52 protein-coding genes (1 of these 52 only partly in view) are annotated in these 56931 nt (G+C 63.7%); 23 read left to right on the top strand and 29 right to left on the bottom strand.

Annotated features, from left to right (window positions below):
• From OSH12_RS05455 to OSH12_RS05400, 12 genes are all read right to left on the bottom strand, one after another.
• Positions 1–1591, bottom strand: the 5' portion of a protein-coding gene (locus tag OSH12_RS05455; protein ID WP_266342512.1) for an ABC transporter substrate-binding protein. Its footprint begins 62 nt before the window's first position; the window shows 1591 of its 1653 coding nt (coding positions 1–1591); it begins with the start codon at positions 1589–1591; the stop codon falls past the left edge of the window.
• A 232-nt stretch (positions 1592–1823) separates the two neighbouring features.
• Entirely contained in the window at positions 1824–2621 is a 798-nt protein-coding gene (locus tag OSH12_RS05450) for an enoyl-CoA hydratase-related protein (protein WP_266342511.1), read from the bottom strand.
• Positions 2618–3553 carry an electron transfer flavoprotein subunit alpha/FixB family protein gene (locus OSH12_RS05445; protein ID WP_266342510.1) on the bottom strand — a complete coding sequence of 312 codons (936 nt, stop codon included), beginning with the start codon at positions 3551–3553 and terminating at the stop codon, positions 2618–2620. Before OSH12_RS05445 ends, OSH12_RS05450 begins: the two co-directional genes overlap by 4 nt.
• A gap of 2 nt (positions 3554–3555) precedes the next feature.
• Positions 3556–4302 carry an electron transfer flavoprotein subunit beta/FixA family protein gene (locus OSH12_RS05440; protein ID WP_266342509.1) on the bottom strand — a complete coding sequence of 249 codons (747 nt, stop codon included), beginning with the start codon at positions 4300–4302 and terminating at the stop codon, positions 3556–3558.
• Between the two features lie 71 nt (positions 4303–4373).
• The gene (locus tag OSH12_RS05435) at positions 4374–6002 is read right to left on the bottom strand and encodes a GMC family oxidoreductase (protein WP_266342508.1); all 1629 of its coding nucleotides are present in this window, start codon (positions 6000–6002) and stop codon (positions 4374–4376) included.
• Between the two features lie 13 nt (positions 6003–6015).
• Positions 6016–6789, bottom strand: a complete 774-nt coding sequence (locus OSH12_RS05430; protein ID WP_266342507.1) for an SDR family NAD(P)-dependent oxidoreductase — start codon at positions 6787–6789, stop codon at positions 6016–6018.
• Positions 6786–7211 carry a hypothetical protein gene (locus OSH12_RS05425; protein WP_266342506.1) on the bottom strand — a complete coding sequence of 142 codons (426 nt, stop codon included), beginning with the start codon at positions 7209–7211 and terminating at the stop codon, positions 6786–6788. The genes OSH12_RS05430 and OSH12_RS05425 overlap by 4 nt, the downstream gene beginning before the upstream one ends.
• Positions 7208–8821 carry a GMC family oxidoreductase gene (locus OSH12_RS05420; protein ID WP_266342505.1) on the bottom strand — a complete coding sequence of 538 codons (1614 nt, stop codon included), beginning with the start codon at positions 8819–8821 and terminating at the stop codon, positions 7208–7210. Before OSH12_RS05420 ends, OSH12_RS05425 begins: the two co-directional genes overlap by 4 nt.
• A complete protein-coding gene (locus tag OSH12_RS05415; RefSeq protein ID WP_266342504.1) occupies positions 8818–10692 on the bottom strand; it encodes a dipeptide ABC transporter ATP-binding protein in 1875 nt (624 codons plus the stop codon). Before OSH12_RS05415 ends, OSH12_RS05420 begins: the two co-directional genes overlap by 4 nt.
• Positions 10679–11581 carry an ABC transporter permease gene (locus OSH12_RS05410; protein ID WP_266342503.1) on the bottom strand — a complete coding sequence of 301 codons (903 nt, stop codon included), beginning with the start codon at positions 11579–11581 and terminating at the stop codon, positions 10679–10681. Before OSH12_RS05410 ends, OSH12_RS05415 begins: the two co-directional genes overlap by 14 nt.
• Positions 11581–12609: an ABC transporter permease gene (locus tag OSH12_RS05405; RefSeq protein WP_266342502.1), complete on the bottom strand. Its 1029-nt coding sequence runs from the start codon at positions 12607–12609 to the stop codon at positions 11581–11583. The genes OSH12_RS05410 and OSH12_RS05405 overlap by 1 nt, the downstream gene beginning before the upstream one ends.
• A gap of 54 nt (positions 12610–12663) precedes the next feature.
• Positions 12664–14340 carry an ABC transporter substrate-binding protein gene (locus OSH12_RS05400; RefSeq protein WP_266342501.1) on the bottom strand — a complete coding sequence of 559 codons (1677 nt, stop codon included), beginning with the start codon at positions 14338–14340 and terminating at the stop codon, positions 12664–12666.
• 193 nt (positions 14341–14533) lie between these two features.
• On the opposite strand from OSH12_RS05400, the gene OSH12_RS05395 reads away from it, so the two are divergent.
• The 9 genes from OSH12_RS05395 (at position 14534) to OSH12_RS05355 (ending at position 23060) form a co-directional block, all read left to right on the top strand.
• Positions 14534–14851 carry a hypothetical protein gene (locus OSH12_RS05395; protein WP_266342500.1) on the top strand — a complete coding sequence of 106 codons (318 nt, stop codon included), beginning with the start codon at positions 14534–14536 and terminating at the stop codon, positions 14849–14851.
• A complete protein-coding gene (locus OSH12_RS05390; RefSeq protein WP_266343327.1) occupies positions 14851–15690 on the top strand; it encodes an SDR family NAD(P)-dependent oxidoreductase in 840 nt (279 codons plus the stop codon). Before OSH12_RS05395 ends, OSH12_RS05390 begins: the two co-directional genes overlap by 1 nt.
• A complete protein-coding gene (locus tag OSH12_RS05385; protein ID WP_266342499.1) occupies positions 15690–16562 on the top strand; it encodes a polysaccharide deacetylase family protein in 873 nt (290 codons plus the stop codon). Before OSH12_RS05390 ends, OSH12_RS05385 begins: the two co-directional genes overlap by 1 nt.
• An 11-nt stretch (positions 16563–16573) precedes the next feature.
• The gene (locus OSH12_RS05380; protein ID WP_266342498.1) at positions 16574–17968 is read left to right on the top strand and encodes an MmgE/PrpD family protein; all 1395 of its coding nucleotides are present in this window, start codon (positions 16574–16576) and stop codon (positions 17966–17968) included.
• Between the two features lie 101 nt (positions 17969–18069).
• Positions 18070–18909, top strand: a complete 840-nt coding sequence (locus OSH12_RS05375; RefSeq protein ID WP_266342497.1) for an HpcH/HpaI aldolase/citrate lyase family protein — start codon at positions 18070–18072, stop codon at positions 18907–18909.
• Between the two features lie 16 nt (positions 18910–18925).
• Positions 18926–19444, top strand: coding sequence for a MaoC family dehydratase (locus tag OSH12_RS05370; RefSeq protein WP_266342496.1), 519 nt, complete (start codon positions 18926–18928; stop codon positions 19442–19444).
• A gap of 21 nt (positions 19445–19465) precedes the next feature.
• A complete protein-coding gene (locus OSH12_RS05365) occupies positions 19466–20632 on the top strand; it encodes an acyl-CoA dehydrogenase family protein (protein ID WP_266342495.1) in 1167 nt (388 codons plus the stop codon).
• Positions 20629–21882 carry a CaiB/BaiF CoA transferase family protein gene (locus OSH12_RS05360; RefSeq protein ID WP_266342494.1) on the top strand — a complete coding sequence of 418 codons (1254 nt, stop codon included), beginning with the start codon at positions 20629–20631 and terminating at the stop codon, positions 21880–21882. Before OSH12_RS05365 ends, OSH12_RS05360 begins: the two co-directional genes overlap by 4 nt.
• Positions 21883–21896: 14 nt before the next feature.
• On the top strand, positions 21897–23060 hold the full coding sequence (locus OSH12_RS05355) for a CaiB/BaiF CoA transferase family protein (RefSeq protein ID WP_266342493.1): 1164 nt from the start codon (positions 21897–21899) through the stop codon (positions 23058–23060).
• A 10-nt stretch (positions 23061–23070) separates the two neighbouring features.
• Here the strand turns inward: OSH12_RS05355 and OSH12_RS05350 are convergent, their stop codons facing one another.
• Both OSH12_RS05350 and OSH12_RS05345 read right to left on the bottom strand, forming a co-directional pair.
• On the bottom strand, positions 23071–23832 hold the full coding sequence (locus tag OSH12_RS05350) for a GntR family transcriptional regulator (RefSeq protein WP_266342492.1): 762 nt from the start codon (positions 23830–23832) through the stop codon (positions 23071–23073).
• The gene (locus OSH12_RS05345; protein ID WP_266342491.1) at positions 23829–25100 is read right to left on the bottom strand and encodes an acetyl-CoA hydrolase/transferase family protein; all 1272 of its coding nucleotides are present in this window, start codon (positions 25098–25100) and stop codon (positions 23829–23831) included. The genes OSH12_RS05350 and OSH12_RS05345 overlap by 4 nt, the downstream gene beginning before the upstream one ends.
• Positions 25101–25242: 142 nt before the next feature.
• Between OSH12_RS05345 and OSH12_RS05340 the strand changes: the two genes are divergently transcribed.
• From OSH12_RS05340 to OSH12_RS05320, 5 genes are all read left to right on the top strand, one after another.
• Positions 25243–26601 carry an MmgE/PrpD family protein gene (locus OSH12_RS05340; protein WP_266342490.1) on the top strand — a complete coding sequence of 453 codons (1359 nt, stop codon included), beginning with the start codon at positions 25243–25245 and terminating at the stop codon, positions 26599–26601.
• Between the two features lie 61 nt (positions 26602–26662).
• A complete protein-coding gene (locus OSH12_RS05335; protein WP_266342489.1) occupies positions 26663–28057 on the top strand; it encodes a phenylacetate--CoA ligase family protein in 1395 nt (464 codons plus the stop codon).
• Positions 28054–29418, top strand: coding sequence for an amidase (locus OSH12_RS05330; RefSeq protein ID WP_266342488.1), 1365 nt, complete (start codon positions 28054–28056; stop codon positions 29416–29418). Before OSH12_RS05335 ends, OSH12_RS05330 begins: the two co-directional genes overlap by 4 nt.
• Positions 29415–30011, top strand: coding sequence for a GAF domain-containing protein (locus OSH12_RS05325; RefSeq protein WP_266342487.1), 597 nt, complete (start codon positions 29415–29417; stop codon positions 30009–30011). The genes OSH12_RS05330 and OSH12_RS05325 overlap by 4 nt, the downstream gene beginning before the upstream one ends.
• Complete coding sequence (locus tag OSH12_RS05320; protein ID WP_266342486.1) at positions 30008–31747, top strand: acyl-CoA dehydrogenase; 1740 nt, start codon at positions 30008–30010, stop codon at positions 31745–31747. Before OSH12_RS05325 ends, OSH12_RS05320 begins: the two co-directional genes overlap by 4 nt.
• Before the next feature lie 280 nt (positions 31748–32027).
• On the opposite strand, the gene OSH12_RS05315 is transcribed toward OSH12_RS05320, so the two are convergent.
• The 5 genes from OSH12_RS05315 to OSH12_RS05295 are packed head-to-tail and all read right to left on the bottom strand — an operon-like array spanning position 32028 to position 36175.
• A complete protein-coding gene (locus OSH12_RS05315) occupies positions 32028–32912 on the bottom strand; it encodes a sugar phosphate isomerase/epimerase family protein (RefSeq protein ID WP_266342485.1) in 885 nt (294 codons plus the stop codon).
• A complete protein-coding gene (locus tag OSH12_RS05310; protein ID WP_266342484.1) occupies positions 32909–33352 on the bottom strand; it encodes a C-glycoside deglycosidase beta subunit domain-containing protein in 444 nt (147 codons plus the stop codon). Before OSH12_RS05310 ends, OSH12_RS05315 begins: the two co-directional genes overlap by 4 nt.
• Before the next feature lie 46 nt (positions 33353–33398).
• A complete protein-coding gene (locus tag OSH12_RS05305) occupies positions 33399–34166 on the bottom strand; it encodes an ATP-binding cassette domain-containing protein (RefSeq protein WP_266342483.1) in 768 nt (255 codons plus the stop codon).
• Positions 34167–35192 carry an ABC transporter permease gene (locus tag OSH12_RS05300; RefSeq protein WP_266342482.1) on the bottom strand — a complete coding sequence of 342 codons (1026 nt, stop codon included), beginning with the start codon at positions 35190–35192 and terminating at the stop codon, positions 34167–34169. It lies immediately after the preceding gene.
• Positions 35193–35248: 56 nt separating this feature from the next.
• Positions 35249–36175 carry a sugar ABC transporter substrate-binding protein gene (locus OSH12_RS05295; RefSeq protein WP_266342481.1) on the bottom strand — a complete coding sequence of 309 codons (927 nt, stop codon included), beginning with the start codon at positions 36173–36175 and terminating at the stop codon, positions 35249–35251.
• A gap of 256 nt (positions 36176–36431) precedes the next feature.
• On the opposite strand from OSH12_RS05295, the gene OSH12_RS05290 reads away from it, so the two are divergent.
• Positions 36432–37670, top strand: a complete 1239-nt coding sequence (locus OSH12_RS05290; protein WP_266343326.1) for an ROK family protein — start codon at positions 36432–36434, stop codon at positions 37668–37670.
• Between the two features lie 84 nt (positions 37671–37754).
• Here OSH12_RS05290 and OSH12_RS05285 read toward each other — a convergent pair whose 3' ends face one another.
• Entirely contained in the window at positions 37755–39395 is a 1641-nt protein-coding gene (locus tag OSH12_RS05285; protein ID WP_266342480.1) for an alpha-keto acid decarboxylase family protein, read from the bottom strand.
• Between the two features lie 21 nt (positions 39396–39416).
• On the bottom strand, positions 39417–39989 hold the full coding sequence (locus tag OSH12_RS05280; RefSeq protein ID WP_266342479.1) for a TetR/AcrR family transcriptional regulator: 573 nt from the start codon (positions 39987–39989) through the stop codon (positions 39417–39419).
• Between the two features lie 104 nt (positions 39990–40093).
• On the opposite strand from OSH12_RS05280, the gene OSH12_RS05275 reads away from it, so the two are divergent.
• The 4 genes from OSH12_RS05275 (at position 40094) to OSH12_RS05260 (ending at position 43022) form a co-directional block, all read left to right on the top strand.
• The gene (locus OSH12_RS05275) at positions 40094–41575 is read left to right on the top strand and encodes an FAD-dependent monooxygenase (RefSeq protein ID WP_266342478.1); all 1482 of its coding nucleotides are present in this window, start codon (positions 40094–40096) and stop codon (positions 41573–41575) included.
• A 276-nt stretch (positions 41576–41851) separates the two neighbouring features.
• The gene (locus tag OSH12_RS05270; RefSeq protein WP_380223062.1) at positions 41852–42193 is read left to right on the top strand and encodes a GCG_CRPN prefix-to-repeats domain-containing protein; all 342 of its coding nucleotides are present in this window, start codon (positions 41852–41854) and stop codon (positions 42191–42193) included.
• A 35-nt stretch (positions 42194–42228) separates the two neighbouring features.
• Positions 42229–42729, top strand: coding sequence for a Spy/CpxP family protein refolding chaperone (locus tag OSH12_RS05265; protein WP_266342476.1), 501 nt, complete (start codon positions 42229–42231; stop codon positions 42727–42729).
• 23 nt (positions 42730–42752) lie between these two features.
• Entirely contained in the window at positions 42753–43022 is a 270-nt protein-coding gene (locus tag OSH12_RS05260) for a hypothetical protein (protein ID WP_266342475.1), read from the top strand.
• A 104-nt stretch (positions 43023–43126) separates the two neighbouring features.
• Here the strand turns inward: OSH12_RS05260 and OSH12_RS05255 are convergent, their stop codons facing one another.
• From OSH12_RS05255 to OSH12_RS05230, 6 genes are all read right to left on the bottom strand, one after another.
• On the bottom strand, positions 43127–44005 hold the full coding sequence (locus OSH12_RS05255; RefSeq protein ID WP_266342474.1) for a PfkB family carbohydrate kinase: 879 nt from the start codon (positions 44003–44005) through the stop codon (positions 43127–43129).
• Positions 44002–44871: a MurR/RpiR family transcriptional regulator gene (locus tag OSH12_RS05250; protein ID WP_266342473.1), complete on the bottom strand. Its 870-nt coding sequence runs from the start codon at positions 44869–44871 to the stop codon at positions 44002–44004. Before OSH12_RS05250 ends, OSH12_RS05255 begins: the two co-directional genes overlap by 4 nt.
• Positions 44868–45845 carry an ABC transporter permease gene (locus OSH12_RS05245; protein WP_266342472.1) on the bottom strand — a complete coding sequence of 326 codons (978 nt, stop codon included), beginning with the start codon at positions 45843–45845 and terminating at the stop codon, positions 44868–44870. Before OSH12_RS05245 ends, OSH12_RS05250 begins: the two co-directional genes overlap by 4 nt.
• Before the next feature lie 2 nt (positions 45846–45847).
• A complete protein-coding gene (locus tag OSH12_RS05240) occupies positions 45848–47362 on the bottom strand; it encodes a sugar ABC transporter ATP-binding protein (protein ID WP_266343325.1) in 1515 nt (504 codons plus the stop codon).
• A gap of 97 nt (positions 47363–47459) precedes the next feature.
• Complete coding sequence (locus OSH12_RS05235; protein ID WP_266342471.1) at positions 47460–48515, bottom strand: sugar ABC transporter substrate-binding protein; 1056 nt, start codon at positions 48513–48515, stop codon at positions 47460–47462.
• Between the two features lie 55 nt (positions 48516–48570).
• The gene (locus OSH12_RS05230; protein WP_266342470.1) at positions 48571–49557 is read right to left on the bottom strand and encodes a sugar phosphate isomerase/epimerase family protein; all 987 of its coding nucleotides are present in this window, start codon (positions 49555–49557) and stop codon (positions 48571–48573) included.
• A gap of 1647 nt (positions 49558–51204) precedes the next feature.
• On the opposite strand from OSH12_RS05230, the gene OSH12_RS05225 reads away from it, so the two are divergent.
• Complete coding sequence (locus OSH12_RS05225; protein ID WP_266342469.1) at positions 51205–51489, top strand: hypothetical protein; 285 nt, start codon at positions 51205–51207, stop codon at positions 51487–51489.
• 660 nt (positions 51490–52149) lie between these two features.
• Here the strand turns inward: OSH12_RS05225 and OSH12_RS05220 are convergent.
• Positions 52150–53403 (bottom strand): MFS transporter, encoded by a 1254-nt coding sequence (locus tag OSH12_RS05220; protein WP_266342468.1) that lies wholly within the window; start codon positions 53401–53403, stop codon positions 52150–52152.
• A 101-nt stretch (positions 53404–53504) separates the two neighbouring features.
• Here OSH12_RS05220 and OSH12_RS05215 point away from each other — a divergent pair, with 101 nt between their 5' ends.
• Positions 53505–54476 (top strand): AraC family transcriptional regulator, encoded by a 972-nt coding sequence (locus OSH12_RS05215; RefSeq protein WP_266342467.1) that lies wholly within the window; start codon positions 53505–53507, stop codon positions 54474–54476.
• 248 nt (positions 54477–54724) lie between these two features.
• Here the strand turns inward: OSH12_RS05215 and OSH12_RS05210 are convergent, their stop codons facing one another.
• Positions 54725–54976, bottom strand: a complete 252-nt coding sequence (locus tag OSH12_RS05210; protein WP_266342466.1) for a DUF982 domain-containing protein — start codon at positions 54974–54976, stop codon at positions 54725–54727.
• 300 nt (positions 54977–55276) lie between these two features.
• Here OSH12_RS05210 and OSH12_RS05205 point away from each other — a divergent pair, with 300 nt between their 5' ends.
• Together OSH12_RS05205 and OSH12_RS05200 are read left to right on the top strand one after the other, a co-directional pair.
• Positions 55277–55570, top strand: coding sequence for a hypothetical protein (locus OSH12_RS05205; protein ID WP_266342465.1), 294 nt, complete (start codon positions 55277–55279; stop codon positions 55568–55570).
• A gap of 451 nt (positions 55571–56021) precedes the next feature.
• Positions 56022–56931: GAF domain-containing protein (locus OSH12_RS05200; RefSeq protein WP_266342464.1), on the top strand; the 910-nt coding region annotated here is incomplete at its 3' end.

The following is a 56931-nucleotide window of genomic DNA, read 5'->3' as shown; positions in this document are numbered from 1 at the left end:
AGCCCGCGACCTTCTTGCTGCGGGCAAGCGGGATGCCCGTATCGACCAGGTAAATCTGCGGCGGGTTCTCGGCCATGATCTCGGACAGCTCGACGAGGATCGCCTGCCGGCGCGCCGTGTCCTCGGCCTTGAGGTGCAGGCCCTCGGTGACCAGCTCGTCGTAACGCTTGTTGGCGTATTTGAACGAGTTCTGGAACGAGCTGCCATGGTTCATCAGGTTGAGGCTGTAGAACGGGTCGGCGAAGGCCGGCAGCTCGAGATAGAGCATGGCGTCATAGTCGCCCTTGAAGAAGCGCTCGGAGAAGGTGCTGCCGCTGGCGACGAGCTCGATCTCGGCGGCGATACCGATCTGGCGCAGCATATCCGCAAGGAACACGGCCTCCTGTTCGGCATGCGAGCCAGGACGGGTCGGGCTGATCGTCAGCTTGATCGCGAAACCATCGGCATAGCCGGCTTCGGCCATCAGCTTCTTCGCCTTGTCGAGATCATAGCCGATGTAGGGCTTCAGACCCTCGACGCCGTAATCGGCGTGGATGCCGGAAACGGCCGGCTTACCGAAGCCCTTGAACACACCCTGCACGAGGGCATTGCGATCGATCGCATAGGAAATCGCCTGCCGTACCAGCGGGTTGGCCAGCCGTTCGTCCTTGTAGTTCAGAAGCAGGGTGTCGCGCGCGCCGCTGACGCAATTGACGACATCGACCGTGTCGCTGTCCTTCAGCTCGGCATATTCCTGGAACGGCAGCAGAGCGGCGAAGTCGATCTCGCCGCTGCGCAAGAGCTGCGAGCGGGTAGCGCTTTCCGGCACGCCCAGCACGATGAGGCTATTGCCATTGCCGCGATGGGCGGTGTCCCAAAAATTCGGGTTCGGCAACATGGTTATGCGATTGCCGGGGACAAAGCCCTGCTCGGTGATCACCCACGGACCGAAATCGGCGGAATTCTTGGCGAGCCAAACCGCAGCCAGCGGATCCTCCGCGGTCGCGTGGCTCAACACTTCCTTGCTGTCGTAGATCTGGAACTGGCTCCAGTGGAAGATCACGAGGTCGAAGATCGTCGTCTTGTCGACATGGACGCGGATGGTCTTCGGATCGACGATCTCGACCGGGTCATCCTTGCGATAGGAATTCATGTCGAAGGCGAGGAAGCGCAGGACGCTCGACTGCTTCAGGCCGCGATCGAGACTCCATTTGACGTCCTCGGCGGTCATCTCGTTGCCGAAAGAACTTTTGACGCCCTGGCGCAGCTTGAACTCGATGAACTTGCCATCCGGATCAACGCTCCAGGATTCCGCCAAGTTCGGCCGCAGATTGGTCTGGACGTTGGGCATCTGGCCACAACCGCCATTCGACAGCTCGGAGACATCGAACTGCAGCAGCGAGGAAGCCTGCTCGTTGGCGATGAAGCTGGAGGTCTCACCCTCGTATTTCGTCTGGTGGTCGAGCTGTTGGGGAACCGAGGGCACCGCCTTGATGATCGGAACCGGGGATAGGTCCTGAGCGGCGACCAGTGCGCTCGCCGATAGCCAAAGACCCACGGAGAGCAACGCCGAAACGGAGGCGCGCGCACAGAATCCGGACGTGCGTGTCATGAAGCTTCCCTCTGGTTTTATCGAGATTTCAAGCCAGCAACCCAGACGGAACGCCATCCGACGGACACAGCCTTACCTCATTGGAGTCAAGTATTTGTCCGGACAAATGTCTTTGTCAACCCGCGAACCAGCTGTCCCGCCTGCCCAGACGCCCCGTCGGGCCACGTCGGGCGCGCGCGTCCCGCGTCCTGTAGCGAGGATCGACTGTCGCCCAAACGGATCGCATCCGCGCTCAGCGGAAGTTCGGCTTGCGCTTCTCGCTGAAAGCGCGAAACCCTTCCTGGAAATCCGGGCCGGTGAAGCTGGCGTCGGCGATTTGCGCCGCCTCATTCGGTGTCGCGGCACCGTCATCGACCAGCATGTTGACGATGGCTTTGGCGGCGCGGATGGAGGTTTGCGACAGCAGCGCCAGATCTTGCGCATAGGCGCTGACGACGCCGTTCAGCTCGTCCGGCGCGATCATGCGGTCGATCAGGCCGATGGCGAGCGCTTCCTCCGCCGGCAGCATGCGGCCGGAGAACAAAATGTCCTTGGCCCGCGCCGGGCCGACCTTCTCCACCAGCTGCGCCGTGTCGGCATAGCTGTAGGCGAGGCCGAGCCGGGCCGGCGTGATGGCGAAGCGCGCGGCCGTCGAAGCGAAGCGCAGATCGCAAGCAAGCGCGATACCGCAGCCCCCGCCCACGCAGACGCCGTCAATGACGGCGATCACCGGACGGGCAAGATGGCGAAGCGCCGCCTGCCCTGCCCGCACCGCCGCATTGTAGGCTTCCGTCCTGCCCGCATCGGAATAGACGCTGGCAAATTCGGTGATATCGGCGCCGGCGCTGAAGGCCCGCCCTCCCGCGCCACGCACCAGCACGACTCGGATGGCCTCATCCGCTTCGATCGCCGCCACCGCCTCCGGCAGCGCCTGCCACATGGCGGACGAGACGGCGTTGTGCTTCTCCGGCTGCCTGAGTTCCAGGGTCACGACCGGCCCCTGCCCGATCAGGCAAAGCTGGCCGCCGGCGAAGCTGCGTTCATCCGTCATTTCAACGCTTCCAACATCGCCGGCACCGCCGTGAACAGGTCTTCTTCCAGACCATAATCGGCGATCTGGAAGATCGGTGCATCCGGATCTTTGTTTACGGCGACGATGATTTTGGAATCCTTCATGCCGGCGAGATGCTGGATCGCGCCGGAGATGCCGAGCGCAATATAGAGTTCGGGCGCCACGACCTTGCCCGTCTGGCCGACCTGCAGATCGTTCGGCGCATAGCCGGAATCGACCGCCGCGCGCGAGGCGCCGACAGCAGCGCCAAGCTTGTCCGCCAGGGGCGCGAGGACGGCGTCGAATTTTTCCGCCGAGCCGAGCGCACGCCCCCCCGAGACGATGATCCGCGCGGAACCAAGTTCCGGCCGGGTCGACGTCGTGAGATCCGCGCCCAGAAATTGGGATGCCGCGCTCGCGCCGGGTGCGGTGATGGCCTCGATCGGGGCTGAGGCGTCGCCGCTCGCGGTCGCGGTGAAAGCGGCGCCCCGAATGGTCATGACCAGCTTCGGCTCGCGCGAGCGCACCGTCTCGATGGCGTTGCCGGCATAGATCGGTCGCTCGAAGGTGTCGGGCGCCACGACGGCGGTCACTTCCGAAATCTGCATGACGTCGAGCTTGGCCGCGACGCGCGGCAGAGCGTTCTTCATCGCGGACGAAGCCGGGGCGGCGATGACCGCGTAGCGATCGGCAAGTCCGACGACAAGCTCGGCCAGCGGCTCGGCCAACAGGTTTGCGAGCGTGGCGCCATCGGCAACGAGCACCTTGGCGACGCCGTCAAGCCGGGCTGCCGCCTCGGCAATGGCGTGGACATTCTCTCCGGCGACGAGAATGTCGACGGGGTGGCCGACAAGGGCTGCCGCCGTCAGCGCCTTCGCCGTCGCGTCGCCCAGCTTTGCGCCGTCATGGTCGGCGATGAGAAGCGTTGCCATGGTCAGAGGACTCCTGCCGTCTTGAGTTTTGCCACGAGTTCGGCCGCCGAGGCGACCTTGATGCCGGCCTGGCGTCCCGAGGGTTCGCGCGTCGCCACCACTTCCAGCCGCGGCGTGGCATCGACGCCGAGCGCTTCCGACGTGGTCTCGTCGAGCGGTTTCTTCTTCGCCTTCATGATGTTGGGCAGCGAAGCATAGCGGGGTTCGTTCAGGCGCAGGTCGGTCGTGACCACGGCGGGGAGCGCCAGCCGCACCGTCTGCAGGCCGCCATCGACTTCGCGCGTCACCTCGACGTGCTCACCATCGACGGCGACCCTGGAGGCAAACGTGCCCTGCGGCCAGTCGAGCAGCGCCGCCAGCATCTGGCCTGTCTGGTTGCTGTCGTCATCGATCGCCTGTTTGCCGAGGATGACGAGGCCGGGCTCCTCCTTCGCGACGATCGCCTTCAGCAGCTTGGCGACGGCGAGCGGCTCGATCCGGCCTTCCGCCTTTACCAGGATGCCGCGATCGGCACCCATGGCGAGTGCGGTGCGGATCGTTTCGGCGCATGTCGCGCTACCGATCGACACGACGATGATTTCCGTCGCTTTGCCGGCTTCCTTTAGCCGAAGCGCTTCCTCGACGGCGATCTCGTCGAACGGGTTCATCGCCATCTTCACATTGGCAAGCTCGACGCCCGACCCATCGGGCTTGACCCGGATCTTGATGTTGGCGTCGACCACCCGCTTCACGGGCACGATGATCTTCATGGCATGCAATCCATCTTCTGCGGAGGAAATGGGCCCTCCCGACGCCCGGTGCGCGAGAGGGCGATGCGGCCTCAGGCCGGGATGCGCGTCTCGCGCGGCAAGGGCTGGCGGCCCAGGATCATGTCGGCCGCCTTTTCGGCGATCATCATGGTGGGAGCCGAGGTGTTGCCACCGATGAGGGTCGGCATCACCGAAGCATCGACGACGCGAAGGCCCATGACGCCGCGCACCTTCAACTCGGCATCGACCACCGAGCGTTCGTCGCCGCCCATGCGGCAGGTGCCGACGGGATGGAAGATCGTGTTGGCGCCGGCCCGCACCCAGGCGTCGATGGCATCGTCATCGGCAAGGTCGGCCGCCAGCGGGGAAATCGCGCCGGCATCGTGGCGGGCGAGGACCGGATTGGCGCCGATCCGCTGGGCAAGACGGACGCCGTCGCGCATGCACCGGCGGTCGGCGCTGGCGTCGAGATAGTTGGGATCGATGGTTGGCGGCTGGGTCGGATCGGCGCTGGCGATCCGGACTTCGCCCCGGCTTTCCGGCCGGAGCTGGTAGAAATTGATCAGATAGCCGTGCTGCCCCTGGCCCGCCCGCGTCGTCTCCAGATTGAGGCCGGGGACGAAGGTGATGTGGATGTCGGGAATGTCGAGTTCGGGCCGGGTCTTCAGGAAACCGCCGGCTTCGAGCGGGATCGACGTCGCCGGCCCCTTGCCGAACAGCAGGGCCTGCAGGCCGGCCAAGGCGGCGCGGTCGGGCCGGAACATCGAATAGAGGGTGATCGGCTCCTTGCAGCGATATTTCAGATAGACGCCAAGATGATCCTGCAGATTGCGGCCGACCTCCGGGTTGTCGACACGCGGCTCGATGCCAACGTGCTTCAGAGCCGCCGGATCACCGATGCCCGAAAGCTGCAGCAGTTGCGGCGAGTTGATGGCGCCGCCCGACAGGATCACCTCGCGCTTTGCCGAAACGGACATGGCCTGTCCGTCGCGTGAAAGCTCCAGTCCGGTGGCGCGGCCATTCTCAAGGACGATTTTGGTCGCCAGCGCCCGGGTCCAGACGGTCAGGTTCGCGCGCCCCCGCGCTGGTCGAAGAAAGGCCGTCGCCGTGCTTTCGCGCCGGCCGTTGCGGATGTTGAAATCATAGAGGCCGAGGCCTTCTTGGTCGGGTCCGTTGAAATCGTCGTTGGCGACGAATCCCTCGCCAATTCCCGCCTTCAGGAATTCGCCATAGAGCGGATTCTCGCCCTTGGCCTTGATGACGGCCAGCGGCCCCCCGGTGCCATGATAGGCATCGGCCGAACGTTCCAGATGGCCTTCCGAGCGGCGGAAATAGGGAAGGATGTCGGCATAGCTCCAACCCGGCAGACCCCGATTGCCCCACCCGTCATAGTCGGCGCGGTGGCCGCGCATATACATCATGCCGTTGATCGAGGACGAACCGCCCAGCACTTTTCCGCGCGGCCAGTTGATCGCGCGGCCTTCGAGGTGTGGCTGCGGCGTCGTCGCGTAGTTCCAGTTGATCGACTTCCAGAAATAGATCAGGCCGGAAACCATCGGCACCTTGATCAGCGGATTGCTGTCCTTGCCGCCCGCCTCCAGCAGCAGCACGGAATGGCGGCCGTCTTCCGAAAGCCGGTTGGCCAGTACGCAGCCGGCGGATCCGGCGCCCACGATGATGTAGTCGAAGCTCTCGGTCATTCCGCTCGCCTGCTCAGAAAGGAAATTCGGCGCCGTTCATGGCGATGGCCTGGCCGCTGACATATTCCGCATCGTCGCTGGCAAGCCAGGAGACGGTGGCGGCGACATCGTCGGGCGTTCCGAAACGCCCCCACGGGACGGTGGCGCGAAACCCTTCAATTACCGCATCCGGCGACTTGCCCGTGACCTTGGCGAAGCCGGAAGCAATTTCGCCCCAGAACGGCGTCTCGATATGTCCGGGCACATAGGTGTTGGCGCGGATCCTGTGCGGGGCGAGTTCCACCGCCAGCGACTGCGTCAGCATGATGATCGCCGCCTTCGAGGCGCAGTAATGCGAGAGGTTCGGCACGCCGCGCCGGCCGGCGCCAGAGGCGGCATTGATGATGACTCCGCCACGGCCCTGCGCGATCATCTGGCGCGCCGCGGCGCGCGAGCCGAGGAACACGCTGTCGACATTGATGCCGACCACCCGCTGCCATTCGGCGAGCGTCATGTCGACGACGGGGCCGACGGCGATGACGCCTGCATTGCAGACCATCACGTCGAGGCCGCCGAATGTCGCCGCCGTCTTGGCGACGGCATGGTCGACGGTCTTCTCGTCGGTGGCGTCGCCGACAAGGCTCAGGAAGCGGTCGCCAACACCCTCGCGCTCGACCTTGGCAAGATCGAGCACCGCAACCGAAGCTCCCTCGCCCAGAAAACGCTCGACGATGCCGAGGCCGATGCCGCTGGCGCCTCCGGTGACGAGGACGCTCTTGCCGGAATGGCGGCCTGTATCGCGGATCATGTGGAGCTTCCCGTGCCGGCGTCGCGATATTGCGGTCCGCGCGCGGCGGGGATGGCAAGGATCGCGGGATCAAAGGGTTTGAGCGAATACCCGTCCGGCTGCGGGGCGCGCGCCGCATAGCCCGAGGTTTCCTCGACAGCGGCGAGCACCTGCGGATGAACGTAATAGAGGCTGTAGAGCGCCACCATGAACGGGTCGAAGGTCGAAGCAGCGTCGGCCTCGATGTGCCGGATGCTTTCCACCTGCTCGTCCTTCGGCATCGCGTCGAAGGTGGCCGGAAGCGCCTCGACCATGCGGGCAGCCATGGCGCCAAAGCGCTCGTGGATCGTCATGGCTTCAGCCAGATCGAGCTGGCTTGGCCGCGGAAAGGTGCCGTCGCCGGGAATCAGGATATCGAGCAGGTGGGTCAGGGGCGCGCTCATGCCGCCACCTCGACGCCGCGGCGCGCCGCGATCAGGCGATCCGCCGCCCGGAGCGCCAGGGCCTGGATTGTCGGCGTTGGGTTCAGCGCCGCCGAGGTCGTGAAGACGGCGCCATCGACGATCATCAGATTGGGCACGCCATGGGCGCGGCAATCGCCGTCGACGACGCTGGCGTCCGGGTCCGAGCCCATGCAGGCGGTGCCGAGCAGATGGAAACCGGCATTGACGACCAGCCGTTCGGCCCGGACCGCGACGGCCCCGGCTTCCTCGAAGGCACGCGTGGCGCTGCCGATGCCGTGCTCGATCATGTCCCTTGTGTTCTGGTCGAGGCTGTAGGTCATCTTTGGCGCGGGAATTCCCCAACGGTCGGCGAGCGTGTCGGACAGCGTGACGCGGTTGTCAAGGCGCGGCAGGTCTTCCGTCGTCACCGTCAGGCTTGCCGTACGGGCAAAGGTGTTGCGGAACGTCTCGTGATGGCGCTCGCCCCAGGGCACGCGCGGCAGGTAGCCACCAACTGCCGTGCCGACGGGACCATTGGAGCGCACGAGCTGCATCTGATAGCCGCGAACGAAACCGCGCGCGGCATCCGTCTCATAGAAATGCTGGCAAAGGATCGACACGGCGAACGGTCCGGCATAGCCGTCGATCGCCTCGTCGAAGGTGCCGGTCACCATGCCCGTCGGGTGATGCATGAGGCGGCGGCCGACGAGGTCCGTGTCGTTGGCGATGCCGTTCGGAAAGCGCTTCGATTTCGACAGAAGCATCAGCCGCGCCGTGCCGAGGCCGTTGGCGGCGAGCGTCACGACATGCGCCTTGTGGCGGCGGGCGATGCCGTCGCGGTCGTAATAGGCAACGCCCGTGGCGCGGCCCTGGTTGTCGGTCTCGATCTCGAAGACGCGTGCGCCGGTGACCAGCTTCGCCCCGGCCCGGATCGCCTGCGGCCAGTAGGTGACGTCGGACGAGGAGCGCGCGCCGCTCGGGCAGCCGAGGTCGCACGGGCCGCAATTGTTGCAGCCGCCACGTCCCTCGCCATAGGGCTTCGAGTTGATCGCGACATCGCAGGGCCACCAGTGCCAGCCGAGCCGGTCGAAAGCGCCGGCCATGCGTTCGCCGCCCCGACCCAGCGGCAGCGGCGGCATCTGGCGGGCGAGGCGCGGCGGATTGCCGGGGTCGCCAGCCATGCCGGAAACGCCCATCATCCGGTCGTTTTCTTCGTAGTAGGGCGCGAGATCCTCGTAGGAGATCGGCCAGTCGTCGCCGACGCCGTCGAGCGTTTTCACCCGGAAGTCGGACGGGCGGAAGCGTGGGAAATGCGCGCCCCAGAGAATGGTCGAGCCGCCGACCGCATTGTAGAGGAACGGCTTGATCGCCGCCTCGCTGTCATCGACGGGATAATCGACGGGGTTCTGACGCACGTTCGGATTAGGGTGGTGGCTGGTCTGGCGCGCCACTTCCCAATCGGTACGGAAGCTCGGCACCTCGTCATAGCGCACCCAGTCGCCCTGCTCGAGGCAGGTAACCTTCAGGCCCGCGCGCGCCAGACGCCAGGCCACGGCCGCGCCGCTCGCGCCCGCGCCGACGATGACGACGTCATCGATGGTCTCGGTCATGCGTGCGCTCCTTTGAATGCGGTGATCTCGCCGGCGGCTGCGCGCCAGCAGCGCACCTCCTGGCCGGTATCGACAGGTTCCAGCGTCTGCGGTGTCGACCGGCAGGCCTCCACGACATGCGGGCAGCGCGAGGCCAGATAGCAGCCGATCGGCAGGTCGATCGGGCTCGGGATCTCGCCCTCGAGCGCCGCGGGAATGACCTTGTCGACGCGGCGATTGGTCGGATCGGGGAACAGATGCGCGGAGAGAAGCGCCTGCGAATAGGGATGCTGCGGGCGGGAGAACACCTGCTCGACCGTGCCGGTCTCGACGATCTGGCCGAGATACATGACCGAGACCTTGTGGCAGAGATAGCGGACCGTGGTCAGGTCATGGCTGATGAACAGATAGCTGATGCCGAGTTCCTTCTGCAGGCGGACCAGCAGTTCGATCAGCCCGACACGGGCGCGCGGCGACAGCACCGAGGTCGGCTCGTCGAGCACGATGAACTCGGGATTGCAGGCAAGCGCCCGGGCGATGTTGATGCGCTGGAGCGCTCCGGCGCCGAGGCCGCGCGGCTTGCGGTCGAGCAGGGTTCGATCGAGGTCGACGAGATCGATGAGCTCTTCGGCCCGCTTGTTCTTGTCAGCCGCCGAGAGGTTCGAATGCAGGTCGAGCGGCTCGCACAGGATCCGGCGGATCGTCCAGCGCGGATTGAGGCTGTCGAACGGATCCTGGAAGACGATCTGCAATTTGGAGCGATAGCGCCGCATGTCGTTCGGCGGCAGCTTCACCAGATCCTCGCCGTCGAAGACGACGGATCCGGAGGTGGGTTCGAGCAGGCGCAGCAGGCAGCGGCCGACCGTGGTCTTGCCGGAGCCGCTCTCGCCGACCAGGCCGAGCGTCTCGCCCCGCCCGATGGAAAGCGAGACCTTGTCGACGGCCTGGATCGTCTTCTTGGTATGCTGGACCGCGAAGGTCTTGCGCAGGTCCCTTGTCTGGAGCAGCGGCTTGACGCCACCTTCCGGCAATTCCAGGCCCAGCGACGAGCCCCGCTCGCGCTGCAGCTTCAGGATCTGCTGGCTGTAGGGATGCTGCGGATTGGCGAAGAATTCGCGCACCGGCGCGTCCTCGACGATCCGTCCCTCATGCAGCACCAGCACGCGGTCGCAGTAATTGGCGAGCGTGCCGAGCTCCTGGGTGATCAGCAGGATGGCCGACCCCGTCTGCTGCACCGTGTTCCACATCTCGTCGAGGAACTGCGCCTGGATCGTCACGTCGAGGCCGCTGGTCGGCTCGTCGGCGATCAGCAGCTTCGGCTTCGACGACAGCGCCATGGCGATCAGCGCGCGTTGCGCCATGCCGCCGGAAAGCTCATGCGCGTAGGAATCGGCCCGGCGCTCGGGATCGTTGATGCCGACCATGCGCAGCATGTCGATCGCCTTGCGCCGCAGTTGCTGTCCCGAAGCAGCGTTGTGCGCCTGATAGGCATAGCCGATCTGCTTGCCGATCCGGAGCATCGGATTGAGCGAGGAACGCGGGTTCTGCACGATGATTCCGATGTCGCGGCCCCGAATTGCGCGGATCTCGGCGTCGGGAAGCTTGAGCAGGTCACGGCCGTCGAACTCGACCTTGCCGCCCAGGATCTTACCGGGCGCACGAGCGAGACCGAGCAGCGCCAGTGCGGCGGTCGACTTGCCGCTGCCGGCATCGCCGATCAGCCCGACCACCTCGCGCTCGCGCACCTTGAAGGAGAGCCCGTCGACCGGCTTGATCATGCGGCCATCGACGGGATAGCCGACAACGAGGTTCTCGACCGAGAGAACGGTTCGCGCGGTGGTCGGCTCGATCATCGAAGAGGCCTGAAGGGCGGCAGCCTCAAGACGCGTCATAGCGGCGCTCCAGGGCGTTGCCGAGCACGGCGAAGCCGAACACGGTCAGGGAAATCGCAATGCCGGGGAAGACGGACGGCCACCATTCGCCCAGGATGATCTGGTTCGCGCCCGTCGAGATCATCAGTCCCCATTCCGGGGTGGGCGGACGCACGCCGGCGCCGACGAAGGAGAGGCCGGCGGTGAGCAGGATGGCGAAGCCGATGGTGACGGAGGCCTGAATCAGCGCCGGCGTCAGCGAATTGGGCAGGACGTGGCGGATGGCGATGCTGAGCTCGGTATTGCCGAGCGCCCGCGCCGCCTCGACGAAGCCGCGCACCTTCTGGCTCATCACCTCGGCACGGGTCAGGCGGACATAGATCGGCGTGTAGACGAAGGCGAGCGCGATGACGATGTTGGTGGTCGAACGCCCGGCCAGCGCCACCAGCACCATCGCCGAGATGAACACCGGGAAGGATTGCATGACGTCGGAGACGCGCATCATCAGCTCGGTCGCCGTGTTGCGGTAATAGCCCGCGATCAGGCCGAGGAAGACACCCAGCAGCAGCGAAAGACCGTTGGCGACCAGCGCGATGACGAGATCGGTGCGCGGCGCGGCGATGACGCGGGAGAAAACGTCGAAGCCGGAGGCATCCGTGCCCATCCAGTTCGGCGGCGCTTCGAGCGTGCCGGAGATCCAGGCACTGAACAGGCCGGGGATCTCGGAAAGCGACGGCGGCGGCACCGATACATTGGGCGTCGTCAGCGTGGGGTCATAGGGCCCGATATAGGGTCCGACGACAGCGAGCGCGACGACGATGATGACGATCGTCAGGCCGAGGCCGAACAGCCAGTCGCGACGTCGGCGCGGCAGAAGGTCTGACTGGGAGAGAGCGTGCTGGCTGGACATCAATAGGCAATCCGGGGGTCGATCGCGGCGTGGATCAGATCCAGCGCGAGATAAACGACGAGCGAGATGGCGGTAATCACCAGAACGACGGCCTGGATCGCGGGATAGTCGTAGTTGAGCACGGCGCTGATCGCGTATTGGCCGATGCCGCCGAGCGAGAAGACGCTCTCCGTCAGCACCGCGCCGCTCAGCATGAAGCCGTAGAGGATGCCGATCAGCGTCATCGACGGCGCCATGGCGGCGCGCAGCGCATAGCGGGCGACGCGCGCCCTCGGCAGGCCGGCGCAATTGGCGTAGAGCACGAAGTCGGACTGCAGCGCGCGGGCCATGTTCTGCCGGACCATCTTGATGATCGGACCGGAGAGGATAAAGGCCATGGTGAAGACCGGCAGCATCAGGTGATGCAGCGCCTCGACGAAGATATCGAACTGGCCCGCGATCAGCGCATCGATGGTCATGAAACCGGTGACGACATCCGGCGGGCTCGACATCGGCGACAGACGGCCAAGCGGCGCCGGGGCAATGCCGAGCTGGAAGAAGAACAGGTAGACGAACAGCAGGCCCCACCAGAATTCTGGCTGCGAGCCGGCGAACAGCGAATAGACGAAGACGCCCTTGTCCGCCTTGCCGCCGGGATTGAGCGCGCCGAACATGCCAATCGGCACGGCGACGGCCAGCGCCAGGATGAAGCTCAGCGTCACCAACTCGATGGTGACAGGAAGATAGGCGGCGATCTCAGTGGTGACCGGAGTGCCGGTGACCCAGGAGACGCCGAGCGAACCCTGCAGCAATCCGGGCGCGATGTCCGGTTGAAAACCGAGATAGGTGGCAAGCTGCGCCAGAAGCGGCCGGTCGACGCCGAGCTGCTTGGCGGCCTGCGCATAGGCCTCGGCGCTCGAATTCATGCCGACGAGACGAGAGACGGGATCGGCGGGCAACAGGCGGATCAGGAAGAACACCGCAATCGTCAGCCCGATGAGCTGGATCAGCCCGACAGCGAAGCGCTTGGAGATATATCGAAACAACACGGGCCGACCCTCGGCGGGAAAGAGGCAGGCCGGAACCGGCCTGCCTCGTCCGGATTACTGAACGCTGAGATCGAAATAGCGGACGGCGTTGTCGGGATACCAGCGCAGCCCCTTCAGCTTGTCCGAATAGGCCCACTGGGTCTTGTATTCGACCACCGGCAGCCAGGCGACGTCAGCGGTAAGCTGGTCCTGGATCTGGGCGAGCATGTCGGTGCGCTTGGCCGCATCCGGCTCGATGCGCGCCTTGGCCCAGAGATCGTCCACGACGGGGCTGGAGTAATTGACCATGTTGTTGAGCCCGCCCTTGTCCTTCGAGACGAAGAAGAGCTGGATCGCATAGCCGGCATCGACGCCGATCGGCTTTTCCTGGTCGTTGACGGCGAACGGAAGATCGCCCTTCACGAGTTGGCGGTCGCCATATTGCGTCTGCGGAATCGGGTTCAGCGTTGCCGGCACGCCGACGGCGCGCAGCGACGACTGGATGATGTTGACGACCGGACCGAGCGTCGATTCCTTCTCTGCCACATAGGAGAGCTGGAATGCATCGGCGAAGGCTTCGAGGCCCTTGCCATCCGGATAGCCGGCTTCGGCGAGCAGCGCCTTGGCCTTGGCCGGATCGTAGGTAAAGGCCGCTTCTGCCTTGTAGCCCGGATAGCTGCTCGGAACCGAGCCGTTCCACTGGTTGGCCTGGCCGAAATAGCCCGTCTTGATGATCTGCTCAAAGGGAATGGCGTGCGCGATCGCCTGCCGAACCTTCGGATCATCGAACGGCTTCGATTTGAAGTTCATATGGACGAACAGGTTCTCGTTGCCGGTAACGCCGCCGACTGCGACGCCCTTGGCAGTGCGCAGGCTGTCGAACTCTTTCGGCGTCATGCCGGTGGCGAGCTGGGCCTGGCCGGTGCGCAGAACGACGACGCGGTTCGATGACTGCGGCACGCGGCGGACGGAGACCTTATCGATCGCCGGCTTGCCCCGGTAATAATCCGGATTGGCCTTGTAGGTGATTTCCTGGTTTTTCGTCCATTTGTCGAGGCAATAGGCGCCAAAGCCCGGCGCGTTCACGCTGTTGGCGTAATCGTGCGACCAGGGGTCCTTCTCGGTCGCATGCTTCTCCATCGTCTCCTTGTCGTAGACGAGCAGGCCGAAGATGGAGAGCACCGGCAGGAACAGCGCATTGGGTTCCGACTGCCGGATCTGCACCGTGTAGTCGTCGATAATCTTGACCTCGTCGCCCAGTTCCTTGGCCTTGGGATCATCGCCGAAGACGGCCGGCGTGAAGCCGTCGATCGAGGCGACGTTGGAGAGGAACCAGCCGATCGGAGCGGCACCGCTGACCGACTTGGCGCGGGCGAAGGTGTAGGCGACGTCCTTGGCGTCGAAGGTGGCGCCGTCGCAACCCTTGACGCCCTTGCGCAGGTGCAGCGTCCACGTCAGGGTGGCGGGATCATAATCCCAGCGCTCGACGAGACGACCCTCGATCTTGGAGAAGTCGGGCATGCCGACGCCGGATTCATTGGCCGGGCCCGCCGCATAGCCGACCAGCGGCTCAAGCAGCGAAACCATGCCCTGCTGGCTGGCGGGAATGGCGGCCGACGGACCGTCATAGTCGAGGCCTGCTGGAACGTCCTCGGCCAGCACCAGGATCTGCTGGGCGGCGGACGCTGGTGCGATCGCGATAGCAAGACCTGCCGCGGCGACAGCCGAAAGCAGCACGTTTCTCTTCAGCATGTTAGGACCCCTGCGGTTTTTTATAGATTTGTCCGGACAAATCACGCCTCAGCTCCCGGTTCTTGTCAAGCGGTTCTTAGAAAAAAGATAAGATAGACGGGTTGACAGGTCGCGATCTCGTCGGGACATTTGTCCGGACAAATAGGCCAACGCCAGGAAATGCGAAGGCCGCCTAATCGCAGTGGAGGTCGACGTGACGCGTATCGTGGTGCTGTTCAATCTGAAGCCCGGTGTCGATCCCGAAGTCTATGAGACGTGGGCTCGATCCACGGACATCCCGGTCGTCAACGGCCTCGCCTCGATCGGCGAGTTTTCCGTCCATGCCACCACCGGCGTCCTCGGCTCCGATGCGAAACCGCCCTACGCCTATGTCGAGATCATCGACGTGGCCGACATGGACAAGTTCGGCGCCGACGTGGCTTCCGCGACCATGCAGAAGATCGCGGCCGAGTTTCAGGCGTTTGCCGACAATCCGACCTTCATCATGACCCGTACGCTCGAGGCGGCGTGATGGACGAGCGGGGATTGGCCGGAAAGGTCGCCCTGATCACCGGCGCAGGCCGTCCCGGCGGTCTCGGCCAGGGCATGGCGCGCAAGCTGGCCTCGCAGGGCGCGAAAATCGTGCTGCACGATCGCGGCGCGCTGTCGGGCCCTGCTGCCCCAGCACATGGCGTCGGGACGGCGACTGACCTCGAAGCCGTCGCCGCGGAACTCCGAGCTGACGGTGCCGAAGTTGCGACCGTCACCGGAGATCTCCTCGACGAGGCGGCAATCGCTCGTGTCGTTGGCGCGGCCGTCGAGAACTTCGACCGCCTCGATATCCTGATCAACAATGCCGGCGTCGGCTATCTGTTCGGGCCTCTGGTCGAGCTAGAGGCTGAGAGCTGGGACGTCGTACTTGGCGTCAATCTTCGCGCCCCCGCGCTCGCGACCAAGCATGCGGCGAGGCAGATGATCGCGCAGGGCCAGGGTGGCCGGATCATCAACATCGCTTCGCAGGCGGCAAAGTCCGGCTTTGCCTTTGCCAGCGCCTACACTGCCTCGAAGCACGGCCTGATCGGCCTGACCCGCTCGGCGGCGCTGGAGCTCGGTGAACACGGCATCACCGTCAACGCCATCTGCCCCAACCACGTCACCACGGGCCTTGGCGCCTGGCAGAACCGCTTCATGTCGGAAGCGCGCGGCCAGTCGATCGACGCCTATCTCGACGAAATGCGCGCGCGAATTCCTTTGCGTCGCACCGGCACGCCGAACGACACCGCAGAAACCGCCGCGTTCCTGTGTTCGGACGCCGCCGCCTACATTACCGCCGAGGCAATCAACGTCTCCGGCGGGGAGGAATACCACTGATGACCGCTCCCTTCGCGTGGCCGAACCAGGCCCGGCTTGCCATGTCCTTCGTCATCAACATCGAGGAAGGCTCGGAGATGACCGTCGCCCGGGGCGACAAGGGCCCCGAGCCGGTCGACGAGCTTGGCGTCTCGCTGAAAATCCCGATCCGCAACTATGCCAATGAGAGCAATTACCAGTACGGCATCCGCGCCGGCGCGCCGCGCGTCTTTGGCCTGTTCCAGAAGCACGGCGTTTCCACCACGGTAACGGCGGCGGCGATGGCGATCGAGAACGCGCCGGAACTGGCCGATCTTATCCGCGCGGGAAATCACGAGACCTGCAGCCATGGCTGGCGCTGGATCCACCAGTTTTCCTATGATGAGCCGCGCGAGCGCGACTTCATCGACAAGGCCGTGAAAAGCATCGAGGCAACGACCGGCACCCGCCCCTATGGCTGGCTGTCGCGCTATCTGCATACCGACCGCACCCGCCGCCTGCTGGCCGAGGCCGGTTTTGCCTATCACATGGATGATTTCTCCGACGACGTGCCGCGCTGGGACGTGGTCGAGACGGAATCCGGGCCGAAGCCGATCGTCATCGTGCCCTACGCGCTCGACACCAACGACATGAAGTTCTGGACCGCGCCATCCTACACACCGCAGGATTGGCTCGACTACGCCATCGCCACCTTCGACCAGCTCTATGAGGAAGGCGCCGACGGCCCGAAGATGATGTCTCTCGGACTGCATCTCCGGATCATCGGCCGCCCCGGCCGCATCGGCGCGCTCGACAAGTTCATCCGCTATGTCAAAAGCCAGCCAGACGTCTGGTGCGCGACGCGTCTCGATATCGCCCGGCACTTTGCTGCCAATGTCCCGGCTCCGGTCTGAGGAACCCATCCATGTCCTCAGCCAATCCGCTCGACCGCGTCGTCGATCACGTCATCAACACCCGTTTCGAAGACCTGCCACAAGCCGTCGTCGACAAGACCAAGACCTTCCTGCTCGACACGCTGGGGGTCGGCATTGCCGGTTCGGCCGGCGCCGGCATTCCCGAACTGAAGCAGGTGGCTGCCAGTTGGGGCCAGGGCGAGGAAGCGACCGTCTGGCTGACCGGCGAACGGATGCCGGCCCAGCAGGCCGCGATCCTCAACGCCTACCAGATCCATTGCCTCGAATTCGACTGCGTCCATGAAGGTGCGGTGCTGCATCCGATGGCCACCATTCTCTCGGCGGTCATGGCCTGGGCCGAGCGCGAGAAGACCCGGGGGCGGTCCATCCAGGGACGTGACCTGATCACGGCGCTGGCGCTCGGCGTCGATGTATCGACCATGCTCGGTGTCGTCACCAATTCGGCGCTGCGCTTCTTCCGCCCGGCCACGGCAGGCGGATTTGGCGCCGTCGTCGCTATCGGCAAGCTGGCGGGCTTCGATGCGCTGACGCTGAAGAACGCGCTCGGCGCGCAATACTCCCAGACCAGCGGCACGCTCCAGCCCCATGTCGAGGGCTCGCCGATGCTGGGCCTGCAGGTCGGATTCAACGCCCGCGCCGCCCTTGTCTCGACGGATCTGGCGCTCGCCGGCGTCCGGGGGCCGCATGACATCCTGACCGGACAGTATGGCTATTTCGCCCTGTTCGAGCAGAACGACTACGACCTTGAGCCCTTCCTCGCCCGTCTCGGCCAGGACTGGCAGATGCTGGAAATGTCGCACAAGCCCTATCCAAGCGGCCGCCTGACCCATGGCGCTGTCGACGGACTCGGCCAGTTGATGTCGAAGCATGGCTTCACCGCCTATGACATCGCGGCCATCGTCTGCGAAGTGCCGCCACTGGTTCACCGCCTCGTCGGCCGCCCGGATGTTCTGCATCCGGAATCCAACTACGCCAAGCTCTGCCTGCGCTTCGTCGCAGGAACCTTCCTGGCACGCGGCGCGGTGGACGTTCCCGACTTCCGGGGACGAGCCTCGCTGGACGACGCGGCCGTGCATCGCTATGCGGCGCTTGTCGACGTCGTCCTTGACGACAATCCCGATCAGAACGCGCTCGATCCGCAGACAATCCGCGTCCGTCTCAAGGACGGCACCGACCACTCGATCACGCTCCAGCACGTCTACGGCCACCCGAAGGCACCGCTGACGGCTGAAGCCAATGTGGAGAAGTTCCGTCGCTGTGCCGGCTATGGCGCCGTGCCGCTTCAACAGGACAGCATCGACGCCCTGATCGCCGCCATCGACACGCTCGAGTCCAATCCCGATGCGGCATCGCTGGTCGCGCTGACGCTAGCCCAGCCACGCTGACTCATTTGTCCGGACAAATCCATTGACAAGCCTTCTTGCGTCCTTTTATTTGTCCGGACAAATTTGACGCTTTCGGCACTTCGCAGGAGATGCGGCCCATCATGCGCGCACGCAGAACTCTACTCTTCGCTCCCGGAAACCGTGTCGAGGTCCACGCCAAGGCGCTGGCCACTGGCGCCGATGTTGTCTGCCTCGACCTGGAAGACGCGGTGCCGCCGGCCCTGAAGGCCGAGGCGCGGGCGGCGGCGATCCCATTTCTTTGCGAAGCGGCCGGTGCGGAGCGTGCGCTGCGCATCAACAGCCCGCGCAACGCCGAAGGTCTTCGCGACCTGCTCGCGGTCATCGAAGCACGGCCTGCGGCGGGTGTGATTTTCCTGCCCAAGGTGGATACGGCCGACGAGGTGCGTTGGGTCGAGGGCCTTCTGACCGAAGCCGGGCTCGATCTCGGCATCGCCGTGCTGATCGAGAGCGTCGAGGGGCTGGAGAACGTCGCTTCCATCCTCAAGGCGAGCGACCGGATCCAGTTCGCCATGTTCGGCGGCGCCGACCTTTCAGCCGAGCTTGGCGTCGCCATCGCGCATGAGCCGCTGCTCTATGCTCGTTCCCGTGTCGTCCATGCGGCGAAGCGCGCCGGCGTCGACGTCTTCGACGTCCCCAGTCTCTCCTTCCGCGATTCGGAAGTCGTCCGCGCCGAATCCGTCGCCGCCAAGGCGCTCGGCTTCACCGGCAAGGGCGTGCTGCACCCCGCCAATGTGGCGGTGGTGAACGAGGTTTTCGCGCCGACGGCAGAAGAGATCGCGACAGCCGAGCGCATCGTCGCCGCCTATCGCGCCAGCCCGACCGGTCTCGCCGTGCTCGACGGCAAGCTCGTGGAGCGGCCGGTGGTCCGCGCCATGGAGCGCATTCTCGCGCTCCGCGATTCATTCCAGATCAAGAACTAGCAGAAGAGTGGAAAAGATGGTCGTGACGATCAAGGAAGTAGGCCCGAACCGCTATCGCGAAAGCTTCGGCCGCTATTTCGAGGACTTCGTCGAGGGCGACATCTACGAGCATCGCCCCGGACGCACGATCACGGAGACGGAGAACACCTGGTTCACGCTCCTGACGATGAACACGCACCCGATGCATTTCGATGCCGAGTACGCCAAGCATAGCGAGTTCGGGCGCTGCATCATCTGCTCGCCCTTCACGGTGGCGTTGATGGTCGGCATGAGCGTTACCGATGTCAGCCAGAAGGCAATTGCCAATCTGGGCTGGAGCGAGATCAAGCTCACCTTCCCGCTCTTCGCCGGCGACACGCTGGTGGCTGAATCGGAAGTGTTCGGCAAGCGCGAGAGCAAGTCGCGCCCGAATGCCGGCATCGTCACGGTCAAGACGCGCGGCTTCAACCAGGACGAGAAGATGGTCTGCGAATTCGAACGCACCATGCTGATCGCCAAGCGCGGTTTCGATGTCGAGGAGAAGGCGCGCTACTGACGCGCCCGGAGAGGAACGCCCATGTCCAACGCCTCCCATTCGGACGCTTCGTCCGACGACCAGATGATCCTCGAAGCCATCGAGAAGTGGCTCGAGCGTGACGTGCGCCCGCACGTCCTGCGCCTCGATCATGCGGATGAATATCCGAGCGAAATGGTCGAGCAGATGAAGGAACTCGGCCTGTTCGGCGCGACGATCCCCGCCGAATATGGCGGGCTCGGCCTGTCGGCCACGACCTATGCCAAGATCGTCGAGAAGGTCGCCGCCACCTGGATGTCGCTCGGCGGCATCATCAACTCGCATCTGATCATGTCGGCCTGCGTCGTGCGCGTCGGCACCGAAGAGCAGAAGCAGCGCTTCCTGCCCCGCTTCGCCACCGGCGAACTGCGCGGCGGCCTGGCCCTGACCGAGCCAGACGCCGGCACCGATCTGCAGGCGATCCGCACCCGCGCCGTGCGCGATGGTGACCATTACGTCGTCAACGGCGCCAAGACCTGGATCACCAACGGCATCGAGGGTTCCTGCTTCGCGCTGCTGGTCAAGACCGATCCCGACGCCGACCCGCGCCACAAGGGCATGTCGATGCTGATCGCCGAAAAGGGCGAAGGCTTCAACGTTTCCCGCAAGCTGGAGAAGCTCGGCTACAAGGGCATCGACAGCGCCGAGATCAGCTTCGACAATTACCGCGTGCCGGTTGCCAATCTGATCGGCGGCGAGGAAGGTCGCGGCATGCAGACGGCGCTGGGCGGGCTTGAGCTCGGCCGCATCAACATCGCGGCGCGAGGCTGTGGCCTCGCCGGGGCGGCGCTGATGGACAGCGTGAAATACGCCCAGGAACGCAAGACCTTCGGCAAGCCGATCGGCCAGCATCAGGCGATCCAGCTGAAGCTCGGCGAAATGGCGACCCGCCTGCAGGCCGCCCGCCTGCTGACCTATGACGCGGCCCGCGCCTATGACAGCGGCGAGCGTTGCGACATGGAAGCCGGCATGGCGAAGTACTTCGCCTCGGAAGCCGCCGTCGAAAACTCGCTCGAAGCCATGCGCATCCATGGCGCCTATGGCTATTCCAAGGAATACCATATCGAGCGTTATTACCGAGACGCGCCGCTGATGTGCATCGGCGAAGGCACCAACGAGATCCAGCGCATCATCATCGCCAAGCAGATGATGGAAAGGAACCCGGCGTGACATTGACGGCGACGAGAGACGATGTGGAAACGGGCGGCTTCGGCATCGCCGAGCCACCGTTGAAAGGCATCCGGATCATCGCCGCCGAGCAGTATGGCGCCGGCCCCTTCGCGACCATGTATCTTTCGGACATGGGCGCGGAGGTGATCAAGATCGAACCGCCGAAGACGGACAAGGGCGCGGGTGGCGACAGTTCGCGCCAGTCCGGCCCCTATTTCCTCGGCGAGGATGACAGCCAGTTCTTCCAGACCTTCAATCTCGGCAAGAAGAGCCTGACGCTGGACCTGCGGCATCCGGAGGGCCAGGCGGTGCTGCACCGCCTCGTCGCCGGCGCCGACGCGGTGCTCAACAATCTGCGCGGTGACCAACCCGCCAAGCTTGGGCTGACGCACGCAGCGCTTGCAAGCGTGAAGCCCTCGATCGTCTGCGCCCATCTCTCCGGCTATGGCCGCGAGGGCGAGCGCGCCAACTGGCCGGCCTACGACTATCTGATGCAGGCGGAAGCGGGCTTCCTGTCGCTGACCGGGGAGCCGGACGGCGCACCGACCCGCATGGGGCTTTCGATCGTCGACTATCTGACCGGCATCACCACCGCCTTTGCGCTGACGGCAGCGCTGCTGGGCGCGGCGCGCACCGGCCGTGGCCGCGATGTCGACGTAACGCTCTATGACGTCGCCATGCACCAGCTGACCTATCCGGCGACCTGGTATCTGAACGAAGGCGTCGAGACGACCCGTCGTCCACGCTCCGGCCATCCTTCCGTCGTGCCGTGCGAGACCTTCCCGACAAGCGACGGCCGTATCTTCATCATGTGCATATTGCCAAAGTTCTGGGAGAAGCTGTGCCAGCTGACCGGCCTGCCGGAGTTGCTGGACGATCCGCGCTTCCAGTCCAACAAGGCGCGCTATGAAAACCGCGACGCGCTGATCGCTTCGCTGGACGCTGCCCTCTCGACCCGTCCCACCGGCGAATGGATGGCACGTTTCGCCGGCCAGCTTCCGGCGGCGCCCGTGCTGACAATCGGCTCGGCGCTCGACAATCCGTACTTTCGCGCCACAGGCGGCGTGCAGGCCGTCGATCATTCGGCCCGCCCCAGCCTTCAGGTTCTCTCGAACCCGATCCGCCTCGACGGCAGCCGCGCAGAGGCACGCCGCGGCCCTGGCCTTGGCGAGCACACGGATGGGTTGCTGAGCGAACTAGGCTATGCGCCGGCCGAAATCGCCGCGCTGCGCGAAAAAAACATCATCTGACCAACGAGGCTCCCATGAAGCTCGAAGGCCTGCGCGTCCTCGATTTGTCGCTGTTCCTGCCTGGCCCGATGCTGACCCAGACCATGGCCGACCATGGCGCCGAGGTGATCAAGATCGAGCCGCCCGGCGAGGGCGAGCCAGTCCGCAATGTCGGCTATCGCACCGCCGACGATGTCAGCGTCTGGTTCCGCAACACCCATCGCGGCAAGAAGAGCGTCGTGCTCGACTTCAAGAGCCCGGCCGGCGTCGCCGCTTTCCTGAAGCTCTGCGAAACGGCCGATGTCGTCGTCGAGGCGTTCCGCCCCGGCGTCGTCGACCGGCTCGGCGTCGGCTATGAGGCGGCGGCGAAGGTCAATCCGCGCATCGTCTATGCCTCGATTTCCGCCTTCGGCCAGACCGGCCCGGAATCAAGGCGCCCGGCGCATGACATCGCGATCGAGGCGCTTGCCGGCGTCGTCAGCTTGAATCTGGGCAGCGACGGCAAGCCGACCAACCCGCATATGCCGGTCGCCGACATGGCCGGTTCGATGACGGCGCTGGCCGGCATCCTGATGGCCCTGCTGCGGCGCGAAAAGACGGGGCGCGGCGACTATCTCGACATCTCGATGCAGGATTCGACCATGGCATGGCTGCCCAATGTGACCGGCCCCGTCTTCGCCGAGGACCGGGCACCGCGCGTCAAGGAAGAGCGCTCCTTCGGCGGCTATTCGTTTTTCTCGGTCTATGAGACGGCCGACTGGCGCCATGTCGTACTGGGCGGCGTCGAGCATAAATTCGTCCGCAATCTGCTCAACGCGCTCGAACGCCCCGATCTGATCCCGGTTGCCGAAGGCCCGCCCGGCCCGACGCAGGAACCGGTAAAGGAATTCCTCCGCGCCACCTTCCGGACGAAAACGCGCACCGAATGGGAAAACTGGTTCGCCGACAAGGATGTCTGCTTCGCGCCGGTCCTCGATTTGCACGAAGCTTTCCACCAGCCGCAGATTGCGGCGCGCGACATGCTGCACAGGGATGCCGAGGGCAATCTGCATATCGGCACGCCGATCCGCTATCGCGACGAACCGGGAACGCTCGACACCACCCTGCCCGCGCTGGGTCAGCATACGGAAGCGGTACTACGGCAGGCCGGCTATGACGATGAGGCGGTGACGACTGTATTGGCTGGGCGGAAGGCTTGACGTCTTGGGCTCACACCCAACCCTTCGTCCCCTCGCGCCGCAGTTGCATCGAATAGGAGAAGCGGTCGGCCGGGTGATAGTTGACCGAGATCTGCAAGATCTTTCGATCGCTGCCGAAATAGCGCCGGATGACCCGCACGGCCCAGATCCTCGTCGAGGAATCGAGCAGCTTGGCGGCATATTTTCCCATCGGCTCGGCCTGGATTTCCTGCTCGACGTTTTCAACGACGACGCCGTAGCGTTCTTCGATCAGCCGGAAGATCGTCCCGCTGACGCCCGGCAGGTCCGGGACGATCCCTTCGAATTCGCGATTGACGAAGACGCGCGAGAAGGCGATCGGCGACCGGCCGTCGGCCGCGAGACGCACGCCCTCGACATACAGCCAAGGCTCGTCGCCGGAATCGCCCAGATAGGGCTTCACTTCCGGCTCGGGGACAAGCATCTCGATCTTTGTGATCTTGAACACCGTGTCCGAGGCGTATTGGAACAATTCGCTCAGCGACCGCATCGAATGCACGAAATTGGCCGGTGCCTTGTTGGCCACGACCTGGCTGCCGGACCCTTGCCTGCGACGAACGAGGCCCGCATCGGTAAGCCGCCGCAGCGCTTCGCGGATCGTGTAGCGGCTGACCTCGAACTCGCCGCATAGATCCTGCTCGGTCGGCAGCAGGTCGCCGATTGCATAACGACCTTTTTCGATCCGCTCGACGAGGATGTTGCTGATCTGGTGATAGCGGGGCAGGTCACCCTGCGGGCCGATGGAGTTCGTCACGACAACGCTTCCCTTCCACGCTGAATCACGTCCCAATCGGCTGCGAGCGCGTCGCGGAAGCCTGGCGCCGCGATCGCGATCAACCGCTCGGCCCTCTCATCGACGCTGGCGCCGCGAAGCTCGGCCACGCCATGCTCGGTGACGACACAATCGACATCGGTGCGCGAGACGCCGGCTGGAACTCCGGCCGGCAGCGCCGCGAGAATACGGCTGCGCTGCCCCCGTTCCGCTGTCGCGGGAAGGGCAAGGATCGACCGCCCGCCGGCCGAATGGCGCGCGCCGCGCACGAAATCAACCATGCCGCCCAGCCCGCTCACCTGGCGACCGCCCAGAATTTCAGCATTGGCCTGTCCAAACAAATCCACCTCGATGACCGAGTTGATGCTGATGAAGCGCTCGATTCGCGCCAACTGTCCAATAGCATGTGTCTCGCCCACCGCCCGGAAGCGCAGTTGCGTCAGCGAGGCGACGCGCTCGTAAAGCGCGAGACTGCCCAGCGCAACACCCGTCGTGACACCGCGCGAAAAAACACGGTTGTCGAGAAGCGGCAGGATCGCGTCGGAAATCATGCCGCTATGGAAGCCGAGATCGTGATGCCCACCCAGCGCTTCGAGCACCGACTGCTGCATCTTGCCCAAGCCGAGCTGGATCGTGTCGCCCTCGCGGACGAGCCCGGCGATCCGCGCCCCGATCGCGTCGATCACGGGGTCGCGCTTGCCGCAATCATAGGCAATCAGCGGTTGATCGGCCTCGACGAAGGCCTCGAAGCGCTCGACCGGCAGGCGCGGCCCATCGGCGACATCCGGCATGTTTCGGTTGATCTGCGCGACCAGCCGGGCACCGGCGAAAGCGGGCGCGGGCGAAAAATCGGCGGCAATGCCAAAACCGACGGTGCCGTCGTCGCGCGGCGGCGGCACCTGGAAGAAGGCGATGTCGATTGCGCCCGGCACCGCGAGGTGACGATAGAGCTCGCTATAATGCGCCGGCCAGATAGCGACCGTTCCGGCAGATTCTCCCGGACGGAGGCCTTCCGTCGCGAAAATCGTGCGGGCAACCGTGTTTTGACCGAGCGCAGAGAGGTCGCGCTTGTTGACCCCGGGGATGTAGGCGCCCAGCAGTTCGACATCGCGCCAAAGCTCCGGATCGGCGGCGACGGCGTCGAGGATCGCCCCCGGCTCGCCGCAGCAACCCGCCACGTAGACGCGCGATCGCGGTGCCGCCAGCGCAGCCGCATCCGCAGCCGAAAGCATCGAGATCGAACGGGTCATAGGGCATTCCCCATCTGCTCTACCTTCACCCGATCCTGCATTTCCGCTCGTATTCGCACTTGCACAACGACCGCTTCCGAGTAAATATGTCCGGACAAATTCTAAGTCACTGTGCGGCAAACGCAGTTGCGGAGCAAGGGCGATGACGGGTCTCACGGGCGAAAAAAGCGTGACAGAACGGCTGGTTGACCTGCTCCGGCGGCCGATCTCCGATGCCGACAGGCAACGCGCCACGCGTCATCTCGTCGACTGGATTGGCTGTGCCGCGATCGGCCGGACGACGGAGACAGGCGCCCTGATCGAGGCGGAAGTCCCCGTCGGATCGACCGGTTCAGCGCAGCTTTTTGGGCCACGCATGGCAGATCCCGCAACGGCCGCCTTCGTGCTTGGCGGCTTCGGCAGCGTGCTCGAAATGGATGACGTCCACCGCGCCGCCCTGCTGCATCCAGGTCCGGTCGTCATCCCGGCAGCGCTTGCCGCAGCCAGCGACACGACCTCGGCCAACGACTTTCTCGACGCAATCATTCGCGGCTATGAGGCAATGATCCGCCTCGGCCGCGCCACCGGCCCCGGCCACTATGCCTTTTTCCATAACACCGCCACCTGCGGCGGCTTTGGCGCGGCTGCGGCGGCCGCCAGCCTGCTCGATCTCGACGATGCGGCCTTCACGGCCGCGCTCGGCAATGCCGGCAGCGTCTCCGCCGGTCTCTGGCAGTGCCGCAACGAGCCTGTGATGACCAAGACGCTGCATGTCGCGGAAGCCGCACGACGTGGCCTTGTCGCCGCCCGCCTGGCGGCGCGCGGCTTCACCGGCCCACGCTTCATCCTCGAGGGGCCGCAAGGTTTCTTCGCCGCGATCTGTCCCGGCGCGTCGGCGGAGGATGTCCTGTCGGACGCAGGCGCCGGCTGGCTGATCGGCGAGACGAGCTTCAAGCCCTGGCCCGCCTGCCGCCACGCCCATGCGGCCATCGACGCCGCCCTGGCGCTGCGCGAAAGCCTTGCCGGGCGCGCCATCGCCGCGATCGCCATCGACACCTATGCCGATGCAAAACTGTTCTGTGACCGGCCGCGTCCCGAAACGACGCTGCAGGCGAAGTTCAGCCTTCAGCATGCTGTCGCCGTGACCCTCCATGACGGCGCGCCGCCGCTCGATGCCTTCGATATTCCGGCATTGGACCGGCCCGAACTGGTAGCGCTGCGCGAGATCAGCACAGTCGTGGCGACCGACGCCTTCACAAAGCCCTATCCGCGCCATTTCGGCAGCGCCGTCACCGTCACCTTGGCGGATGGCGCGACGCTGTCGCACAGCGTCGCGGACGCCTGGGGCGACAGCGAAAACCCGATTTCCGATGACGCCCTCTTCGCCAAGGCCCGCGCCCTGATGCAGGCTGCCGGCCTTGCTCCGGATCGGGCCGAAACCCTCATCACCGCGGCGCTCGATCTGGCTGGAGGCGGCAGGCTCGCCCCGCTTCGCCACGCGATGGCGCATGCTTCCGAATGACCAAGGCGTCCTAGAAGCGCCGGCCGCCCTCCTTCCAATCACGACAGGGAACGTAAACTCGATGCTGCCGCCCAATTATTTCGAAGCGATGGACTACGCCGGAATCATTCGCGACTACGGGCGCCCGGAGAGTTTCGTCGAGCGCTTCACGGCGCTCAGCCGCGACGAATTGCGGGCGATCCAGAACGAGCGCTTCCTGAAAATCGTCGCCTTCGCCTGGAAGATCCCGCTCTACCAGCGGCTCTGGGGCGCAGCCGGCGTGCAGCCGGGCGACATCCGCTCGCTCGACGACATCGTCAAGCTGCCGGCCTATTCGAAATCCGATCTGATGGCCTCTGTCGAGGCCCATCCGCCGATCGGCGATTTCCACGGCCTCGACACCTATCCGGCCGACCAGCGCCCGCCCCTCGTCTTCCAGACCACCAGCGGCACCACGGGCAAGCCGCAGCCGCTGCTGTTCGGCGCGAAAAGCCGCGAGATCCAGAACCTGCTGCTCGGTCGCTTCTATGCCCTGCAGGGCATGACCAATGCCGACATCGTCCATTCGGTCTATGGCCACGGCATGGTCAATGGCGGCCATTATGTCCGCGAGGCGATCCTGCATTGGGTCGGCGCGCAGATGATGACGGCCGGCACCGGCGTCGAGACGCGCTCGGCCAACCAGGTCGGCCTGATGAAGGAATTCGGCGCCACGGCGATCATCGGTTTCGGCGATTACATCAAGCGCCTGTCCGACGTGGCCCGCGAGGCAGGGCTGGAGCCGGGCAAGGATATCCCGATCCGCATCATTTCGGGCCACATGGGCGCCGAGAGTCGCGAAACCATGAGCCGCGCCTGGGGCGGAGCCAAGGTCTATGACTGGTACGGCGTCGGCGACACCGGCGCGATTGCCGGCGAAGGCCCGGATCTCTCCGGCATGTATGTGCAGGAAGACGCGCAATATCTGGAGATCCTCGACATCGTGACCGGAGCGCCCGTGGCCGATGGCGAAAGCGGCGATATGGTCTGCACCTGCCTGTTCAAGGATGATGTCTTCCCGATCATCCGCTTCAACACGCATGACGTCTCGGCGTTCAAGACGGATGCGTCGCCGCTTGGCCTCAATCTGCGCCGCATCGTCGGCTTCCTCGGCCGCAGCGACAACATGGTCAAGCTGCGCGGCATCAACATCTATCCGACCGGCATCGGCGCGATCCTGACCGAGAACCACGCCGATCTGATGAGCGAATATGTCTGCCTGGTCGAGCGTGTCGACGGTCGTGACGAGATGACGGTTCATATCGAGGCGAACGGCGCGCTCGACCGCACAACCGGAGCTTATGAAGCGCTGCTCAAGACCCGCCTCGGCGTGGAGATTGCCGTCAAGCTGGCCGCTCCCGGTGCGCTCGGCCATCTGACCCAGATCGAAATCCGCCAGAAGCCGATCCGCCTGATCGACAATCGCAAAGACGCATGATGACCGCTCCGGCTCAACTCGCTTTCGACGACGCGGTGGCGCTCGCTGGCGACCTCGCCGCCGGCAGAACCAGCGCCGTGGCCCTGACGCGTGCTGCGCTGGAGCGCATCGCGGAAACCAATGCCGATTGGCGCATCTTCATCACGATCGCGCCGGAGACCGCCCTTGCCGAGGCCGAGGCCAGCGATGCTCGCCGCGCTGAGGGTCGGACGCTCGGGCCGCTCGACGGCATCCCGATCGCCATCAAGGACAATATTGACGTGGCCGGGATGCCGACCACGGTCGGCACGGCCGCCTATCGGAACCGGCACCCTGCGCGCGACGCGGCGGTGATCGCACGTTTGCGCGACGCGGGCGCCGTCATCCTCGGCAAGCTCAACCTGCATGAGGGCGCGCTTGGCGCGACGACCGACAACCCGACTTATGGCCGCTGTGAAAACCCCCGCGTGCCAGGTTCGACGCCGGGCGGTTCCAGCGGCGGTTCGGGCGCGGCGGTGGCAGGCGCTCTCGTCGCGATCGCGCTCGGCACCGACACCATGGGCTCCGTCCGCATCCCGGCCGCCTATTGCGGCAATTGGGGACTGAAACCAACCAAGGGCCTCGTCGGCACCTCCGGCCTCGCCTATCTCTCCTGGACGCTCGACACGATCGGGCCACTCGCCAACTCGCCGGAAGATCTGGCGCTGGCAATTCGTGCAATGGCCGGTCCCGACAGCGACGATCCCCGCAGTGTGGCGACGCCGGAAGGCTGGGATCCGACCCCGACAAAAACAAGCCTGAAGGGCCTCGTGCTCGGACGCCCCAGTGTCGTCGACAGCGTCGCCTGCGAGCCGGAAGTCCGCGCCGCCTACGATGCGCTGCTCGCACGCGCGGTAGCCGAAGGCGCGATCATCAAGGATGTCGCCATCGACGGCTGGGATACCGGCAAGGCGCGTCGCGCCGGCCTGCTGATCTCGGAAGCCGAGGCCGGCAGCCTGCTGGGCGCCGATCTCGATACGCTCGGCGACGGCTTTTCGGATGGCTTTCGACGTTTCCTGGATTACGGCCGCAAGGCGCCCGGCGAACGCATCGCAGCCGCCTACGCGGCGCTGGATCGGCTCGGCCTGGCGGCGCGACAGGCGCTCGACGGTGTCGATGCATTGATCCTGCCGACAGCGCCGCAGCGCGCTTTCGCCCATGGCGCGCCGGCACCCGCCGATCAGGCGGATTTCACCGCGCTCGCCAACATCGCCGGCCTTCCCGCCATCGCTTTCCCATTGCCGGGTGATCCCAAGCCGAATTCGGCCCAGCTCGTCGGCCGCGCCTTCGAGGAAGGCAAGCTGCTCGGCATCGCCAAGGCACTTTTTGGATTGGCACCATGATACTGGACCCGCTCGACTACATCGCCGCAACCGGAAAAGCGGCGGCCGAGGCCGACAGTGCCGAAAGCGCGATCGAGACGATCATGCGGCGCGCCTCCGAACTCGGCGATCCGGTAGCGCACCAAAAGCCCGGCGCGCTCGATCCCGGCCAGAAGCAATTCTTCGTCTCGGGCGGCTTCCTCATCACGCCCGATCGCAAATATCTGATGCTGGTTGGCAATACCGGATTTCCGGCCGAGCAGAAGCGCCTGATGGTGCCGATCGATGGCGGCAATCCCGGATGGGTCGTCGCCAATCGCCAGTCACTCGTGCTGCCGAATACCGACGACGATCGCTCTTTCCGGCAATATCTGAAGACGTCGCGGATGGGCTCGGCGCTTTATTCCCCCCTGCTCTGGCAGGGCGAAATCCTCGGCCTGATCCTCGTCGCAGCCCAGGCGCGCAATACGCTGGGTCCTGCCGATCTCGCCATTCTCGACGCTCTCGCTCCGCTCGCCGCCGCAAGCTGGGTAGCCCTCGGCGGCCCGCAATGGCTCGGTTCGAACTATCCGCCGGCCGATGCCTGGCGCGCTTCTTCGGAAGGTTTGAAATGACCTACAACGCCAATGTCGCCGAGATCATCGCGACGCTACGCGCCTCCGGCGATCTCGACAGCCTCCTCAGTGAAACACTGTCGATCGACCTCGTCGAATCGATCCTGACCGAGGCTGCCCGCTTCGCGGCCGAGCAGATCGCGCCGTTGAACGCCATCGCCGATCGCAATGGCCCGCGCCTGACGGATGGCGTCGTCACGACATCGCCCGGCTGGCCCGCGCTCTATGCGGACTGGCGCACCTCGGGCTGGAACGCGCTCTCCGCGCCGGAGGCATGGGGCGGCCAGCAATTGCCGGGCGTCGTTCAGGCCGCCTGCCGCGAGATCTGGAACGCCGCTTCGATGTCGTTTGGCATCGGCCCGACGCTTACCGAAGGCGCCATCGAGGCGCTGATTCATCACGCGCCGGACGAACTCAAGCAGACCTACCTGCCACGGCTGGTTTCCGGCGAGTGGATGGGCACGATGAACCTGACCGAGCCGCAATCCGGTTCGGATCTCTCGGGCATCCGTTCGCGCGCCGAACCGGCCGAGGACGGAACCTACAGGGTTTTCGGCCAGAAGATCTTCATCACCTATGGCGAGCACGACCTGGCGGAGAACATCGTCCACCTCGTATTGGCGCGGCTCCCCGACGCGCCGGAAGGCACGCGCGGCATCTCGTTGTTCCTGGTGCCGAAATTCCTCGTCAATCCCGACGGCACGCTTGGCGAGCGCAACGATCTCGTCTGCGCCGGGCTTGAGCACAAGCTCGGCCTGCACGGCTCGCCCACCTGCACGATGCAGTTTGGCGAGACGAACGGCGCGATCGGCTACCTGATCGGCGAGGAAAATCGCGGCCTGAACTGCATGTTCACCATGATGAACAACACCCGCCTCGCCGTCGGCATCCAGGGCGTCGGCATCGCCGAGCGCGCTTATCAGCAGGCCCGCACCTTCGCCGGCGAGCGCCGCCAGGGACGCGCCGATCCGGCAGTCAGGCAATCCTCCCTCATCCTCGCTCACCCCGACGTCCAGCGCATGCTGATGACGATGAAGGCGATGACGGCCGCCGCGCGCGGCATCTGCTACAAGGCCGCCGCCGCCATCGACCGCAGCGAGCATGCCGGCGACGAGGCCGGGCGCCGCCGCGCCCTGGCGGTCGCCTCGCTGCTGACGCCGATCGCCAAGGCTTTCTCCACCGACACCGGCGTCGACGTCGCATCGCTCGGTATCCAGGTCCATGGCGGCATGGGCTACATCGAGGAAACGGGCGCGGCCCAGCATTATCGCGATGCTCGCATCGCGCCGATCTATGAGGGTACGAACGGCATTCAGGCGATCGACCTCGTCACCCGCAAGATTGGCCAGGAAGACGGCGCGGTCGTCGAAGTGCTGATCGCCGGGATGGAGGACGTTCTCGCGGCCACGCCGTCCGGTGACAATACGGAAATCCTGGCCGAGGCTGTCGCGACGCTCCGCGCCACCACGCGCCATCTGCTGGATGGTCTGGCAAATGGCCGGCGCGACGACGTGCTCGCCTCCGCTACACCCTATCTCCGGCTGTTTGCGCTGACGCTCGGTGGCATCGAACTGCTCAAGGCCACCCATCTCGCCGATGACGAGACGAAGGCGAGATGGCGCCTGTTGTCGCGCTTCTTCGATACGACGCTGGCAAGCACCGTACCTAGCCTCGGCCTATCGATCCTGAAGGGTACAGCCATGACGCCAGCCGAGGCCGCGATCGCATTAGGTTAGTCTCCCGGCTGGCAACGTGCTTCACAGCCGACACATCAGATAGGTTGCGTCCTGTTATGCGCGGGCCCGCACTTCGCTCCCGAAGATGATCGAGCGAAGAGCGCGTCCGAATCGTTGCCCGACAGCTGACGGTCGACTTCGCGCCCCATGCCGTTGCCGGAAAATGGATATCCGGCAATAGCTGTCCGGCGACAAAACCTCGACTGGCAAAGACTGCCGGGCAATGCTGCTTCTCGAACGCCTTGACCTCGCCGGGACGGGAGATCACCTCAAGAGCGCATCAGTCGGCCAGATGCCGTCGCAGGAGTTCGACGCAGCGCCGGGTCTCCTCGATGCAGTCGAGATGCGGGTCGATGTCGGGGATCCATCCTTCATATTCGATCGTGAGTATATGCTGCCTGTCGCTCTCGCGAACGGCCTTCATCATCTCCGCCAGCGGGAAATGCGGCTCATCCCCAGCCTCGTCGAGTCGAAGGAGCTTGGCGTGGATGGCGCGCGAATAGGGCAGCGCGGCACCGAAAAGGCCGATCTCGGCAGGTCCCGCGGCGACGGTGCCTATCGTCTCGACATGGCTCAGCGGCAAGTCGGGCGTCGCAAATCGCCAAGCCTCGAAGTCGGGCACGACGGTCAGTTCCGGCGCCCCGATCTGCTTCACGAGCTCGGTCATGTAGTGCGGCACGCGGAAGACGCCCTCGGAACGGGCTGTCTCCATCCCCATGGTGACGCCGTATGATCGGGCCAGCGGAATCAACGCGGCGAAGGTTTCGAGGAACGACTGCGTGCCACGCTCCAGCGGATAGTCGGGGAACGTATCGACGGGTGTGAGGACCACGACCTCCGAGCCGAGGCCGGCGGCGATCTCGAAGCAGCCTTCGATATCGTCGACGAGCTTTGCCCGGGAAGTGCGGTCACATTCGCCGAGAAGGTCGGTATTGAACCAGCACGAGGTGACGCGAAGCCCACTATCGGCGATGCGGCTGCGCAAATCGCGGCGGCCGTGTGGTGTTCCGTATTCGCGAAGGCGCGAATAATCCTCGTTCAGTTCGATGCCGTCGATGCCGTAGCCGGCAAAAATCGGCAGCAGGTCCTCGAGGGTCTTCCCTTCCGCGATCGTCAGTTGCTGGAGCGACCAGGTACTGACGGAAATCAGGTGGTTGTGGTTCACGGCTGGACCTCCATCTCTGCCGACAACGTCTGATGGAGCGTCGGATATTCGTTGTTCGTGTCGATGCTCGGCGTATGCGCATAGAGCGAAACGTCGAAGCCTACCTCGACCTGGTGGCGACCGGCGGCAATGCCCGGACTGCGCACATAGACGTCGGCAATCTCGCGCATCTGCCACCAGATGTCGGCGATGGTCGGCAACTGGCCGACACCGATCCACTGGCCGCGCACGACGAAATACATATCGGACGGAGCAATGGTCTTGCCGTCGACTGCGACGGTCAGTTTCCGGATCCAGCCGAGCGGATGATCGGGATGCAGGAACTGGTTGCGGATCGAGAAGCGGTAGTGGTCGATGGTGGTGTCGCCGTCGACGTCGACATTTTCCATGACCTGTCCGAGCATCCCTTCGGGGATGCAGTTCATTGTGCCAGCAGGCATCGCATGACTTCCATAAAATGTGCGGGATTGACGAAGGGCGTCGGCCTTACGGCCTGGCGGCAGCAGGATTGGGTTTGGTCTCGGCGCCCATGATGATCAGCGAGAGCACCTGCTCGCGCGTCGCCTCATGCGTGTTGAGCCGCCCGACGACCCTTCCCCCGGCCATCACGACCATCCGGTCGGCCAGATCGAAGACATCCTCGATGTCATGGCTGATCAGAATGATGCCGACGCCCTTGCTCTTCAGCTGCTGGATGAGATCCTTGACCATGGCCGTCTCGCCGGGGCCGAGCGCCGCGGTCGGTTCATCCATGATCAGGACGCGGGCATTGAAATAGACGGCCCGCGCAATGGCGATGGTCTGGCGCTGGCCACCGGAGAGGTTGCGCACCGGGGTCTGCAGATTGGTGAAGCGAGGATTGATCTGGGCGCAGATCTCGGTGGTCTCGCGGACCATGGTGCGACGATCGTTGAAGATGCCGAAGCGCCGTCTTTCTCGGCCGAGAAAGAGATTCGAGACCGCGTCCAGATTGTCGGCAAGCGCCAACGTCTGGTAGATCGTCTCGATCCCGATCGCCTTCGCATCCTTCGGGCTCGTGATCGTCGCTTCCGTGCCTCCGACCAGAATGCGGCCGCTATCGGCGGTATGAGCGCCCGAGAGGATGCGGATCAGCGTCGACTTGCCGGCGCCGTTATGGCCGAGCAATCCGATCACTTCGCCTGGGCTGACGGTCAGCGACACATTGTCGACGGCCTGGACACCGCCAAAGGCCTTGCTGATGTTCTCGAGTTCGACGAGGGGGGCGGTTGTCATTCACAAAGCTCCCGCTTGGCGGCGTCGCAGCATCGAACGCTTGTCGAGCCGGAGCAGCAGCTTGGTCGACTCGATGTCGAGCACGAGCGCGAAGAGGATGAGCAGGCCCTGCACGGCGATCTGGTAGTTCGCGTTTACGCCGAGAAGGTTCATGCCGTTGCTGATCATGCCAAGGATCAGGCAACCGAACAGCGTCCCGATCATGTTGGCCTTGCCGCCCAGCAACGGGGTGCCGCCGATAACCACTGCCGTGATCACAATCAGCAGCAGGTTGGACCCCGCGCCGATCTGGGCGGAGGCCGAGCGCGCCGTCAACAGGACAGCGGCAACGGCATAGCAGGCGCCGGCGATCATGAAGACCTTGAGGCGAAGCCGGGTAATGTTGATACCGGCGACGCGCACAGCCTCCGGATTGCCGCCAAGCGCGATCACGTGCTGGCCGAACACCGTCTTGGTCGCGACGACATAGAAGCCGATGACCACGGGAACCAGCAGGATCACAGGCAGCGGGATCGGGCCGATCTTCGTGCGGGATATCGCCAGGAATCCTGGCGGAAGGTTCGAGACCGGCACGAGATTGGAGAGAATGTAGAGGATGCCGGTGAACAGGGCTCCGGTCGCCAGCGTGACGATAAAGGACGGCAGGCCGAAGCGCGACACCATCGTCGCATTGAGCGCGCCACAGGCGGCGCCGAGCGCCATTCCGGCGATGATCGCCACCGGGACGGGCACGCCATAGGTCGTCATCAGCTTGGCAATCACGAAGCCGATCAGCGCGATCATGCCGCCGACCGACAGGTCGATCTCTCCGGTCGCCAGCACCAGCGTATAGCCGAGCGCGACGATGGTCATCACGACGATCTGCTCGAGCAGGGCCACGATATTCTGTTGAAGCAGGAAGTAAGGCGATGCGACCGACAGAACGACCGCCAGGATGAGAGCAAACAGAACGGCTTTGTTCAGCAGCAGGACACGCCGGAGGGCTGCGATGCCCCCGTGTTCGGCAGAACCGGTAAGGTTGGTCATTGTACCCTCGAAGTCCACCCCACGACGATCACGCCGTGGGGTGAGGAAACATCCGATTACTTGATCTTGCCAGCGAGGAAGTCGTCGACATTGCCCGCATCGACGGCATAGACCGGGTCGAGATAGTAGGTCTTGTCCTTGAAGGAGCCGTCGACGATACCAAGCGCCACATCGATGGTCTTGCCGTTGTCGGCAATACTGGTCCCGATGGTGAGCGACTGGGTGCCATCCTTGACGCGCTGAACGCCATCCGGCGTCAGATCATAGCCCGAGACGAGGATATCCTTGCGGCCGGCCGAGATGAGCGTGTTGGACACGCCAAGCGCCATGATGTCGTTGGCGGTCGCGATGTAGTTGATATCCGGGTAGGCGAGCAGCCAATCCTGCGAAAGGTTCTGCGCGGTCGCGGTAAGCCAGTTGCCGTAGCCCTCGGCAACGAACTGGATGCGGTCGGGCATCTCGGCGGCGAGCGCCTTGATCGCGTCGATACGCAGCAACTGTGCCGTCTGGGCCGGCGCACCATAAATCGCGCCGATCTTCAACACGCTATCGGGATGGGCCTTCAGGTAACCCTTGATCCACTCCGTCGTCGCCTTGGAATACCGGTTCTCGTCCGACGAATAGAAGGCGACGGTGGTCAGGTCGGATACGGGACTGGTGGGGCGGCGGTCGAGGATGGGAACGCCAGCGTCCTTGGCTGCCTGCATCGCCGGCAGGGAGCCCACACTGTCCACGGCGCTGAAGATAAGCACGTTCGGCTGCTTGATCAGGGCCGTTTGTACATCCGATATCTGCTTATCAACGCTACCTTGGGCGTCGTAGACATCAAATTCAATCTTGACGTCCTTGCGCGATGCATTGAGCTCGTCGACGCGCTTGTGCATGGCCTGGGTAGCCGCATTCTGCGTATCGTCCAGAACATCGACACTGAAAGCGATCTTGATCGTTCGCACGTCTTCGGCATGAGCCAGGCCACTCGCCATGAGCGCGACGCTAAACGTGAACGCGCGAAAACAAGTCCTCGTGAAGACCATAAATTCCTCCTCCAAATATTAGGTCGACCCGCGCCTCCAGGGCGAATCGGACAACCAGTCGACCGGTTCGCATCGGCCTTCTGCTTGTATGCGACAGACATTTGCATCAAATATGCAGAATGGCAAATCCAATTGTTTTTCACCTGCAGAGGTGACACATGTTTTGCTGAGTCCTGACCAGCAACCCGGAGGCTGCTTGCAACGAATGGTGGGTGAATTGGACAGTTTAAGCGCGGTTCTCGACCTCATCCGGACGGGTGAGGCCAAGGGGCGACCGGATCTCCAGCGCGTCACGGGCCTGGGGCGCGGCCTCATCAGCGAGCGGGTCAATCAGCTACTTCGATCGACCATCGTCGTCGAAGGAGATTTGAGCGCCTCGACGGGCGGGCGTGCGGCGCGCGAGCTGGAATTGAATGCAGGTGGCGGCGTGGTCCTGGTCTACTACGCACAGCTGAGGCACTTCCTCGTTGGCGTGACAGACCTGTCGGGCAAGGTGCTGGCATCTCATCACGAGATTTGTGACTTCGGCATGGGTCCCGAGCACGTACTGGGACTTGTGGAGGGACGCTGGCATGAGATGCTGGCGGAACTCGGCCGCAGCGCGTCGGACATCTGGGGCATAGGCGTTGGCGTCCCCGCCCATAGCAACTTTGAATCCGGAACCTTCGTCGATTCGCCGTCCCTCCCCGCCAATTGGAGCGGCTATCCGCTGCGCCGAGCTCTCTCCGCCAAATTTGACGCGCCGGTCTGGCTTGAGACGTGTGACAACGTGCTCGCCCTTGGTGCGCTTCGGACAGGCGTGGCGAGACGACAGTCGAACTTCGTCTATCTGACTGCCGATCTTGCGGTTGGTTGCGGGATCGTGAGCGACGGCCGCGTGATGCGAGGCGCTCAGGGTGCTGCAGGCAACATCGGCCACATCACGATCGGCGGCGACGCGCTATGCCGCTGTGGGCGGCGCGGATGTCTCGAGGCCGTTGCCGGGGGCGAGGCCCTGCTGCGAGAGGCGGAAGCGGCCGGCCGGAGCCGGGAGAGCCGCTACTTCGCCGAACGTCTCGATTCCGGCGCAGCACTCAATATCCGCGACCTGGCAATCGGCGCTCGCCAGGGCGATGAGATTTCGCAGCAGCTCGTAGCGATGTCTGGAACCACGATCGGCATGGCATTGGCGGCCACGATCAATGTCCTGAATCCAGCAATGGTGGTCGCTGACGGTTGTCTGCCACAACTTGGCGACCTGTTCCTCGCCTCGATGCGCGAAGCGATCTACCGCCACTCGCTTCCTTTCGTGACGCGTGAACTGGCGATCGTGGTCGTCGATCAGTCCGACCAAACCGGGCTTGCCGGCGCTGCGCAGATGGTGCTGGACGAGATCTTCCTGCCAAGCTGCCTGGCCAAATGGTTTGAGACAGGTCGCCCTACAGCCGCGATCCATCAAGGTTGAGATGAATTAGCCATGGGGCGTGCGTGATTGCGCGTGCGCCTCTTGGTATCGGTATCCCGCGCGCCAACAGGAGCTTGCGGCGGCTCACGCCTTGTAGAGCGCCTGCATTGCATGGTGCAGCTTGAGCGATAGCGGTGAAGCAACATAGGCGTCCGTGACGACCTCGATATAAACGCCGGTCTCGGCCCTCTCAGCCGCTTCGAGGGCTGCGTCCAACTCGCCGCAGGTCGTCACGCGCATGGTCTGCCAGTCGTCGCAACCGAACGCATGCGGCAGATCAGCATAATGCCAGGGTGCGATGTCGTTGTAAGCGATCGCCGGATCCTTGCAGAGCAGGCGCTCGATCAGATAGCCATCATTATTGAGCACGAAGATGATCGGCTTCAGGCCGAGCCGCGGGAACTGGCCGATTTCCTGGACGGTCAGTTGATGCGAACCGTCGCCCGTCACCAGAACCATGCGCCGGTCGGGTGCTGCGACCGCCGCGCCGAACGCCGCCGGCGTTGCCCAACCGATAGAGCCCCATAGTGTCTGGCTGTGGAACGTCGCTCCCTTCGGCATCAGCGCGAAGCCCAGTCCCATCGACGCCGTGCCCGTCTCGGCAATCAGGATATCTCCGGGCGCAATGAAATTGGCCCAGCGCGGGTAGAGGGCATTCGCATCGATGGCGTCGGAGCCGGAGCCGGTCAGAGGACCAAGCGAGCCCGGCTTGATCGTCGTCCACTCCCGCTTTGGCAAGCGGCGCGCCAACTCGGCCAGCAGGTCGCCAATCTCGACATTCGCATAGGTCCTGCCACCGATCTGCGTTGCGTGATGACCGATATGGATCACCTTGGCCGGGTCCAGCTTCGCGGTGAAGGCGCCCGTGTTGATGTCGGTCATCAGCGATCCGACATTGAGCACGCAATCCGCCCCCTCGACCAGCACGCGGACCTCCTCGCCGAGCAGGTTGCCGCTATACATGCCGATATAGCCGGGATGCTGTTCGTCGATCACGGACTTGCCCATGAACATGGTGGCGAAGGGCAGCCCCGAACTGTCGAGGAGCGCTTCCAGCTCCGCCTTGCGCCCGGCTCTGGCGACATGGATGCCGGCCAGCAGACAGGCGCTCTCCGCACGCTCCAGCGCGGCGACGATCGTGTCGGCGACGATCTTCAGGGCGTCGGGATTGCTTGCCGGCATCGCGATCGGCTCTGCCCTGCCAAGCACCGGCAGCAGAGCGAGATCCGCTGGAAAGGCCATGTAAACGGGACGGCGATGATAGAGCGCCTCGAAGATCAGCCGCTCGGTTTCGCGTGCCGCGTTCTCCGGCGTCATGACGACGCTGGCGGCGACCACCGGATCGCTCATGCGGCGGAACAGGTCATATTCGCCATCGCCAAGCGTATGGTGCACCAGCTTCCGCCCGGACTGCGTCGCCATGTTCGGCGTGCCGACGAGATGGAACACGGGCAGTTGCTCGGCATATGACCCGGCGATGCCGTTGATGGCGCTGAGCTCGCCAACGCCGTAGGTGGTGCAGACGGCACCAACGCCCTTGATGCGGGCATAGCCATCGGCCGCATAGGCGGCATTCAACTCGTTCGAGCAGCCGACCCAGCGTATATTCGGATCGTTGCAGATCGCGTCGTTGACCGGGAAGGAATAGTCGCCGGGAACTCCAAAGATATCGGCTATGCCGATGTCATGCAGGCGGGACAGGACATGCTCGATAACCGTGGTCACGCTGGCCTCCCGGAACGGGGTCTATTGGGCGTCGATGTAACTTTGAACAACGCGGCCGATCTGCGCGACAACCGTCTCGGTTGGTAATTCCACGACCGCTGGCAGCTTCAATACATATCTGGCCAACCCCAGACCGAGCAATTGGGTTGCGATCAGCGGTCCCGTTGCCGGTGATTGGTCGCTCAAGCCAAGCGACTGAAACAGTGCCTGAAGCTGTTGCGCGAACATCTCGTTGATGCGGCTTTGCGCAGTCTCGCTGGAAATCGCCGCCCGCATCATGGCGGCCAAGGCTGGTCCCTGCTGCGGGTGCTCCCACCGGCCCATCACGTGCCGCACCAGGCCCTCCCCCAGCTTGTCGCGGGGCAGGTTCAACGTCGCCTCCGCTTCGAACCGCAAGGTCGCGACATTGGCGAACAGCGCAGCCTTGCTGCCGTAATAGCGGATGACCAGCGACGGGTTGATATCAGCCGCCTCGGCGATCTCCCGGATGGTCGTGCGCCCGTAGCCCTGGCGCGCGAACAGCGTGCGGGCCGCTTCGAGAATGCGCATCCGACTGGCATCGGATCGGCGCGGCGTGGCGGTTTTCTCGATCATGCGCTCTCAGTTTGTAAACAAGCGTTTGCATTTTCTACACCCTTGCGTTAGGGAAAGTAAACACGCGTTTACACCTTATCCCCGCCCATCCTTGGAGAGCTTTCATGAGCGACGCTCAGTCTGGTGATACCCTCCCGGTTCTCATCGTCGGTGGCGGGCCGGTCGGCATGACCCTCGCTTCCGAACTCGCGCGCTACGGCATCGACGTGCGGATCGTGGACAAGGCCGCGCACCGAGCCGATACGTCTCGGGCGCTTGTCCTCTGGAGCCGGACGCTCGAACTGCTCGACCGCGGTTTTGGCGCCGCCCCCTTCGTTGAGGTCGGCCTGCAGACGAAGCACGTCTCGATCCTGAATGGCGACACGCGCATCGGCCGTATCGACATGAGCGGCGTCGCAAGCCCCTACCCCTACGCCCTGATGATCCCCCAGTCGGAAACGGAGCGGCTGCTCGAGGCGCAACTCGAAAAGCAGGGCATCGTGGTCGAGCGCAGAGTCGAGGTCACGGCGATACAGGAAGTCGACGGCGGCGTTCGCGCTGTCCTGCGCGCCGAAGACGGAAGCGAAGAGACCGTTCAGGCAAAATGGCTCGTCGGCTGTGACGGCGCGCATAGCGTGGTGCGCCATTCCCTGGGCGTGTCCTTCGCCGGCGAAACACTCCCCAGCGACTGGGTTCTCGGCGATGTCCATGTAAGCGGGTATCCGTACGGGACCGACGTCTCCGTCTACTGGCATAGGGAGGGCGTTCTGGTGATTTTCCCGATCAGCGAGGGCCGTTATCGCGTTCTCGCCGATGTCGCGTCGTCGGCCGCCGAACAGCCTCCCGCCCCGACGGTCGACCAGCTTCAGGCGCTGCTCGACCAGCGCGGCTCGCAAGGCATGACCATCGGCGATCCGGTCTGGCTGGCCGGGTTCCGGATCAACGACCGCAAGGTCGCCGAGTACCGGCACGGCCGCGTGTTTCTGGCCGGCGACGCCGCGCATATTCACAGCCCCGCCGGCGGACAGGGCATGAACACGGGCATGCAGGACGCTTTCAACCTCGCCTGGAAGCTCGCTTTGGTGATCGAGGGAACGGGCTCCGAAGACCTGCTCGACAGCTATAGCCCGGAGCGCAGCTATGTCGGCGAAGAGGTATTGAAGGGCGCAGGACGGCTCACCAAAGTGGCGACGCTGCGCAATCCCGTCGCGCAACACATTCGCAACTTCGCCGCCCATGCCGTGCTCGGCCTCCCGTCCGTGCAGCACGCAGCCTCGGAAATGGTGACCGAGATCGCGATCCACTATCCCGATAGCCCGCTGAACGGACCTGCCCTGAACGGCGGGCCGCGGCCGGGCGCGCGCGTGGCGCCCGTCGCCGGACAGCTTCCCGCTGGGTCCGGCGCGACACCGCTGTTCGCCCTGCACGCCGACAACACGCCTGAGATCGCGAGCCTGGTCGCAGCGTTCGAGAAGCTGGTCAGCCCCGACATTCGCCCGCGCTTGGCCGAAGACGGGATCTGGCTGGTGCGGCCGGACGGCTATGTCGCCTGCGCGGCGGAGGATACCGGGCCGATCGCGGCGTATCTGAAGCGCATCGCCAGATAGAAATCGGCTGGACTACCGTATCTCCAGGTTCGACCGCGCGTCTCATCCTGCCGGCTTTTGGCCTGTGCGGATCGCGCACGCGCCATCGAGGATCAGGCGTAAACCCGCCTCGAACTTCGCCGCTTCGGCCCGCACCAGTCGCCCGGCGGATCCGGGATCGGCGGCTCTCCTATTTTCTACAACTGCCGCTCGGTCACATCGATGAAATGCTGAATTTATACGCTTGTTCCTGTCGATAATTCGACGGTACACACCGGTGGGTCACACCTTACGCAAATGGAGATTGTTTTGAATATTTCCAAAATCCTGCTTGGCGCAATATTGTTTGGGGCGTCGCTCTCGAATGCATCGGCTTTGCCTGCCGTCAACTCGGCGACAGCTCCGGAACTCGTAGTCAAGGCGGCACAAGGTTGCGGCCCCAACGCATGGCGCGGCCCGTGGGGCGGCTGCCGCAATACTCCCTATTCCGGCCCGCTGCCCGGCGGCGGCTATGCCTACCCGTCCGGCGGCTACGGCTATTTCGGCAATGGCTGCCCTCCCGGCTCCTGGCGCGGACCGTGGGGCCACTGCCGCAACACGCCGTATCACGGCCGCCTGCCCAACGGTAACTGGCAGTAACCTCCATTCAGCCATTCAAACTGAGAGTTTTGAAAATGCCCATCAAGGCAATTTCCGTGGCTGCGGCCGCATCCCTCATGCTCCTGACCGCATCCCTCTCGGCCCGGGCGCAGGACGCTCCCGCGCCTGACCTGCCGCCGGCCGTCGATCTCTATTCCGATATCGATGCGAAGGCGGTTCTGGATGCGCGTCTGATCGCGCTGAAGACCGTTGCCGGCTTGACGCCGGACCAGGAAAAGCTCTGGGCCGGACTCGAAACCGCGATCCGCAATGCGGCGACGGAAGCCCTTGCCCGCGGCAAGCAGCGCGCCGAGGCAGCACCGCCATCGGATTTCGTCGACGTGCTCGACCGCATTGCCGATGCCGAAATCACGCGCGGCCAGGCGCTCAAGGCCGTGGCCGCGGCAGCGCGTCCGCTGGTCGCCTCGCTCAGCGAGGAACAGAAGCGTCGGATTCCGGCCTTCCTCGGCATGATCGACAACGCCAACGGCCCGCAGCCGACGGCCGACCTGTGGATCTTCGAAGACGAAAACTAGAACCGGGCTTCAGGAATTTGGACATGACCCACGACACCTCGACCCGCCGCCAGTTCGTGGCGCTGAGCGCGACCCTCGTCGCCGCGACCACCCTGGCGGGAGCGACGCCTGCCGCCGCAGAACAGGGAAACATGGAAGATGCGCTTGGCGCGCTCCAGGCCGCGCTGAATGCCCTGCACCGCGCCACCCCCAACAAGGGCGGCCACAAGGAACGGGCGGCGCAGCTCGTCCTGCAGGCGATCAGTGAAGTCGAAGCCGGCATCGCTTATGCCGATGAACATGGTGGCGGCTGAAGCCAAGCCGCCTGGCCTGCCAGTCATCTGTCCCGCCGACGCCCCCAGGGGTCGGCGGGTTCCGTTGGAATTCCGCTAAGCCATTGCAGACGCTCTGATGGAGCTCATTCGTGCCGCGTTGAAACGTGAAGCGAAGCGGCCTCGTTCGCTGCGGCGATGCATTCGGAAAATGACAGGTCGTTGGCCAACGAACTGGCGAGAGCGCCGACAAACACGTCGCCGGCGCCATGCGTGCTGATGAGGTCCACAGGCTTGGCAGGAAGGCGGATCGGGGTTTCGCCGCGCTTTTGGCCGGCAACGCCATCGCCGCCGGCCGTGACCACCACGGTTGCGAAATTCTGCGACAGGAAAGCGGCGGCTTGAGCGGCGGAAGCAAGATCGACGACGGCCACGCTACCCAGTTGTTCAGCCTCGATGGCGTTGACGACGAGCACGTCGATCAGGTCGACGAACTCTGGCGAAAAAGGACGGTAGGGAGCGGCGTTGACACAGACGATGACGCCCCGGGAGCGCGCTGCCCGGGCCGCATGAATGTTGACCGCTTCGGGCACCTCATTTTGAAGAATGAGCATGCGGACGCCCTGCCAGAGATCCGGCTCGGCGAGCGCGGCCAGATCGATCTTCAGGTTCGCGCCGGACACGATGACGGCGCCGTAATCGCCCTCTGAATCCGATATGGCGACACTCATGCCGGAGCCGACGCCCGACAGGCGCTCTATCCGCGAGCAATCCACGCCAGCGGCGTTCAGATGGTCGAGCAGGAACGGCCCAAAATCATCATCGCCGATGGCGCCGGCCATCCTGACCTGTGCGCCGGCTCTGGCCGCGGCCACCGCCTGGTTGCCGCCCTTGCCGCCGAATTTCGGTCGCCAGGCGTAGCCGGTCACCGTTTCGCCCTTGCGGGGGCGGTCGGGGGCATCGACCATGATGTCGTAGTGAAGGCTGCCCACGACGACAATCGCCGGGCGGATCGGTTCGTTCATGTTGTTCGCCGCTTCGCTGTGACGGCGCGCATGGTCGCCGCGAGGTTTTTCTCAGCCGCATCCAGGTCGCGCTGCGCGACGGCTGCGAAGACGGCGTCGAGGATGACGAGCTGCGCGATACGGGCCGCCGCGTTCTCGCCCAGGATCGGCGACCCCTGTGCCGTCGAGCACAACACGACATCGGCAATCGCCGCCAGGGGCGAGGTGTCATAGTTGGTGACGACAAGGATGCGCGCGCCCCGGCGTCGTGCGAGCTCGATCGCCTCGATTACCGCGCTGGTGGCGCCGGAATGCGAGAAGCCGATCGCCACATCGTCCGGACCCAGCAAGGCTGCCGACATCAACATCATGTGCGCGTCGTCGAAGACGTTGGTGCGGATGCCGATGCGCAGGAATTTGTGCGCCACATCGCGCGCGATCTGCGCCGACCCGCCAATGCCGTAGAGGTCGCGCTGCCTGGCATGAAAAATCAGGTCGGCGGCGCGCTCGAAACTCTCCGGATCGAGGATCGACAGGGTTTCCTCGAGCGCGTGGATCGAGGTGCGGAAAACTTTTTGGGCGATCTCACGGCCGCTATCGTCGGGGGACAGCTCCTGATGCAATTCGGCGGTGGGCAGCCGGTTGTAGTCATCCAAGGCCGTGCGAAAATGACGAAATCCATCAAAGCCGAGCTTCTTGACGATCTTGACGACCATGGCCTCCGAGACGCCGGCGTCTTCGGCGACAGACTTCAGCGGCGTGGTGCCATCAAAATCCCGGCGGCCGAGGATCGTATCGACCACGCGCGCCTCAAGCGGCGTGAGGTGGGGCATCATCATGCGGATGCGTGGCCCCACCGTCCTTGGATCCTGGATGGATACGTTCATTCCCTGCCCCTTGTCGCGCGGTCGATCAGCATCGCGACGAGGATGATAAGGCCGGTGGCCAGAAGTTGGTAGAACGCCTGCACATTCATCAATGTCAGGCCGTTGCGCAGGCTGCCGAGAATGATCGCCCCGAGCAGCGTGCCGACGATCGAGCCCTTGCCGCCCATCAGCGAGGCGCCGCCGATTGCCGCCGCCGCGATGGCGTCGAGTTCCCAGAGATTGCCGAGCGTCGGATCGGCCGCGCCAAGGCGACCCACCAGGATCAGGCCGGCGACCGCGGCAAGGCCGCCCGAGATTACATAGCTGGCGATTTTCGTCCGGGTGACGGGCACGCCGGCGATGCGCGACGCCTCCTGGTTGCCGCCCACCGCCAGGAAATACTCGCCAAGCGGCGTCTTGTTCAGGACCACCCAGATGATGGCGGCGAGCACAGCGACGATGACGACCGGATTCGGCACACCGAAGATCGTCGAGTTGGTCAAGGCGCGGAAGGCCGGGGGAATGCCGAAGATCGGGTTGCCGCCGGTGTAGATCAGCGAGATGGCGCGATAGAGCGAGAGCGTGCCGAGCGTGACGATGAAGGGCTGCAGCCCGCCAAAGGTGACGAGCGCGCCGTTGATGCCGCCCGCCGCCATACCGAAGCAGAGCGCGATCGGAATGGCGAGGGCGATGGGGACGCCGGCCGCCATCAGCACGGCGACAGCGACGGCGGAGATTGCCGCGATCGGGCCTACCGACAGGTCGATGCCGCCGGAAATGATGACCAGCGTCATGCCGAGGGCGACGCAGGCATTGATCGAGGACTGTTGCAGAATGTTGAGAACGTTCTGCTCGGTCAGGAAATTGGGACTGAGGATCGAGAAGACGACAACGATCACGACCAGGCCGAGCAAGGTGCCGGCATCGCGCAGCCCGACCGGAAGCGCGAACTTCTTCTCAACCTTGTTCAATGCAGTGCTGTTCGATGTCGACATGACTAGGACCTTGAGATGGAGGCGGCGCGGGGGGCGGATTGCGGCACGGCCAGCGCGACGATGGCTTCTTCGCTCATCTCGTCCCGTTCCAGCACGCCGGCGATCCGGCCTTCCCGCATGACAAGGACGCGATCGGAGACGCGCAGGATCTCCGGCAGCTCCGATGAGACGACGATCATGGAGCGCCCCTCGGATGCCAGCTTTTCGATAAGCGCATAGATTTCCGCCTTGGCGCCGACATCGATGCCACGCGTCGGTTCGTCGAACAGCAGGATCTGTGCGCCCGCCGCGATCCAGCGCCCGATGATGGCCTTTTGCTGGTTGCCTCCGGAAAACTGGCCGATCGGACGCTCGATGCTGAGCGGCCGCAGATTGAGGTCGGTCATCAGGGCGAGGCTTTCCCGGGCGACCGCCCTTCTGTTCATGAAGCCGAAGCGCGAAAACCGCCGCATGGATGGCAGGGCAATGTTGCTGCTCACCGGCCGTCGCGCCACGATGCCTTCACGCTTGCGCTCTTCCGGCAACAGGCCTAGCCCGGCGGCGATGGCCGTGCGCGGATTGCCGAGCGGAAGCCGCCGACCCCGAACGCGGATCTCGCCCGCATCGGGCTGGTCCACACCGGCGATCAGGCGAAGGAGTTCGGTCCGACCGGCACCCACAAGGCCCGATATGCCCAGGACTTCGCCGCGGTGCAGCGTGAGGCTGGCATCACGAACCGCTGTTGCGCGGGTCAAACCCTCGACTTCGAGCACAATGTCGCCCTGCACGAAGCTCTGGTGACCGGCCACCGCCAGTTCACGCCCGACCATCCGTGCGATCACGGCGCTTTCCGTCGTGTCCTTCATGATGACGTCAGCGACCTTGCGGCCATCGCGCAGGATCGTCGCGGTCTCGCAGACACGGAATACTTCGTCCATCTTGTGCGAAACATAGATGACCGAGACGCCCTTGGCGGCGAGGTCGGCAATCAGGATTGCGAGCCGCTCGAACTCGGCCGGAGTGAGACTCGATGTCGGCTCATCCATCGCCAGCACCTTGGCGTCTTCCATCATGGCGCGCGCGATTTCGACGATCTGCCGCTGTGCGACCTTGAGCGTGCGGATCGGCGCGGATGGATCGATGGAGCGGTCCAGAGGCGCCAGCGCGTCGGCCGCGGCCTGCTCCTGCAGACGACGGGCAACGAAGACGCCGCCGGCGATCAAAGGACGGCCGAGAAACATGTTCTGCGCGACGGAAAGCTCCGGAACGTGCTGAAGCTCCTGGTGGATCATGGCGATCCCGGCGCGCCTCGCCGCCTTTGGCCCATGGCCCGCGACACGTACGCCGTCGATCTCGATATGCCCCGACGATGGCGCGAACACGCCGGAAAGGATGTTCAACAGCGTGGATTTACCGGCGCCGTTCTCCCCCAGGAGGCCGTGCACGGTGCCGGGCCGGACCGACATTTCGACCCCATCGAGCGCGCGCAGCGTCCCGAAGCTCTTGCCGATGCCGGTCAGTTTCAGGCGATCAACCACAACATTCGTCACAACACGCCTCCCATGGCACGTCTTCCCTGGCGCGCTCGCCCGGAACGAAAGCGGGGCTCGGCCTGATGACCGAGCCCCTGCCGCATCATTCGGCCGGCTGGGCCAGCAGAACCTTGCGAAGCTCGTCGCCGGTGGCGGAGTAGGTCGCGACATTGTCCTTGGTGATCAGCGCCTGCGGGGTCGAGACCACGCGGGGAATGGCCTGCTTGCCGAGCAGGCGCAGCGCGACTTCCATGCTGACCTCGCCGGTCAGGACCGGGAAGGAGTCAACGGTACCGGTGAGCTCGCCTGCCTTGATCGAGTTGTAGGCGTCGGAAATGCCGTCCGTGCCGAACACGACAACCTTGTCCTGCAGGCCGGCGGCCTTCACGGCCTCGACAACGCCGAGCGCCATTCCGTCGTTGTTGGCGTAGAAGCCGACCAGGTCCGGGTTCTGCTGCAAAATGGTGGCCGCGCTGTCATAGGCGAGCTGGCGATCCCAATTGCCGGGGACGCTGGCGACGACGGTGAACTTTCCGCCATCGGTGACCGTCTCGGTGAAGCCCTTGGTGCGCTGACCGGCGGCGAATACACCTGCCTGCCCTTCGATGACCGCCACCTTGCCGCCCTGCGGACGGTTCGCGAGGAACCACTTGGCGACCCGAACGCCATTGTCACGCTGGACGTTGCCGACATACTGCCTGGCGCCGGGGATGACGGCGTCGTTGACGTTGATGACCGGAATGCCCTTGCTCTCCGCCGCTTCCAGCGCCGGCTGCAGGTTGTTGTCCGTCTGCGGCGAGAACAGCAGCGCGTTGAAGCCCTGCGAGATCAGGGTCTCGGCAGTGGAGAGCTGGCCGAGCTGGTCGCCCTCGTTCTGGGCGGCCTGGTAGACGACCTCGACACCATTCTTCTTGCCGTAGTTCTGGTAGCCCTCACCGAGGCTGCGCCAGTATTCGTTGGTCAGCGTCTTGGAGACGCCACCGATCTTGGCGCCGGCAGGGGCGGCCGGCACGTCACCGAACTTGGCCTGAAGCTGCGACCAGTCGATGCGATCCTTCTCGGTATCGGAATTGAGCGGCGCGAGTTCTTGAGCGTGGGCAAAACCCGCCAGCAGTGCGATCGCGCAACCGGCAGCCAGTGATTTCATGCGAATTGACATGGGTATTCTCCTCCCGTGAACGCCGGCACATGCGCTGCCGGCATGCGACCGTCGATCAGGCGCTGCCGATCAGGGCTTCGTTGACGATTCTTTGGCTGGCGACCGCATTCTGTCGTCCCAGCGCCTCCCCGAGCCGGTTGTCGCCATTCAGGCGATCGGCGATCGCGGAGAGCCGATTGACCGTGGCGATGTTGGCTTCGCACTCCGCGACCGGATCGAGACCGCTGAGATCGGGGAAGGTGTCGAAATAGAGCGCGCCGGTGTAGCCGTCGCGGCGGATCTGGTGCAGCAGCTCGAGCGTCGATCGCATATGCACCGCGCCGACCATCAGGCCGTCATCGCGCTTGCCGTAGCCATCGTTGAGGTGGACGCCCAGCAGCTTGCTGCGGCGATGGATGAGATGCGCCGCGAAGGCGGGCTGCTCGCCGGCATAAAGCGAATGCGCGAAGTCCATCGTCACGCCGAGGTTCGGCGAACCGGCATCGGCGATTGCCAGCAGCGTGGTGGCGGCGTCCCGCAGCAGGCTGTGCGCGCGCGGTTCGTCGGGCTTGTATTCGATGCTGATCTGGCATTCCGGGTCGTGGGCGGCGACCTCGCGGATGCCCTCGATCTCCATGTCCCAGGCCCGCGCATAATCGAGCTGGAAATTATAGTCGAAGCCGTCCTGGCCGAGCCAGATCGTCATCAGGTTCGCGCCCATGGCCCGCGCCGCGTCAATGCCGCGCTTGGTGAGGTCGATAGCCTCCTGCCTCACGATCCTGTCCGGATTCGTGAAGGCGCCGAGCTTGAATTCGGGATTGGTGTAGTAGCGCATCGCGAGCCCGTTAACGCTGAGACCGAGATCTCCGATGCGTCGAGCGAGGTGGCTGGGCTCTTCCCCGACATGATCGGGATAGTTCAGATCCAGATCGGTAAGGCCGTTTACCGTCGCGGCTCTCTCGGCCATCTGCATCATGGATGGCTTGCCCTTCAGATCGGGCCAGAAAAGCGCCGGCGCGGAGCCGAAGGAATTGAGACGTGTCGCGAAGCGGGAAGAGGTCATGATGGGTCCACCAAGCTGGAGTACTTCACGAGAAACAGTAATTTGGTGAAGTTGTCAATCGAGTTGGTGGCTTTGAGGCGAGACGCGCGACGTCACCAGCCGATGGCGAAACCGAGATAACGGACCTGTCGGTCAGGCAAACGCTGCAAGCCCGCCCTCTGCGTCGACCGCTAGAGGGCAGGCCCAGGCGTCGGTTTCTGGCCGCAAGCTGTCCGCGACAGGATCCAGGCCGACCAGGCCCGTCCAGAACACCAAACCGCCTCCCGCCTCGCCTTGCGGCCGAAGCGGTTCCTCCTACTCAATGAATGCTCACGATCGCCAAGAAGGCCTCCATGAAAGCCGCCAGCGCGTCCACTGACCCTCACAAAGACCGCTGCGGCCCTTAGGCAAATAGGCGCTGCGATCGAGGCGTTCGCCGTTGGAGATTTTGCGCGGCGTCGTTCAGAAGATGGAGCGCGCGAACAGTCGGGGAACAAAAGTGTCTACAAAAAGCGAGCAAAGTGTCTAGACGAAAAAGGCGCCTCGGAGGGCGCCTTGTAAGTACCTGATCTCATTAAGAGATTTGGTAGCGGAGGAGGCTACCTAATATTGTGTAAATTCAATCACTTATATTTCGAGTACCACGTTTATGTACCATATTAAGAAAATGGTTCATGGCTATTGAGACGGACTTGCAACCGATTGTGCCGAGCCTCTTGAGGTTCAGCCATCCGAATTGGGGCCGGAGGCGGACTGCCGGCTTTCAAGCAATGAGCGTTTAAAGCGGACGTACCGAAATCTTTGGCCTAGGTAGAAAAACCAAGCGCAGTCGAAACAGTTTGATCCCAGACGGCAACCTCCGCCCAACGAAATGAGTGGTAACGACCACACGATTTTCACGCTGGCTTGTCAAATCTTGTTGAATAATAATGTCGTATTACCGCCCCTCAACTGGGGCATGACGGTAATAAATCGCCAAAAAACTTTAGCACAGGTCGACGATACCACTTATTCGCCTCGGTCAAGCGCATAAATTATCATCGATTATTTTGCAAAATCGTATGATATGCACAGATTGGCCAAATGATTTTCTCGAAAATACTGGATATGAAATTGACCAAGTTTGAATGGGTGCAGCCTTCGCTTTTCGGCGCTGCGGTCGGAGCAATCGCTCTCGCAGTTGTGGGCTTCACCTGGGGCGGTTGGGTTACTGGAGGCACTTCGCAGGCTCGTGCCGAAACATTAGCAACGACGCGGTTGGTCGGCGCACTGACTCCCCTTTGCATTGCTCAATCTCAGGCTGACCCTCAAGCCGCTGAGCGGATTGTGGCTCTCAAGGCTGCGTCGAGTTACCAACGCAGAGACCTTGTCCTCTCTAATGGATGGGCGACGCTTCCCGGAGCCAAAGAGGGGAATCGCGACGTCGCCGACGCCTGCCAAAAGAGCCTTTCGAGCTAGTTTTTTTGGCTCGTCCGGACAGAGCGAGAAGGGCACAGATCGCTTTGCCTATCTCGCTAGTTCGGAGAACCCGCGATTAGTGCCGCCGGATGTTAAATGACTTCCCCTGACAGGCGGTGCACCTGCTGCACTTTGCCCTCGCGGCAATCCGTGCAAGTGCAACGATGCTGACGCCGCAATTCTTGGTACAAATGAAAGAAGAGGCGCTCCATGTATGGTCAAAAATTCGCCATCGGAGAGATAGTCGGCATGGCCCTAAACTCTCTCCCCAGCCCGAAGACCCGAGACCTGTTCCGGATTCTGGCGCGATACATTACCCTTGGAAAATCTCCCATCTACCGCATCCAGAACCTATTGGATCGGGGCGAACGTATGGTGAGCGAGGCCGAGCTATTGCAGCGTTACGCTGGCGCAAGCGCGGCTCCGAAGAGTTGCGATATTTTACGTCTGCAACCGATAGGCATTCTGCGGTTTAGGTTGGTCGAAAAGCCGTGACAGAGCAGACAACCGACTCCTCCGTGACATTCGCGCATCCGTTCCAACTTCCTGAGATGGATCGGCCTTACCCGGCAGGCACCTATGTGGTTCAGACCGATACCGAAGCGCTCAGCACGGTTTCCCAATTGGCATATCGACGAATTGCGACCCGTATCATACTGACGAGTGCGGGCAAGACGGAGGTACTTACGATCGACCCAAGAGACTTGGAGGCAGCAATCTTGCACGACAAGTCCCAGTAGAAATTACGCGCTCGCATTGGCGATTTGCCGTGCCGCATTTCTCGAGTCAGGCTGGTCCACTGGTGGCGATCTGGGGCGCGACCGCCAAACCCAGCAGCCACCGCACCCTAAACGCCTACCTGCGGACTCCGTAGGCGATTTGTGCTCGTCAGGAGGCCGCCCTCATATGCAAGCAGGTGCGCGGCGCGCGCGAGGCGGGCTCTATCATCGAAACCCGCCTGCGGGGCAGGTTCCAACAAGCACTGACATCTGCAGGCAGGCGGCATGCCGGTTGGCTTCCCTCCGCTTCCAACGAATTGGCACCCTATGAGAGCTGGCGCTGAATGCGCGTAGCCGCAGACCCGGTATCGCAACTCCCTGGAATATACCGAGCCCGATTTCCACCTTCAAACCGCAACTATCTCCAAGCAGCTTATCAGAGATGCATGGAGGCTGATGTGGGCTTGACCTCAACCTGCGCTCCTGTCCTGACGTACGACGCTATAAACAACGTGGCGAGAAGCATCACGATGCTGCCTCCAACAAAAACGCCCACAATGCCGCTCAGGCCGAACATGAGGCCCCCGGACGCAGCCCCGGCGGCAATCGCACCCTGCACCGAGGCAACCACCATTCCGCCAGCGCTTTCCGCCTGATCGGGAACCAAACGGGCAACCCAGGTCGACCAGGCGACCGGCACGCCACCGAATGCCAAGCCCCAGAACGCCACAAGAAGCGCCAGTCCGAGGCCCGAGGCCGGCAGGAAGACCAATGCCAGGCCAGCGATACCAACAAGTGCCGGCATCAGCACGAGCGTCCCACGCAAGCTGCGCTCCATCAACCAGCCCCCCAGAAGGGTCCCGACGAAATTTGCCACGCCAAAGCCCAGCAACATTAGCGCCAGTGCATCCGCGCCAACGCCAGCGGTGCTTTCAAGAAACGGCCTTATATAAGTGAACAGCGCATAATGCCCGGTATGCGCCAGGATGCAGCCCAGCATCCCTATGGCGATGCCTGGACGCAGCACAACGTCCAGCACCGTCCTCAGTCGGGCCGTGGTTTTGCGAGGCGCCAGCTGCGGTAAGGTGAAAACCTGAAATACCAGTGTCGTCAGCCCGATAGCCGCCGCCGCATAAAAGGCGCTGCGCCACCCGAACAGATCTCCCAGATAACTGCCCAGCGGCACGGAAACGACGGTTCCGACGGCGATACCGCTAAAGACGACCGATATCGCGCGAGGAAGGAGCGTAGGAGGCACAAGCCGCATCGTGACAGCCGCAGCCATGGCCCAAAAGCCGCCAAGGGCGATGCCCAGAAAGACACGCATCACCAACAGGATCGTCATGCTGGAGGAGACAGCCACCAGCAAGTTGGAGGCGATCATCAAGGTGGAAAAGGCTAGAAGAACCACACGCCGGTCGAGCCCTCTTGTCAAAACGGGCACGAACAGACCGGAAAACAGCGCCACCACCGCGGTTACGGTGACGGACTGCCCGGCCAAAGCCTCGGACACGCCAAGTTCGGCGGCCATCGGTGTCAGCAGGCTCGCAGGTAGATACTCTGCCGTCAGCAGCCCGAATACGCCCATTGTCAGCGAGAACACCGCAAGCCATGCGGCGGATACAGGTGCTTCATGCGTCACGTCATCAGGCTCTGTATTTAATGCAGAGCAGCAAGCGATATCGGTCATCCAGGTTCTTTCCGTTCTCAATCAGTTGACCCCGAACCTAGACACCGAAGGCAGGACGATCTATGATCTATAGTCCTTAATTATTGATAGAGGCTCCTGAAATGGCCTTGCGAGATCCGTTCGCGCTATCCTCCGATCTCATAAGCGAATTGCTGTCCGGGATGCGTCTGCGCGGGGTTCAGTACCGCCGCATCCAGACCGGGCCCGAGTTCGGCATGAGTTTCCATGCCAGGCCCGGCCATGCCTGTTTCCATTATCTCGCCGTTGGAAACGCCGTCCTGCGGAGCGCAGACGGCACGTTGCGCGAGTTGTCGGCAGGCAGCGCTGTTCTCGTGCCACAAGGGGAAGAGCACGCGTTGCTGTCGGATAATGGCGTTCCGGTGCAGCCTATCGACAGCTTTGCCACAGCCGGCCTTGGCGACGCTGTAAGCGGGGTGGATACCTGTCCCACCACCAGCACTATACCGAGCGCTATCCTGTTTTATGGCTGCATGGAGTTCGATCTTGGCGGCATGCAGGCTCTTGGGCCGCTGATGCCGCCCTTCATGCTGGCCGATGCCCACAATGACCGTTATCCGGGGCTGGCGCCCATTTTTAACAGTATGAAGAATGAAATCTGCTCGGGTCGGATTGGGTTTGCGGGCATCCTTGCGCGGCTGGCTGAGGTGATGGCGGCCATGATCGTGCGGGGCTGGGTGGAGTGCGGCTGCGACAACGCCTCCGGTCTCGTGGCCGCCTTGCGCGACCCCCGTCTGGCGTGCGCCATTCTGGCGTTGCATCGACAACCCGGCCGTGACTGGTCGGTGGAAGAACTGGCGGCGGAATGCAATATTTCCCGTTCGGTTTTTGCCGGACGCTTTCAATCCACGATCGGTATCCCTCCACTCCGCTATGCTGCAGAACTACGGATGCGGCTTGCCGGTCAGTGGCTGACCCGCGACAGGCTGGCGATTGACACTGTAGCGCATAAGCTCGGCTATACGTCTCAAGCCGCTTTCAGCCGTGCCTTCAAACGTGTCACCGGACACACTCCGGGGTCCAGCAGACAGGCAATCCTTGCAACGACATTTTGAGCCACCAGTCGGTCATTGACCACTCCGTCCAGCCTGCCGGCCTTCTGTCTTCCAGATTGCAACTGATCAGCTTGCCTCAGTCCGGGTGGTCAGACAGGAAAGCAAATTATCGAGGGCAATCGGCAGCAATCGGCGTGCCCAGCTTGGGACTGAAATGGCGGGGAAGGTGGGACGCGAACTGTCGTTAGCGGTGCAGGATAAGCTCGCGTCGGAGCTGGGCGTCGGGGCCGATTTAACAGTCGGATAGATTAATCATCTTCCGGGGCCAGAATTCCCGCCTCGTGTGCAGCCTGGACAAAGGCCGCCCGAGCATCCATTGGGTCCCCATCGGCCTCCCATGCTGCCAGGCAGGCCGCGAGCGCCGCCCGGTTCAAATCGCTCTCAACGAATTCCTGTGGCCAATGCTTCAGTAGCAATCCAGTGGCGCGCACGGCATCAGTGACGACCTGATAGTTGACGGCACTCACCCGGACAAAGACGGGTTCAAATTTTTGGGTCATAGCGTTCATATAGGGTGGCAGCACCTCTGCACCTAACTGGCGCGATGTGACTGGCAAAGAGTCTTCTCGCCGGCCTTGTTTTGGACGGGGAAACCCGGCTGCATGTCAGGCGGTGTCAGGTCGTGACAGGCCGCCGGCCACCCGAGCCCGGAATTCGGTTTCGCGAGTTAGGCGAAGCCTCTAGCGGTTGTCAGTGTGGCTGCTCTGATCCGCTTCACCAATTCGTGCTCGGGGTGCGGCCGATATTCAAGACTGCGGATCGGCGAGAGGCTAGGCTCATATTGTTCAGGAGAACCAGATATGGGCGAGCTCGCCACCGTTTACACCACCCGACACGCCCTAAGCCATGGCATCCAGAAGGTCGCGGGAACAATCAGTAGTGACTATTTCCGCCCCCTAGGCCGGGTAGTCTTTAATTCCTACGCTGGGGAAGGCAGAGAATGGCACCGGACAATGGAAGGCGCCCTTAATCGCGCTGAGCAGATGCGGACGCAGAAGCTAAAATCACTGCAGGCGCAGATAGGCAAGTTGAAGAAGATCAATTTCACAAAGCAGATGGCAAATGTTGAGCCAAAGTTTGAATCTTCCCGGTGAGGGCAGAAGCCGAATGCCATTCCGAAAGTCAGCCGAAGCCCCTGACGGCATTTTGCGTAACGGCGGCTATACCCAGCTAGCTGGGGCCAAAAGCCCGCCATCAAGTCCCGCAGGCGATTTGCGGCGACGCCTTCTACGCTCGCGTGCGTGCAGGCAAGCGGAGCGCGTGAGGCGGCTCTAGAGGCGCTTTGCCAATCGCCTGGGTGTTTGACACCCGAGAATGGCCGACGAACTCAGCGCCTATGACGGCCGTACCTTGATAGGAACGATACGGCGGAACGGCCCTCACCTGGTCGTGGCGATGGCTCCCGACCGCAAGAAACTCTGAACACACCGGGAAAGTCTGGCCGCTGTACAATGGAATGGCAAAGTGGTTTCGTGACTGAGCCTATCCCCCCCGGCAAACCGTGCATCATTTTTAGAAATGACGCCCAATCGCGGAATTCCAGCTTTGAATGTCGAGATTGTCGGCTGCGACGCTGAACAAATTCATATCCCCGGCGCGATTCAGCCAGACGGCTTCATGCTCATAGCGCAAGTCACCACGAGATTGATCGTTGGCTATGCGGGTCGAGACGATGCATTCATCAACCGAAACGTCTTGGGACTTTGCTTGGATGACGTCCTCGACTTGGGGAGCCATTTCTCGACGCAGGCGCTTCCATCCGCCGGCATCAAGGTGGTGGGTGACGTTGCGGTTGCCGGGAAGACAATGGACGCTGTGGTGTTCATTTCCGGCGAGTACCTGGTGGTCGAACTGACGGATAAGGACCCGCAGCACAGCTTGGACGCCTCCTTCCTTGCCGAGTTGCAAGCGGTGGGAAGCACTTTCGAAAGGGCGTCTTCGCTTCAGGAACTGTGCCAACAAGCATCTAAGGCATTTCAGGGCCTGACCGGCTATGGTCGTGTTCTGGTTTACCAATTCGTCGATGATGATACAGGCGTGGTTGTGGGCGAGAGCATTGTCGACGCATCATCGAGCTTCCTGAACCACCATTTCCCGGCGTCCGACATACCCAAGCAAGCAAGGGCACTTTACGTTCGCAATCGAGTGCGAGTCATTGCCGATGTGAACTATGTCCCTGTGCCAATCGTCGGTATCGATCAAGAGCTAGCGGCGATAGATCTCAGCGACTCGATGCTTCGGAGCGTTTCTCCAATCCACATCCAGTATCTAAAGAACATGGGGGTGGCGGCGTCCGCGTCGATGTCGATTATCGTGGACGGGGTGCTGTGGGGCCTCGTGGCGTGCCACCACAATCAGCCGCGACCTATATCCCTTACTGCCAAGCTTGCTTGCCAAGCCTTGGCAAGCAGTCTTTCCCAGCGGATTAAAGCTCGACAAGAGAATGAGCTATATC

Origin of the sequence: Kaistia terrae, assembly GCF_026344005.1 — a bacterium.
GTDB classification, from domain to species: Bacteria; Pseudomonadota; Alphaproteobacteria; order Rhizobiales; family Kaistiaceae; genus Kaistia; species Kaistia terrae.
The sequence above is the reverse complement of the archived record's forward strand: the minus strand, read 5'-3'. Positions and strand labels throughout refer to the sequence as shown.

Excerpts from the sequence above, each read along its gene's own strand:
- OSH12_RS05235 (WP_266342471.1), bottom strand. The coding sequence starts at position 48,515 with ATGTCAATTCGCATGAAATCACTGGCTGCCGGTTGCGCGATCGCACTG.
- OSH12_RS05450 (WP_266342511.1), bottom strand. The coding sequence starts at position 2,621 with ATGACGGATGAACGCAGCTTCGCCGGCGGCCAGCTTTGCCTGATCGGG.
- OSH12_RS05430 (WP_266342507.1), bottom strand. The coding sequence starts at position 6,789 with ATGATCCGCGATACAGGCCGCCATTCCGGCAAGAGCGTCCTCGTCACC.
- OSH12_RS05270 (WP_380223062.1), top strand. The coding sequence starts at position 41,852 with ATGGAGATTGTTTTGAATATTTCCAAAATCCTGCTTGGCGCAATATTG.
- OSH12_RS05305 (WP_266342483.1), bottom strand. The coding sequence starts at position 34,166 with ATGACAACCGCCCCCCTCGTCGAACTCGAGAACATCAGCAAGGCCTTT.
- OSH12_RS05300 (WP_266342482.1), bottom strand. The coding sequence starts at position 35,192 with ATGACCAACCTTACCGGTTCTGCCGAACACGGGGGCATCGCAGCCCTC.
- OSH12_RS05250 (WP_266342473.1), bottom strand. The coding sequence starts at position 44,871 with ATGAACGTATCCATCCAGGATCCAAGGACGGTGGGGCCACGCATCCGC.
- OSH12_RS05385 (WP_266342499.1), top strand. The coding sequence starts at position 15,690 with ATGACCGCTCCCTTCGCGTGGCCGAACCAGGCCCGGCTTGCCATGTCC.
- OSH12_RS05400 (WP_266342501.1), bottom strand. The coding sequence starts at position 14,340 with ATGCTGAAGAGAAACGTGCTGCTTTCGGCTGTCGCCGCGGCAGGTCTT.
- OSH12_RS05225 (WP_266342469.1), top strand. The coding sequence starts at position 51,205 with ATGTATGGTCAAAAATTCGCCATCGGAGAGATAGTCGGCATGGCCCTA.
- OSH12_RS05260 (WP_266342475.1), top strand. The coding sequence starts at position 42,753 with ATGACCCACGACACCTCGACCCGCCGCCAGTTCGTGGCGCTGAGCGCG.
- OSH12_RS05280 (WP_266342479.1), bottom strand. The coding sequence starts at position 39,989 with ATGATCGAGAAAACCGCCACGCCGCGCCGATCCGATGCCAGTCGGATG.
- OSH12_RS05375 (WP_266342497.1), top strand. The coding sequence starts at position 18,070 with ATGCGCGCACGCAGAACTCTACTCTTCGCTCCCGGAAACCGTGTCGAG.
- OSH12_RS05340 (WP_266342490.1), top strand. The coding sequence starts at position 25,243 with ATGACGGGTCTCACGGGCGAAAAAAGCGTGACAGAACGGCTGGTTGAC.
- OSH12_RS05440 (WP_266342509.1), bottom strand. The coding sequence starts at position 4,302 with ATGAAGATCATCGTGCCCGTGAAGCGGGTGGTCGACGCCAACATCAAG.
- OSH12_RS05220 (WP_266342468.1), bottom strand. The coding sequence starts at position 53,403 with ATGACCGATATCGCTTGCTGCTCTGCATTAAATACAGAGCCTGATGAC.
- OSH12_RS05370 (WP_266342496.1), top strand. The coding sequence starts at position 18,926 with ATGGTCGTGACGATCAAGGAAGTAGGCCCGAACCGCTATCGCGAAAGC.
- OSH12_RS05205 (WP_266342465.1), top strand. The coding sequence starts at position 55,277 with ATGGGCGAGCTCGCCACCGTTTACACCACCCGACACGCCCTAAGCCAT.
- OSH12_RS05420 (WP_266342505.1), bottom strand. The coding sequence starts at position 8,821 with ATGACCGAGACCATCGATGACGTCGTCATCGTCGGCGCGGGCGCGAGC.
- OSH12_RS05330 (WP_266342488.1), top strand. The coding sequence starts at position 28,054 with ATGATGACCGCTCCGGCTCAACTCGCTTTCGACGACGCGGTGGCGCTC.
- OSH12_RS05345 (WP_266342491.1), bottom strand. The coding sequence starts at position 25,100 with ATGACCCGTTCGATCTCGATGCTTTCGGCTGCGGATGCGGCTGCGCTG.
- OSH12_RS05425 (WP_266342506.1), bottom strand. The coding sequence starts at position 7,211 with ATGAGCGCGCCCCTGACCCACCTGCTCGATATCCTGATTCCCGGCGAC.
- OSH12_RS05310 (WP_266342484.1), bottom strand. The coding sequence starts at position 33,352 with ATGCCTGCTGGCACAATGAACTGCATCCCCGAAGGGATGCTCGGACAG.
- OSH12_RS05245 (WP_266342472.1), bottom strand. The coding sequence starts at position 45,845 with ATGTCGACATCGAACAGCACTGCATTGAACAAGGTTGAGAAGAAGTTC.
- OSH12_RS05265 (WP_266342476.1), top strand. The coding sequence starts at position 42,229 with ATGCCCATCAAGGCAATTTCCGTGGCTGCGGCCGCATCCCTCATGCTC.
- OSH12_RS05275 (WP_266342478.1), top strand. The coding sequence starts at position 40,094 with ATGAGCGACGCTCAGTCTGGTGATACCCTCCCGGTTCTCATCGTCGGT.
- OSH12_RS05355 (WP_266342493.1), top strand. The coding sequence starts at position 21,897 with ATGAAGCTCGAAGGCCTGCGCGTCCTCGATTTGTCGCTGTTCCTGCCT.
- OSH12_RS05210 (WP_266342466.1), bottom strand. The coding sequence starts at position 54,976 with ATGACCCAAAAATTTGAACCCGTCTTTGTCCGGGTGAGTGCCGTCAAC.
- OSH12_RS05380 (WP_266342498.1), top strand. The coding sequence starts at position 16,574 with ATGTCCTCAGCCAATCCGCTCGACCGCGTCGTCGATCACGTCATCAAC.
- OSH12_RS05415 (WP_266342504.1), bottom strand. The coding sequence starts at position 10,692 with ATGACGCGTCTTGAGGCTGCCGCCCTTCAGGCCTCTTCGATGATCGAG.
- OSH12_RS05295 (WP_266342481.1), bottom strand. The coding sequence starts at position 36,175 with ATGGCGAGTGGCCTGGCTCATGCCGAAGACGTGCGAACGATCAAGATC.
- OSH12_RS05390 (WP_266343327.1), top strand. The coding sequence starts at position 14,851 with ATGGACGAGCGGGGATTGGCCGGAAAGGTCGCCCTGATCACCGGCGCA.
- OSH12_RS05215 (WP_266342467.1), top strand. The coding sequence starts at position 53,505 with ATGGCCTTGCGAGATCCGTTCGCGCTATCCTCCGATCTCATAAGCGAA.
- OSH12_RS05290 (WP_266343326.1), top strand. The coding sequence starts at position 36,432 with ATGGTGGGTGAATTGGACAGTTTAAGCGCGGTTCTCGACCTCATCCGG.
- OSH12_RS05335 (WP_266342489.1), top strand. The coding sequence starts at position 26,663 with ATGCTGCCGCCCAATTATTTCGAAGCGATGGACTACGCCGGAATCATT.
- OSH12_RS05230 (WP_266342470.1), bottom strand. The coding sequence starts at position 49,557 with ATGACCTCTTCCCGCTTCGCGACACGTCTCAATTCCTTCGGCTCCGCG.
- OSH12_RS05325 (WP_266342487.1), top strand. The coding sequence starts at position 29,415 with ATGATACTGGACCCGCTCGACTACATCGCCGCAACCGGAAAAGCGGCG.
- OSH12_RS05410 (WP_266342503.1), bottom strand. The coding sequence starts at position 11,581 with ATGTCCAGCCAGCACGCTCTCTCCCAGTCAGACCTTCTGCCGCGCCGA.
- OSH12_RS05320 (WP_266342486.1), top strand. The coding sequence starts at position 30,008 with ATGACCTACAACGCCAATGTCGCCGAGATCATCGCGACGCTACGCGCC.
- OSH12_RS05255 (WP_266342474.1), bottom strand. The coding sequence starts at position 44,005 with ATGAACGAACCGATCCGCCCGGCGATTGTCGTCGTGGGCAGCCTTCAC.
- OSH12_RS05365 (WP_266342495.1), top strand. The coding sequence starts at position 19,466 with ATGTCCAACGCCTCCCATTCGGACGCTTCGTCCGACGACCAGATGATC.
- OSH12_RS05435 (WP_266342508.1), bottom strand. The coding sequence starts at position 6,002 with ATGACCGAGAGCTTCGACTACATCATCGTGGGCGCCGGATCCGCCGGC.
- OSH12_RS05445 (WP_266342510.1), bottom strand. The coding sequence starts at position 3,553 with ATGGCAACGCTTCTCATCGCCGACCATGACGGCGCAAAGCTGGGCGAC.